Source organism: Phreatobacter aquiterrae, from assembly GCF_053471285.1.
The window spans coordinates 275,044-329,250 of the sequence record NZ_JBJPHW010000003.1 but is presented as its reverse complement, the minus strand read 5'-3'; the positions used below and the strand labels follow the sequence as shown (position 1 = coordinate 329,250).

58 protein-coding genes and 1 pseudogene are annotated in these 54,207 nt (G+C 68.4%); 30 read left to right on the top strand and 29 right to left on the bottom strand.

Annotated features, from left to right (window positions below):
- Nucleotides 1–134 precede the first annotated feature (134 nt).
- The 7 genes from ACJ4V0_RS06710 to ACJ4V0_RS06680 all read right to left on the bottom strand — a co-directional run bounded on the left by ACJ4V0_RS06710 (nt 135) and on the right by ACJ4V0_RS06680 (nt 6,594).
- Nucleotides 135–656: a hypothetical protein gene (locus tag ACJ4V0_RS06710; RefSeq protein WP_448298783.1), complete on the bottom strand. Its 522-nt coding sequence runs from the start codon at nt 654–656 to the stop codon at nt 135–137.
- Nucleotides 657–794: 138 nt separating this feature from the next.
- Nucleotides 795–1,649 (bottom strand): serine O-acetyltransferase, encoded by an 855-nt coding sequence (gene cysE, locus ACJ4V0_RS06705; RefSeq protein ID WP_448298782.1) that lies wholly within the window; start codon nt 1,647–1,649, stop codon nt 795–797.
- A gap of 187 nt (nt 1,650–1,836) precedes the next feature.
- Nucleotides 1,837–3,369 (bottom strand): RNA polymerase factor sigma-54, encoded by a 1,533-nt coding sequence (gene rpoN, locus ACJ4V0_RS06700; protein ID WP_448298781.1) that lies wholly within the window; start codon nt 3,367–3,369, stop codon nt 1,837–1,839.
- A 127-nt stretch (nt 3,370–3,496) separates the two neighbouring features.
- Nucleotides 3,497–4,297 (bottom strand): LPS export ABC transporter ATP-binding protein, encoded by an 801-nt coding sequence (gene lptB / locus ACJ4V0_RS06695; protein ID WP_448298944.1) that lies wholly within the window; start codon nt 4,295–4,297, stop codon nt 3,497–3,499.
- Nucleotides 4,298–4,400: 103 nt separating this feature from the next.
- The gene (locus ACJ4V0_RS06690) at nt 4,401–5,081 is read right to left on the bottom strand and encodes an LptA/OstA family protein (protein WP_448298780.1); all 681 of its coding nucleotides are present in this window, start codon (nt 5,079–5,081) and stop codon (nt 4,401–4,403) included.
- Between the two features lie 14 nt (nt 5,082–5,095).
- A complete protein-coding gene (gene lptC / locus ACJ4V0_RS06685; protein ID WP_448298779.1) occupies nt 5,096–5,833 on the bottom strand; it encodes an LPS export ABC transporter periplasmic protein LptC in 738 nt (245 codons plus the stop codon).
- 143 nt (nt 5,834–5,976) lie between these two features.
- Complete coding sequence (locus tag ACJ4V0_RS06680; protein ID WP_448298778.1) at nt 5,977–6,594, bottom strand: ribonuclease D; 618 nt, start codon at nt 6,592–6,594, stop codon at nt 5,977–5,979.
- A 119-nt stretch (nt 6,595–6,713) separates the two neighbouring features.
- Here ACJ4V0_RS06680 and ACJ4V0_RS06675 point away from each other — a divergent pair, with 119 nt between their 5' ends.
- Complete coding sequence (locus ACJ4V0_RS06675) at nt 6,714–7,145, top strand: DUF2948 family protein (RefSeq protein WP_448298777.1); 432 nt, start codon at nt 6,714–6,716, stop codon at nt 7,143–7,145.
- 12 nt (nt 7,146–7,157) lie between these two features.
- Here ACJ4V0_RS06675 and ACJ4V0_RS06670 read toward each other — a convergent pair whose 3' ends face one another.
- On the bottom strand, nt 7,158–8,039 hold the full coding sequence (locus ACJ4V0_RS06670) for a LysR family transcriptional regulator (RefSeq protein ID WP_448298776.1): 882 nt from the start codon (nt 8,037–8,039) through the stop codon (nt 7,158–7,160).
- Nucleotides 8,040–8,154: 115 nt separating this feature from the next.
- Between ACJ4V0_RS06670 and ACJ4V0_RS06665 the strand changes: the two genes are divergently transcribed.
- From ACJ4V0_RS06665 to ACJ4V0_RS06635, 7 genes are all read left to right on the top strand, one after another.
- Complete coding sequence (locus tag ACJ4V0_RS06665; RefSeq protein WP_448298775.1) at nt 8,155–8,970, top strand: putative hydro-lyase; 816 nt, start codon at nt 8,155–8,157, stop codon at nt 8,968–8,970.
- Nucleotides 8,967–9,383: a cupin domain-containing protein gene (locus tag ACJ4V0_RS06660; RefSeq protein WP_448298774.1), complete on the top strand. Its 417-nt coding sequence runs from the start codon at nt 8,967–8,969 to the stop codon at nt 9,381–9,383. Before ACJ4V0_RS06665 ends, ACJ4V0_RS06660 begins: the two co-directional genes overlap by 4 nt.
- Before the next feature lie 69 nt (nt 9,384–9,452).
- Complete coding sequence (locus ACJ4V0_RS06655) at nt 9,453–10,529, top strand: TRAP transporter substrate-binding protein (RefSeq protein ID WP_448298773.1); 1,077 nt, start codon at nt 9,453–9,455, stop codon at nt 10,527–10,529.
- Between the two features lie 122 nt (nt 10,530–10,651).
- Complete coding sequence (locus tag ACJ4V0_RS06650) at nt 10,652–11,287, top strand: TRAP transporter small permease subunit (protein ID WP_448298772.1); 636 nt, start codon at nt 10,652–10,654, stop codon at nt 11,285–11,287.
- On the top strand, nt 11,284–12,660 hold the full coding sequence (locus ACJ4V0_RS06645) for a TRAP transporter large permease (RefSeq protein ID WP_448298771.1): 1,377 nt from the start codon (nt 11,284–11,286) through the stop codon (nt 12,658–12,660). Before ACJ4V0_RS06650 ends, ACJ4V0_RS06645 begins: the two co-directional genes overlap by 4 nt.
- 257 nt (nt 12,661–12,917) lie before the next feature.
- Nucleotides 12,918–15,080, top strand: coding sequence for an FAD-dependent oxidoreductase (locus tag ACJ4V0_RS06640; protein ID WP_448298770.1), 2,163 nt, complete (start codon nt 12,918–12,920; stop codon nt 15,078–15,080).
- A 183-nt stretch (nt 15,081–15,263) separates the two neighbouring features.
- On the top strand, nt 15,264–17,102 hold the full coding sequence (locus ACJ4V0_RS06635; RefSeq protein WP_448298769.1) for an ABC transporter ATP-binding protein: 1,839 nt from the start codon (nt 15,264–15,266) through the stop codon (nt 17,100–17,102).
- Nucleotides 17,103–17,135: 33 nt separating this feature from the next.
- Here ACJ4V0_RS06635 and fabI read toward each other — a convergent pair whose 3' ends face one another.
- The 4 genes from fabI to ACJ4V0_RS06615 all read right to left on the bottom strand — a co-directional run bounded on the left by fabI (nt 17,136) and on the right by ACJ4V0_RS06615 (nt 20,352).
- Nucleotides 17,136–17,939, bottom strand: coding sequence for an enoyl-ACP reductase FabI (fabI, locus tag ACJ4V0_RS06630; RefSeq protein WP_448298768.1), 804 nt, complete (start codon nt 17,937–17,939; stop codon nt 17,136–17,138).
- A 110-nt stretch (nt 17,940–18,049) separates the two neighbouring features.
- Entirely contained in the window at nt 18,050–18,688 is a 639-nt protein-coding gene (locus tag ACJ4V0_RS06625; protein WP_448298767.1) for a VOC family protein, read from the bottom strand.
- An 80-nt stretch (nt 18,689–18,768) separates the two neighbouring features.
- Nucleotides 18,769–19,767 (bottom strand): DnaJ C-terminal domain-containing protein, encoded by a 999-nt coding sequence (locus ACJ4V0_RS06620; protein WP_448298766.1) that lies wholly within the window; start codon nt 19,765–19,767, stop codon nt 18,769–18,771.
- 108 nt (nt 19,768–19,875) lie between these two features.
- Nucleotides 19,876–20,352 carry an RT0821/Lpp0805 family surface protein gene (locus tag ACJ4V0_RS06615; protein ID WP_448298765.1) on the bottom strand — a complete coding sequence of 159 codons (477 nt, stop codon included), beginning with the start codon at nt 20,350–20,352 and terminating at the stop codon, nt 19,876–19,878.
- 152 nt (nt 20,353–20,504) lie between these two features.
- Between ACJ4V0_RS06615 and pdxH the strand changes: the two genes are divergently transcribed.
- From pdxH to ACJ4V0_RS06600, 3 genes are all read left to right on the top strand, one after another.
- Complete coding sequence (gene pdxH / locus ACJ4V0_RS06610) at nt 20,505–21,122, top strand: pyridoxamine 5'-phosphate oxidase (protein ID WP_448298764.1); 618 nt, start codon at nt 20,505–20,507, stop codon at nt 21,120–21,122.
- Between the two features lie 86 nt (nt 21,123–21,208).
- The gene (locus ACJ4V0_RS06605) at nt 21,209–21,955 is read left to right on the top strand and encodes an SDR family NAD(P)-dependent oxidoreductase (protein WP_448298763.1); all 747 of its coding nucleotides are present in this window, start codon (nt 21,209–21,211) and stop codon (nt 21,953–21,955) included.
- 109 nt (nt 21,956–22,064) lie between these two features.
- Nucleotides 22,065–22,430 (top strand): hypothetical protein, encoded by a 366-nt coding sequence (locus ACJ4V0_RS06600; protein WP_448298762.1) that lies wholly within the window; start codon nt 22,065–22,067, stop codon nt 22,428–22,430.
- A 16-nt stretch (nt 22,431–22,446) separates the two neighbouring features.
- Here ACJ4V0_RS06600 and ACJ4V0_RS06595 read toward each other — a convergent pair whose 3' ends face one another.
- Nucleotides 22,447–23,280: a helix-turn-helix domain-containing protein gene (locus ACJ4V0_RS06595; RefSeq protein WP_448298761.1), complete on the bottom strand. Its 834-nt coding sequence runs from the start codon at nt 23,278–23,280 to the stop codon at nt 22,447–22,449.
- Between the two features lie 134 nt (nt 23,281–23,414).
- Between ACJ4V0_RS06595 and ACJ4V0_RS06590 the strand changes: the two genes are divergently transcribed.
- On the top strand, nt 23,415–23,831 hold the full coding sequence (locus tag ACJ4V0_RS06590; protein WP_448298760.1) for a hypothetical protein: 417 nt from the start codon (nt 23,415–23,417) through the stop codon (nt 23,829–23,831).
- A gap of 25 nt (nt 23,832–23,856) precedes the next feature.
- Here ACJ4V0_RS06590 and ACJ4V0_RS06585 read toward each other — a convergent pair whose 3' ends face one another.
- Nucleotides 23,857–24,831, bottom strand: a complete 975-nt coding sequence (locus tag ACJ4V0_RS06585; protein WP_448298759.1) for a magnesium transporter CorA family protein — start codon at nt 24,829–24,831, stop codon at nt 23,857–23,859.
- 160 nt (nt 24,832–24,991) lie between these two features.
- Here ACJ4V0_RS06585 and ACJ4V0_RS06580 point away from each other — a divergent pair, with 160 nt between their 5' ends.
- A complete protein-coding gene (locus ACJ4V0_RS06580) occupies nt 24,992–25,621 on the top strand; it encodes a LysE/ArgO family amino acid transporter (protein WP_448298758.1) in 630 nt (209 codons plus the stop codon).
- A gap of 95 nt (nt 25,622–25,716) precedes the next feature.
- Here ACJ4V0_RS06580 and ACJ4V0_RS06575 read toward each other — a convergent pair whose 3' ends face one another.
- Entirely contained in the window at nt 25,717–25,890 is a 174-nt protein-coding gene (locus ACJ4V0_RS06575; RefSeq protein ID WP_448298757.1) for a hypothetical protein, read from the bottom strand.
- A gap of 323 nt (nt 25,891–26,213) precedes the next feature.
- Here ACJ4V0_RS06575 and ACJ4V0_RS06570 point away from each other — a divergent pair, with 323 nt between their 5' ends.
- On the top strand, nt 26,214–26,798 hold the full coding sequence (locus tag ACJ4V0_RS06570) for a L,D-transpeptidase (RefSeq protein WP_448298756.1): 585 nt from the start codon (nt 26,214–26,216) through the stop codon (nt 26,796–26,798).
- 89 nt (nt 26,799–26,887) lie between these two features.
- On the opposite strand, the gene ACJ4V0_RS06565 is transcribed toward ACJ4V0_RS06570, so the two are convergent.
- Nucleotides 26,888–27,010 (bottom strand): hypothetical protein, encoded by a 123-nt coding sequence (locus ACJ4V0_RS06565; RefSeq protein ID WP_448298755.1) that lies wholly within the window; start codon nt 27,008–27,010, stop codon nt 26,888–26,890.
- A 312-nt stretch (nt 27,011–27,322) separates the two neighbouring features.
- Here ACJ4V0_RS06565 and ACJ4V0_RS06560 point away from each other — a divergent pair, with 312 nt between their 5' ends.
- The gene (locus tag ACJ4V0_RS06560) at nt 27,323–30,778 is read left to right on the top strand and encodes a chromosome segregation SMC family protein (protein ID WP_448298754.1); all 3,456 of its coding nucleotides are present in this window, start codon (nt 27,323–27,325) and stop codon (nt 30,776–30,778) included.
- A 638-nt stretch (nt 30,779–31,416) separates the two neighbouring features.
- Nucleotides 31,417–31,635: a hypothetical protein gene (locus ACJ4V0_RS06555; RefSeq protein WP_448298753.1), complete on the top strand. Its 219-nt coding sequence runs from the start codon at nt 31,417–31,419 to the stop codon at nt 31,633–31,635.
- 55 nt (nt 31,636–31,690) lie between these two features.
- On the opposite strand, the pseudogene ACJ4V0_RS06550 reads toward ACJ4V0_RS06555, so the two are convergent.
- Nucleotides 31,691–33,680 (bottom strand): annotated as a pseudogene (locus ACJ4V0_RS06550) (primary-amine oxidase).
- Nucleotides 33,681–34,061: 381 nt separating this feature from the next.
- On the opposite strand from ACJ4V0_RS06550, the gene ACJ4V0_RS06545 reads away from it, so the two are divergent.
- The 5 genes from ACJ4V0_RS06545 (at nt 34,062) to ACJ4V0_RS06525 (ending at nt 36,671) form a co-directional block, all read left to right on the top strand.
- A complete protein-coding gene (locus tag ACJ4V0_RS06545; protein WP_448298752.1) occupies nt 34,062–34,415 on the top strand; it encodes an AtpZ/AtpI family protein in 354 nt (117 codons plus the stop codon).
- A 49-nt stretch (nt 34,416–34,464) separates the two neighbouring features.
- Nucleotides 34,465–35,214 carry a F0F1 ATP synthase subunit A gene (locus ACJ4V0_RS06540; RefSeq protein ID WP_448298751.1) on the top strand — a complete coding sequence of 250 codons (750 nt, stop codon included), beginning with the start codon at nt 34,465–34,467 and terminating at the stop codon, nt 35,212–35,214.
- A gap of 61 nt (nt 35,215–35,275) precedes the next feature.
- Nucleotides 35,276–35,503: a F0F1 ATP synthase subunit C gene (locus tag ACJ4V0_RS06535; RefSeq protein WP_448298750.1), complete on the top strand. Its 228-nt coding sequence runs from the start codon at nt 35,276–35,278 to the stop codon at nt 35,501–35,503.
- A gap of 144 nt (nt 35,504–35,647) precedes the next feature.
- The gene (locus ACJ4V0_RS06530) at nt 35,648–36,181 is read left to right on the top strand and encodes a F0F1 ATP synthase subunit B family protein (RefSeq protein ID WP_448298749.1); all 534 of its coding nucleotides are present in this window, start codon (nt 35,648–35,650) and stop codon (nt 36,179–36,181) included.
- Between the two features lie 10 nt (nt 36,182–36,191).
- Nucleotides 36,192–36,671, top strand: a complete 480-nt coding sequence (locus ACJ4V0_RS06525) for a F0F1 ATP synthase subunit B family protein (RefSeq protein WP_448298748.1) — start codon at nt 36,192–36,194, stop codon at nt 36,669–36,671.
- Nucleotides 36,672–37,076: 405 nt separating this feature from the next.
- Here ACJ4V0_RS06525 and ACJ4V0_RS06520 read toward each other — a convergent pair whose 3' ends face one another.
- Both ACJ4V0_RS06520 and ACJ4V0_RS06515 read right to left on the bottom strand, forming a co-directional pair.
- Complete coding sequence (locus ACJ4V0_RS06520) at nt 37,077–37,763, bottom strand: DsbA family protein (protein ID WP_448298747.1); 687 nt, start codon at nt 37,761–37,763, stop codon at nt 37,077–37,079.
- 121 nt (nt 37,764–37,884) lie between these two features.
- Nucleotides 37,885–38,466, bottom strand: a complete 582-nt coding sequence (locus ACJ4V0_RS06515) for a DUF6101 family protein (protein ID WP_448298746.1) — start codon at nt 38,464–38,466, stop codon at nt 37,885–37,887.
- A 347-nt stretch (nt 38,467–38,813) separates the two neighbouring features.
- On the opposite strand from ACJ4V0_RS06515, the gene ACJ4V0_RS06510 reads away from it, so the two are divergent.
- The 6 genes from ACJ4V0_RS06510 to lpxK are packed head-to-tail and all read left to right on the top strand — an operon-like array spanning nt 38,814 to nt 44,328.
- A complete protein-coding gene (locus ACJ4V0_RS06510; RefSeq protein WP_448298745.1) occupies nt 38,814–40,163 on the top strand; it encodes a TldD/PmbA family protein in 1,350 nt (449 codons plus the stop codon).
- On the top strand, nt 40,150–40,920 hold the full coding sequence (locus ACJ4V0_RS06505; RefSeq protein WP_448298744.1) for a 3'(2'),5'-bisphosphate nucleotidase CysQ: 771 nt from the start codon (nt 40,150–40,152) through the stop codon (nt 40,918–40,920). Before ACJ4V0_RS06510 ends, ACJ4V0_RS06505 begins: the two co-directional genes overlap by 14 nt.
- 46 nt (nt 40,921–40,966) lie before the next feature.
- Complete coding sequence (locus ACJ4V0_RS06500; RefSeq protein ID WP_448298743.1) at nt 40,967–41,203, top strand: DUF4170 domain-containing protein; 237 nt, start codon at nt 40,967–40,969, stop codon at nt 41,201–41,203.
- A gap of 18 nt (nt 41,204–41,221) precedes the next feature.
- A complete protein-coding gene (locus ACJ4V0_RS06495; protein ID WP_448298742.1) occupies nt 41,222–42,022 on the top strand; it encodes a lysophospholipid acyltransferase family protein in 801 nt (266 codons plus the stop codon).
- Nucleotides 42,015–43,316: a 3-deoxy-D-manno-octulosonic acid transferase gene (locus tag ACJ4V0_RS06490; RefSeq protein WP_448298741.1), complete on the top strand. Its 1,302-nt coding sequence runs from the start codon at nt 42,015–42,017 to the stop codon at nt 43,314–43,316. The genes ACJ4V0_RS06495 and ACJ4V0_RS06490 overlap by 8 nt, the downstream gene beginning before the upstream one ends.
- 13 nt (nt 43,317–43,329) lie before the next feature.
- Nucleotides 43,330–44,328: a tetraacyldisaccharide 4'-kinase gene (lpxK, locus tag ACJ4V0_RS06485; RefSeq protein ID WP_448298740.1), complete on the top strand. Its 999-nt coding sequence runs from the start codon at nt 43,330–43,332 to the stop codon at nt 44,326–44,328.
- Here lpxK and ACJ4V0_RS06480 read toward each other — a convergent pair.
- From ACJ4V0_RS06480 to lspA, 3 genes are all read right to left on the bottom strand, one after another.
- Complete coding sequence (locus ACJ4V0_RS06480) at nt 44,315–44,554, bottom strand: DUF2093 domain-containing protein (RefSeq protein ID WP_448298739.1); 240 nt, start codon at nt 44,552–44,554, stop codon at nt 44,315–44,317. The genes lpxK and ACJ4V0_RS06480 overlap by 14 nt on opposite strands.
- A 21-nt stretch (nt 44,555–44,575) precedes the next feature.
- Entirely contained in the window at nt 44,576–45,259 is a 684-nt protein-coding gene (locus tag ACJ4V0_RS06475; RefSeq protein WP_448298738.1) for a hypothetical protein, read from the bottom strand.
- 65 nt (nt 45,260–45,324) lie between these two features.
- Nucleotides 45,325–45,834 (bottom strand): signal peptidase II, encoded by a 510-nt coding sequence (lspA, locus tag ACJ4V0_RS06470; protein WP_448298737.1) that lies wholly within the window; start codon nt 45,832–45,834, stop codon nt 45,325–45,327.
- 126 nt (nt 45,835–45,960) lie between these two features.
- On the opposite strand from lspA, the gene ACJ4V0_RS06465 reads away from it, so the two are divergent.
- The gene (locus tag ACJ4V0_RS06465) at nt 45,961–46,548 is read left to right on the top strand and encodes a histidine phosphatase family protein (protein ID WP_448298736.1); all 588 of its coding nucleotides are present in this window, start codon (nt 45,961–45,963) and stop codon (nt 46,546–46,548) included.
- 7 nt (nt 46,549–46,555) lie between these two features.
- On the opposite strand, the gene ACJ4V0_RS06460 is transcribed toward ACJ4V0_RS06465, so the two are convergent.
- A complete protein-coding gene (locus tag ACJ4V0_RS06460; protein WP_448298735.1) occupies nt 46,556–46,867 on the bottom strand; it encodes a hypothetical protein in 312 nt (103 codons plus the stop codon).
- Nucleotides 46,868–46,946: 79 nt separating this feature from the next.
- Nucleotides 46,947–47,438, bottom strand: a complete 492-nt coding sequence (locus tag ACJ4V0_RS06455) for a DUF721 domain-containing protein (protein ID WP_448298734.1) — start codon at nt 47,436–47,438, stop codon at nt 46,947–46,949.
- A gap of 63 nt (nt 47,439–47,501) precedes the next feature.
- Here ACJ4V0_RS06455 and mutY point away from each other — a divergent pair, with 63 nt between their 5' ends.
- Entirely contained in the window at nt 47,502–48,590 is a 1,089-nt protein-coding gene (gene mutY / locus ACJ4V0_RS06450; RefSeq protein ID WP_448298733.1) for an A/G-specific adenine glycosylase, read from the top strand.
- Between the two features lie 87 nt (nt 48,591–48,677).
- Nucleotides 48,678–49,340 (top strand): PAQR family membrane homeostasis protein TrhA, encoded by a 663-nt coding sequence (trhA, locus tag ACJ4V0_RS06445; RefSeq protein WP_448298732.1) that lies wholly within the window; start codon nt 48,678–48,680, stop codon nt 49,338–49,340.
- A 54-nt stretch (nt 49,341–49,394) separates the two neighbouring features.
- Here trhA and pcaG read toward each other — a convergent pair whose 3' ends face one another.
- From pcaG to ACJ4V0_RS06420, 5 genes are all read right to left on the bottom strand, one after another.
- Nucleotides 49,395–50,021, bottom strand: coding sequence for a protocatechuate 3,4-dioxygenase subunit alpha (gene pcaG / locus ACJ4V0_RS06440; protein ID WP_448298731.1), 627 nt, complete (start codon nt 50,019–50,021; stop codon nt 49,395–49,397).
- Nucleotides 50,011–50,721, bottom strand: a complete 711-nt coding sequence (gene pcaH / locus ACJ4V0_RS06435) for a protocatechuate 3,4-dioxygenase subunit beta (protein ID WP_448298730.1) — start codon at nt 50,719–50,721, stop codon at nt 50,011–50,013. The genes pcaG and pcaH overlap by 11 nt, the downstream gene beginning before the upstream one ends.
- Before the next feature lie 118 nt (nt 50,722–50,839).
- Complete coding sequence (pcaF, locus tag ACJ4V0_RS06430; RefSeq protein WP_448298729.1) at nt 50,840–52,042, bottom strand: 3-oxoadipyl-CoA thiolase; 1,203 nt, start codon at nt 52,040–52,042, stop codon at nt 50,840–50,842.
- A gap of 265 nt (nt 52,043–52,307) precedes the next feature.
- Nucleotides 52,308–53,075 carry a CoA-transferase subunit beta gene (locus tag ACJ4V0_RS06425; protein ID WP_448298728.1) on the bottom strand — a complete coding sequence of 256 codons (768 nt, stop codon included), beginning with the start codon at nt 53,073–53,075 and terminating at the stop codon, nt 52,308–52,310.
- Between the two features lie 14 nt (nt 53,076–53,089).
- Complete coding sequence (locus ACJ4V0_RS06420; protein ID WP_448298727.1) at nt 53,090–53,941, bottom strand: CoA transferase subunit A; 852 nt, start codon at nt 53,939–53,941, stop codon at nt 53,090–53,092.
- Between the last annotated feature and the right edge of the window lie 266 nt (nt 53,942–54,207).

Sequence of the window (54,207 nt, the reverse complement as noted above, 5' to 3'; positions counted from 1 at the left end):
CGATGTTTCTCACAATGAAATGATGTTCCGCAAGCGGGACGGATGACGGAGGGCTGGGGGATAGGCCGGGACAGCAACGGCGCGCCCGGACCTCATGTCCGGGCGCTGGTCGGCAACGATGTTCGTCCAGAGGGTCAGCCGCGATTGTCCCGCGCAGCCTGGGCGTTCTTTGTCTGCTGCGACACGCTGCCGACCTTGGCGCGGTTGACGCGGGTCTGGCGCTTGGCGTTTTCGATCGGCCGCATGCCCTTGCCGGCGCTGCGACCCGAGGGTCGGGTATCGCCGCCGGCCTCGGCCTTCATAGCGAGAGCGCGCTGCGCAGAGGTCTTCATGGTTTCTCGCGCCTCGATGGCGCTTCGGCGCGACAACTCCTTGTTGAGTCGCTTCAGCGCGCTGGCGAGGACCTGCTTGCGGCGCGCCGGCTTGTCGACATTGCCGGGAAAGCTGCCGCCGCGCGCATCGGCCTTGCCGCGGATGCTGCGCCGCATGCTGCGGACGAAGCCACGCTCCTTTGCCAGCATGTCGCGAATGCGCACCCGAATATCCCCGAGCGCCTTGTCGTCCGCGTCGAGGATGGCGGGATGGTGCGTCGGCGCGAGCATGTCGATTTCGTCATGCTTCATCAGTTGGGCTTCGGCTTTGATCGGCAGCGTCATGGCGTGCAACTCTCCTCGATGAGCGCCGGTCCGTGGAGCGGTCCGGAGCTATACCGGGAAGATAACGCGCCAGATGGCGCGGCGATCCGTGCTGCGAGCCTGTGTCGCAGCGGCGATGGCGCGCATGCAACCGCCCGCTCAGATCTCGTAGCTGAAGGCCGCCACCGCCTCCTGCGCCAGGATCTGGTCCATGGACCGCGACGGCTCGGCGCAGCCGGCCGTGCCGACCGGCTTGGCCGGAACGCCGGCAACCGTCGTGTTCGGCGCGACGGGGTGGAGCACCACCGACCCTGCGGCAACGCGGGCGCATCGACCGATCTCGATGTTGCCGAGGATCTTGGCCCCCGCACCGATCAGGACCCCGCGGCGCACCTTCGGATGGCGGTCGCCAGCCTCCTTGCCGGTGCCGCCCAGGGTCACGCCCTGCAGGATCGACACGTCGTCCTCGATCACGGCGGTCTCGCCGACAACGAGGCCGGTGGCATGGTCAAGAAACACGCCCTTGCCCATGGACACGGCCGGATTGATGTCGGTCTGGAAGACCTCCGAGGAACGGCTCTGCAGGTAGAGCGCGAAATCGCTGCGTCCCCGGCCGAGCAGCCAGTGGGCGATGCGATGCGTCTGGATGGCGTGGAAGCCCTTGAAGAACAGCACAGGCTCGATCAGGCGGTCGGCGGCCGGGTCGCGGTCCACTACGGCCGCGGCGTCGGCGCGCATGGCGGCGGCGATGGAAGGGGATGACTCCAGCGCCTCGGCGAAGGCGTCGTGCAGCACGTCGGCAGGGACGTCGCCGGTGGCGAGCCGGGCCGAGATGCGTCGCGCCACCGCGTCCTCGAAGGACGAAGCGCGGCCGATCGTGCGCAGCACCAGCGTCGCCAGTTCCGGACTGGTCGAGGCCATGGCGTTGGCCTCGCTGCGCAGGCGATGCCAGGCGAGATCGGCGGTGTCGGACGGCAGCGGGATGATGGTTCCGGCTGTCTGGGGCTTGACCATGACGGACTTATCCTCCGCAGGGTGGGGTGACGGGGAATAAGGCCCCTGTCTGTCCGCGATTCAAGTCAATTCGGCGGGATAGAATTCTCGTCTGCCGTGCCCGCCGAGGGGAGAACGCCGTTGCTGTGGTGGCCCGCGGCCAGAGAATTTCGCTCCGGTGAGACGGCGCACCAGTCCGTCGGCTCGCTCACACCGCCATGGCCTGCTTCTCGCGTCGGCGTTGCACCGAGGAGGGGATCCGGAGCGCCTCTCGGTACTTGGCGACCGTCCGGCGGGCGATGTCGATGCCCGCCTCCTTGAGCTTGTCCATGATGGCGTCGTCGGACAGCACGTCGTCCGGCGTCTCGGCGTCGATCATCTGCTTGATGCGGTAGCGGACGGCCTCGGCCGAGTGGCTCTCGCCGCCGACTTCCGAGTTGGCGATCGACGAGGTGAAGAAATACTTCATCTCGAAGATGCCGCGGCTGGTGGCGATCGACTTGTTGGAGGTGACGCGCGAAACGGTGGATTCGTGCATGCCGATGGCGTCGGCGATGGTCTTGAGGTTCAGCGGCCTCAGATACTGCACGCCGAGAGCGAAGAAGGCGTCCTGCTGGCGGACGATCTCGGTCGCCACCTTCAGGATGGTGCGCGCGCGCTGGTCGAGGGCGCGGGCGAGCCAGGTCGCCGTCTGCAGCGCGTCGGCGAGAAAGGTCTTCTCCGTGTCCTTCTTCGTCGTCTTCGACACCCGCGCGTAATAGCTCTGGTTGACCAGCACCTTCGGCAGGGTCTCGCTGTTCAGCTCGACGATCCAGCCGCCGTCCGGGCCGGCGCGCACCATGACGTCCGGCACCAGCGGCTGGACGGGCGCGAAGCCGAAGGCGAGGCCTGGCTTCGGGTTGAGACGGCGGATCTCCGCCACCATGTCGGCGAGGTCCTCGTCGTCGACGCCGCAGACCTTCTTCAGCGCCGGATAGTCGCGCTTGCCGAGCAGATCGAGATGGGCGACCAGCGCCTGCATGGCGGGGTCGAACCGATCCTTGTCGCGCAACTGGATCGACAGGCATTCGGCGAGGTTGCGCGCCGCGACGCCGGAGGGCTCGAAGCTCTGGATCACCTCAAGCACGCTGGTGACGTCCTCGATCTCGGCGCCCAGCCTGTCGGCGACCTCCTCGACGGTGACGGTGAGATAGCCGGCATCGTCCACCGCATCGATCAGCATCTGCCCGATCAGGCGGTCCGCCAGGGTCTCGACCGCGAGGGTGAGCTGGTTGGAGAGGTGGTCGGCCAGCGACAGGTCGGCCGAGACGAAGGCCTCGAGATTGTAGTCCTCGTTGTCGCTGCCGCCCGAGCCGACATTCGACCAGGACGAGGTCATCGGGTCGGAGGCGGCGTCCGCGTGCCGGGTTTCCGGCCCCTTGTCGTCGGGGAAGACGTTCTCAAGGTCGGTGCCGAGGCGCTCCTCGATGTCGGTGCGGCTGTTGCCCATGTCGTCGCCGAGCCAGTCCCCGGCCTGCGCATCGCCCGGGTCGGCGGCGGCCGGAGCCTCGGGCGCCTCGCCCTCGACGGCAGGCTCGGGCGCATCGGCGCGCTCCAGCAGCGGGTTCTTCTCCAGCTCCTGCTCGACATAGGCCACGAGGTCGAGATTCGACAGCTGCAGGAGCTTGATGGCCTGCATGAGCTGGGGCGTCATCACCAGCGACTGGCCGACGCGGAGCTCTAGTCTGGCGGACAGGGCCATCGGTTCAGGCGCATCCCTCGGGTATCTTGCGCCGCATCATAGAAGGCCGACGGCGCGAACAGCAAGGTTCATGCCATGATTCCAATGACTGAGGGGTTAAAGGTGGCCGCGGCCGCCTGCCGCAGCGTCAGAGGCGGAATTCCTCGCCGAGATAGAGCCGCCGCACATCGGGGTTCGAGACGATCTCGTTCGGCGTGCCCTCCATCAGAACCTGCCCGGAATGGATGATGTAGGCGCGGTCGATGAGGCCGAGCGTCTCGCGCACATTGTGGTCGGTGATGAGTACGCCGATGCCGCGCTCCTTCAGGTGGCGGACAAGGTTCTGGATGTCGCCTACCGCGATAGGGTCGATGCCGGCGAAGGGTTCGTCGAGCAGCATGAAGGACGGCCGCGTCGCCAGCGCACGGGCGATCTCCAGGCGCCGCCGCTCGCCGCCCGACAGTGCGATGGCCGGGCTCTTGCGCAGCCGGGTGATGGAGAACTCCTCGAGCAGTTCGTCGAGGTCGCGCTCGCGCTTGGCCTTGTCTCTCTCGGTGACCTCCAGCACGGCGCGGATATTGTCCTCGACATTGAGGCCGCGAAAGATCGAGGCCTCCTGCGGCAGGTAGCCGATGCCGAGGCGGGCGCGCCGGTACATGGGAAGCGCGGTGATGTCGTGGCCGTCGAGTTCGATATGGCCCTTGTCGGCCTCCACCAGCCCGGTGATCATGTAGAAGACGGTGGTCTTGCCGGCGCCGTTGGGGCCGAGCAGGCCGACGGCCTCGCCACGCCTGAGGTCGAGGCTCACCCCGCGCACCACGGCGCGGCCCTTGTAGCTCTTCCACACGCCATGGACCGACAGGACGCCGTCGCCCGAGCGCGGCTCGTGCTGTTCCTGCGCGACGGGCGCCGGTGGCGGACGGTCGAGCTCGGCCACCTGGGCGGCCATTTCCTTCACCAGCCAGTCGGGATCGGCGGCAACCGGCTCCGGGGCCGGCTTCCGTCCCAGAAGACCGGAGACGCGATCGATGACGGACACTGAGGTCGTGATCCTATCCGCGGGGTCCGCGCTGGGCCGGGCGTGCCGGCGTGCAGTCGGGATTGTTGACGCCGCCGCCGGGCGCATTGCCGCCGCCGCCCTGCAGAATGCCGGAGACGCGGCCGCCCGAGGGGGCAGCGTCGAGGCGCACGCGGTTGGCGGTGAGATCGGCATGCAGGCGCGCCCCGCGCAGAACGTTCTCGCACTGGGTCAGGGTAACGTTGCCCTCCATGATGGCCTCGTTCCGGCGGGCGTCGAAGGAGCCGCGCTCGGCGGTCGCCGTCTGGTTCTTGGAACGGACGACGACACCGCCTTGCATTTCGAAGCGGCGCACGTTCTGGGTCGGCGAGGCGGCGGCGGCCCCGCCCTGGCGTGGTGTGGTGGTGGCGGGCCGGCCGGCCGACGCGGCCGCGCTGCCCTCGTAGAAGATCACGAGGCGCGCCGTCTGCAATGTCGATTCGCCCTGCTGGATGCGCACGTTGCCGGAGAGCACGGCGCGCTTCTCGTTGTCGAAGACCTCGGCCCGGTCAGCCTCGAAGTTGATCGGCTCGCTGCGATTCTGCGTGAAGCCGACGAAGGGGCTGCCGGCCTGCTGGGCGAGCGCGCCGCCCGCGGACAGGAGGCCTGCGGTGAGCGCCGCGGCGGCGAGCACCTGCTTCAGCGTCGGAAACGCGGCGGAAAGGGCCGGCGTCATGGGGGGTCTCCGGGTCATCGGGGCGCGGACCCGGGGGACGGCGCCGAAAGGTCTGTGATCGTCGGGTCGGGAGGCTCGGGCATGAAGTTACCACGCACCTTGCCTTCAAGCACGATCACCTTGCCGTTGTCACTAATCTGCATGCGCTCGGAGAACAGTTCGCCGCGCGGAGAGGCGAGGCTCACGGGACCGTTGGAGGCGATGGTGCCGGCGCGGGTATCGACCAGGGCATGGCCGAGGCGACCCGACTGGCCGTCCGATGTCGTCACCCCCACGTCCTGGTTCAGCTCGACGCGGCCGGTCTTGGTGTCGAGGACACCGGCCGAGGAGACGACGCGGGCCGTGCCGCCTCCCTCCATCTGCATCTCGGCGTCGATCGCCGACAGGGCGACGATGTGGGACTGCACGATGTCGTGCTCGGCGCGGGTCGCCGAGACCCGGTAGAAGCGGTTGTCGCTCGTGTAGCCGGTCAGCCGCGGCGCCTCCATGGTCACCTTCGAGCCCGACATGGACAGGGATCCGATGGAGATCGGCAGGTTGAGGGCCTTCAGGGGGTCCCACCAGGAGATGAACACCACCGAGGAGAAGGTGAAGACGGCCAGCACCGGCACCAGAACCCGCAGCCGGCGGACGCGCCGGGAATGGCGGTAGGCAGCCTTGAAGGCGGCCTCGCGGTGGTCCCGGCGGGCGCTATCGTCGCCGATCCCGCCGCCGGCGGGTCCGCCCATGTCCTCGACGCGGCGTGCTGCCATGGTTCCTGCCGTCTGCCCCTCGGCGATCGCCCGTTCCCGCCAACCGGGTGGACGTCGGGCATTCATCACTAATCTATGGCTCGACCAAGGCGAGTGCAAAGCGCCGCCGCGTGGCAGCAGCGTACTGGCCGCGGCGACCCCGTTCAGGAGTGGGCGAAGATGTCGGTTTCCGGCCATCCCGCGAGATCGAGCTCGGCCCGCGTCGGCAGGAAGGCGAAGCAGGCGGCGGCGAGCGCGGTGCGTTTCTCGCGCGCCAGCATCATGTCGAGCCTGTCCTTGAGGGTGTGCAGGTGGAGAACGTCGGAGGCGGCGTAGTCGAGCTGCGCCGGCGTCAGCGTCTCGGCCGCCCAATCGGAGCTCTGCTGGACCTTCGACATGTCGACGCCGAGCAGCTCGCGCGACAGGTCCTTCAGGCCGTGCCGGTCGGTGTAGGTGCGCACCAGCTTGGACGCGATCTTGGTGCAGTAGATGGGGCTGGTCACGACCCCGAAGGCGTGTTTCAGCACCGCCACGTCGAAACGGGCGAAGTGGAACAGCTTGATGACCTTGGGATCGGTCAGGAGGGCGCAGAGGTTGGGCGGCGCGGCCTGCCCGGGACGGATCTGCACCACGTCGGCGGTGCCGTCGCCGGGGGAGAGCTGGACGACGCATAGCCGGTCGCGTTGCGGGATGAGGCCCAGCGTCTCCGTGTCGATGGCGACGACGCCGACCTGGTAGTGGCTGAGATCGGGAAGGTCGCCGACATGCGAACGGATGGTCATGGAGGGCCTCGGAGAGCGGGACGGGGTCGGGCCAAGGCCCGTCCGGCGACAGGACTTGAGCAGGCTCATGGACATGGGCCAGCATCGGGTCCTATAGGCCGACAGGCTCGAGAAATCCAATGACCGCGACACCCTTGAAACTCTACGCCTTCGACGCCGAGGATCTCGCCATCCTCTCGGCCCATCTGCAGGATGCGGTGCTGCGCGCGAGCGACATCGCCTTTCTCGCCCGTGAGCGGCGCCTCGCCCTCGTCTGCAACCGCTTCGACTGGACCGCGGTGGAGGAGGGCGCCTGCCAGCGCCGCCGCACCGGCCTCAGGGTGGAGCGCGTCACGGCGGTGAAGGCGCGCGGCGTCCCGAAGAGCGAGGACACCGTTCTCGAGCTCCTGGCGCTCCATTTCGAACCTGAGGGGCCGGAGGCGCCCGGGGGGACGCTGGAGCTCGTCTTTGCCGGCGGCGGCGCGCTGCGCCTCACCGTCGAATGCATCGAGGCGGCCATGGACGATCTCGGTCCGATGTGGGCCGCCGGCACGACGCCGAAGCACGACTGATCACGGCCGCCGTCAGGCGCTGCCAGCCACCTCCGCCGCGATGGTGGCGACTGCCTCCACCGTTGCCGCCTCGGGCGTGATGCGCCACGAGGCGAAGAAGTCGAGCTCGGGCAGCGGCACCGTCGTGCGCAGGGTGCGCAGCCGCCCGGCGGCGAGTTCGGGTCCGGCGATCGCCTCCGGCACGGCGGCGATCCCCAACCCGTCCTCGGCCATGCGGAGGATCGTCGCCATCGACGATGAGGCGTGGATGCGGACCGGCGGCAGTCCCGGCGCGGAGAACAGCTCGCGCATCAGCAGGTAGGGCCGCGTGTTGCGCGAGAAGGTCATGATCGGATGGGCTGCCAGCACGTCGAGCCCGACCGGCTGCGGCAGGTCGAGCCCCGGTCCGGCGAGGAAGGCCATGCGGTAGGTGCTGAGCGGCAGGTTCTTCAACTGGATGGCCGCGAAGGCGCCAAGCGCAAAGACGAGATCCAGTTCCTGCGCCATCAGCCGGTCCCGGAGGTTGGGCGTGATGTCGACCTCGATCTCCAGCGCCAGCCCGGGATAGGCCTTGGCCATGCGTTCGACGAAACGCGGCAGCCAGGTGTGGACGATGGTCTCGGCGACGCCGAGGCGAAGGGTGCCGCGGATCGCCGCCCTGTCCGCCACGACATGCAGCATCTCGGCGCGCAGTTTCAGCAGACGCTCGGCATAGTCCAGCACCTGCCGGCCGGCATCCGTCGGCACCACCGTGCGCTTCTCGCGCACCAGCAGGCGCTGGCCGATCTCCGTCTCGAGCTGGGCGATGCGCTGGGAGACGGCTGGCTGGGTGGTGTTGAGCTTCACCGCGGCGCGGTGGAAGCTCCTCAGGGTCGCCACCCAGACCAGCGTCTCCAGAGCCTTGAAGTCCACCATGTGAGCCGCAATCGATAAGACGAATTTATCGATTGCGATCCAAACTTCGGATTGGACCCAATGCAAGCGGAATGATGGACTGTTGTTCCACGGAAGCTCTCCCTGGGAGAAAATGATGGCCGTCGCCCAGTTCCGCGCACCCGGCGTTCAGGATGTCAGCGACCCCGCCGAGGTTCGCCGGGCCATCCGCCGCGGCGACATTACGGGACACACGGCCGGGCTCGCGCCGGGCCGTGTCCAGGGCAACCTCGCCATCCTGCCGAGGGACCTCGCCGGCGATTTCCTGCGCTTCTGCACGCTCAACCCGAAGCCCTGCCCCGTGATCGGTCTGTCGGAGCCCGGCAATCCCTCAATTCCCGCGCTCGGCGCCGACTTCGACATTCGCACCGATATTCCGCGCTACCGGGTCTGGAGGAACGGCGAGCTGGTCGCCGAGCCGACCGACATCCGCGACGTTTGGCGCGACGATCTCGTCGCCTTCGTCCTCGGCTGCTCGTTCTCCTTCGAGGAGGCGCTGATCCAGGACGGCATCCCGATGCGTCATATCGGCTGCAACACGACCGTGCCCATGTGGCGGACCAATATCGCCTGTGCCCCGGCCGGCCCCTTTTCCGGGCCGATGGTCGTCTCGATGCGGCCCCTGAAGCCTGCCGACGCCATCCGCGCCGTGCAGATCACCACGCGCTTTCCGGCCGTCCATGGCGCTCCTGTCCATATCGGCCTGCCGGAACTGATCGGCATCCGCGACCTCGGCAAGCCGGACTACGGCGACCCCGTCGAGGTCATGCCCGACGAGCTTCCGGTGTTCTGGGCCTGCGGGGTCACGCCGCAGTCGGTGATCGCCGCGGCCAGGCCGCCCTTCGCCATCACCCACGCGCCGGGGTCGATGATCGTCACCGACCTCACCAACAGCCGGATCGCCACCCTGTGACCGCCCCGCCCCCGACGCCGCACCCCGGCTTCGGGGCCTTCGGCAAGAGCCATCGCGAGTTCTTCGATGCGCTTGCGAACGATGGCTGGTCGCCGGTCGCCGGCTATGCGGGCGTCGAGGAAAAGATCCTCTCCGGCCGCCTCGATCCGTCCTCCCGCACCGGCGCCGTGACGCGGCTCGCCCGCTGGCAGGCCGGCGCCGCGGTCGACCATCCGGTCTCGCATGACTGGTGCGAGGAGGTCTTCATCGTCTCCGGCGCGCTGTCGATTGGCACGCTTGCTGCAAGGACCGACGCCGTGCGTCTGCCCGCCGGAACCTACGCGGTCAGGCCGCCGCACGTCATCCATGGTCCCTTCTTCAGCGACGAGGGCTGTCTGCTGATCGAGTTCATGTACTACCCGCCCGACCCATAACAACAAGCATCCAGAGACCGTCGACACCCGACCCGCCGCCCCTGCGGCAAAGACGAAGGAGAGACCACCATGATCCGCCTGAGAGCTGCCGCGACCGCGGTCGCCCTGACCATGACCGGCGCGCTGCCGGTCCTCGCCCAGGCCGTCCCCGCCGGCCCTCCCGTGAACGTCCAGATCGTCACCCAGCCGGGCCCCTCGATGCCGCAGTTTACGCGCGTCGACCAGCCGCTGCTGCGCGACGGCCTCGCCGCCAAGTCCAACGGCCGCATCCGCGTGACCCTGGCCTCCTGGCCCGAGCGCAACCTCAACGGCCCGGAAATCCTGCGCCTCGTGCGCTCCGGCCAGGTCGATATCGGCGCGGTGCCGCTCAACACGGTCGCCGGCGACGTGCCGCTGCTCGACGTCGTCGATCTCGCCGGCCTCAATCCGAGCCTCGACCAGGCCCGCAAGGTGGCCGCCGCCATGCTGCCCGAGGTCAACAAGGAACTGGAGCGCTTCGGCGTCCGCATCCTCGCCATGTATCCCTTCGCCGCGCAGGAGTTCTTCTGCCGTGGCCAGGTGACGAGCCTCGCCGACCTGCGCGGCAAGCGCATCCGCACCGGCGGCGGCTCCTCCAACGACTTCGTCACCCAGATCGGCGGCCAGCCGACCGGCATCGGCTTCCCCGAAGTCTATTCGGCGCTGGAGCGCGGCGTCGTCGACTGCGCCATCACCGGCACCGGCTCGGGCAACAGCGCGCGCTGGTACGAGGTCACCCAGAGCCTCTACGCACTTCCGCTGTTCTGGTCGGTCTCCGCCTATGTCGTGAACATCCAGTGGTGGAACCGCCTCGATCCCGCCGTACGCGCCGCCATGGAGGCGACGATGAAGGAGGTCGAGGAGGCGCAGTGGAAGCTCGGCCTCGAGCAGACCGAGGACGGCATCGCCTGCAACACCGGCAACCGCGAAGGCTGCAAGCTCGGCCGCGTGCCGGACGCCAATCCGATGCGGGTCTACCGTCCGGTTCCGGCCGACACGGAGGTGATGCGCACGACGCTGACCTCGACCATTCTGCCCAACTGGGTGAAGCGCTGCGGCGCCCGCTGCGGCGAGATCTACAACCGCGTCGTGGCGCCGATCACCGGCGTCACCTACGCCGGCAACTGACCGGTCGAACCTGGAGCGTCGCGCGGGCGGCAGGTCTGCCCGCGCGAAAGCACCGACGACACCTCCGCGCGATCCGGTGAAGGATTGCAAGCCTTGCCGAATCGGGCCTTGAGGGGACCGCCATGCTGAACACCCTGATCGACGTCGCCGGCGTCGGACGTCGCTCCATGGCCTGGCTCGGCCGCATGATGGGCTATGCCGCCGGCTGGGTCTTCATCGGCACCGCCGGCCTCATCACCTTCGACGTGCTGGCGCGCCGCTTCCTCGGTTTTTCCACGCAGGCGACGACCGAACTGTCCGGCTACGCGCTGGCCTTCGGCATCGCCTGGGGCCTGTCCCACACCCTGGCCATGCGCGCCCATGTGCGCATCGACGTGGTGGTGAACCTGTTCCCCGCCCGCATCCGCTACTGGCTGCACCTGACGAGCCTCGCCTTTCTCGCCGTGCTCGTCGGATACCTGTTCTACGGGGCCTGGACGCTGGTCGAGGAATCCCTGCTGTTCAGGGCCACGGACATCAGCGTCATCCGCACGCCCCTCGCCATTCCGCAGGGCCTGTGGGCCTTCGGCATCGGCGCCTTCTTCGTGCTGATCCTCGCCATGCTGGTCGAGGCCTTCCTGCTGATCATCGCCGGCCGCGGCAACGAGGCCGAGCTGATGCTGCACAGCCGCTCCTATCAGGAGGAGGTCGCCGAGGCTCTGGAGGCCGTCGGCGAAACCGTTCCCGCCAAGACCGCCAGCCCCGAGGTGAAGCCGTGATAGCCGTCGTCTTTCTCCTCATCCTTGTCGGCATCATGATCGGCATGAGCTTCACCGGCCACGCGCCGTCCGGCGAGCTCATGGGTGAAATCATGCTGCTGGTCGGCCTGTTCATGCTGTTCTTCGGCATGGGCATCTATGTCGGCGCCGCCCTCGGCGTCCTCGGCCTCATCGTCGGCTATGCCTTTTCAGACCGGCCGTTCTGGCTCTTCATCGGCCAGACGATCTGGAACCCGTCCTCCTCCTTCGTGCTGGTGGCAGTGCCGCTGTTCCTGCTGATGGGCGAGATCCTTCTGCGCGCCGGCCTCTCCGACCGTCTCTACCGCACCCTCAACATCTGGCTGAACCGCCTGCCGGGCGGCCTGCTGCATACCAATATCGCCGCCTCCTCCGTCTTCTCGGCGATCTCGGGCTCGTCGGTGGCGACCGCCGCCACCATGGGTTCCGTGGCGCTGCCCTTCTTCAAGGACAAGCCCTACGACCCGAAGATGGTGCTCGGCTCGCTCGCGGCCGGCGGCGCGCTCGGCATGCTGATCCCGCCGAGCATCACCTTCATCATCTACGCCCTGATCACCGAGACCTCCGTCGGTGCGCTCTACATCGCCGCGCTTGGACCGAGCCTTCTGGTCGTCGTGCTGTTCACCCTCGTGATCTTCGCCCGCGCCCGCACCGCCGCGCCGCGCGACCCTGACGGGCCGCGCTACACCTGGGGCGAGAAGCTGCGCAGCCTCGTCGACCTGCTGCCTACCGCTTTCCTCATCCTCATCGTGCTGGGCACCATCTATGGCGGCCTCGCCACCGCGACGGAATCGGCGGCCCTCGGCGTGGTCGCGGCGATCGGTCTCGCCGCCCTCGACGGCAAGCTCTCATTCAAGATGCTGAACGACTCGGCCGAGGCCACGGCGCGCAACACCGCACTGATCGGCCTCATCCTGTTTGGCGCCTATCTTCTCAACTACGTCTTCACGGCGCTCGGCGTGCCGCAGGCCCTCGCCAAGGTCGTCTCCGAGATGCCGCTGCCGCCCTGGGCGATCATGCTCATCATCATCGGCTTCTACCTGGCGCTCGGCACCTTCATGGAGGGCTTCTCCATGATGATCACCACGATTCCGGTGATCTTCCCGGTCGTCATGGCGCTCGGCTACGATCCGATCTGGTTCGGCGTGATCGTCGTCATGCTGGTGGAGATCGCGCTGATCTCGCCGCCCGACGGCACGGTGCTCTACGTGCTCCAGGGCATGCGCAAGGACGGCGGGCCGATCACCGATGTCTTCACCGGCGTGCTGCCATTCATGCTCGTCTATATCCTGGCGATCGGCATCCTCATGCTGTTCCCCGCCATCGCCACCTGGCTGCCGACGGTGATGCGCTGACGCAGGCTCCGATGGGCTGGCGCCCGGTCGCCCATCGGTTCAGATTCCGTTCAGTTGGCGTCCCGCAAACATGTCGGCCTCACAACCTCTTGGGGGCGTGCTGGCGGGGCGACCGGATTCATCCTGCGCGAGGAATCGTGCGGCCGATGGCTTTATTCGGAAACAAACCATCGCTATAGCACGGCTCCGGGATTTCAGCGGATGACTGCCGGACGGCCGCCTCAGGCGGCGAACCGGCCAGGGACGAAAGTTCGGATATGACGCGTGTCGCGATCGTGGGTGGCGGGCCGGGCGGGCTCTTCACCAATTACCTGCTCGACAAGTTCTGCGACGGCCTGTTCACGGCGACGATCTTCGAGGCTTCCGATCGCCTCGGCGGCAAGATCATGACCGACAGCTTCGACAAGGGGCAGTCGATGTTCGAGCGCGGTGTCGCCGAATATTACGACTATTCCCACTTCGGCCCCGACCCGCTGAAGCGCATCATCACCGAGGTGATGGGGCTCGAGACCGTGCCGATGGACGGCAAGGGCGTCATCCTCGAGGGCAAGATCCTCAACACCCGCCGCGACATCAAGAAGCACTTCGGCGAGGCGACGCTGAAGGCGATCGACGACTTCCACGCCAAATGCCACGAGATGTGCTCGCCCGACGAGTACTACGAGGGCTATTCCGGCGACGACAACAGGCACCCCTGGGGCGAGAAGACCTTCCGCGAGGTCCTCGACGAGATTCCGGATGAGATGGCGCGCAAGTATATCGAGGTCGCCGCCCGCTCCGACGTCGCCACCGAATCGCAGCTGACCAATGCGCTGAACGGTCTGAAGAACGTCCTCATGGACGACCCGAAGTACCTGCGCCTCTATTCCATCGCCGGCGGCAACGAGAGGCTGATCGAGGGCCTCGCCGAGCGCATCTCGGCCAAGGTGATGCTGCAGAGCCGCGTGTCGAAGATTACCCGCAACGAGGGCGGAAGCTACACACTGACCGTGCGCCGCAAGGGCCGTGACGAGACCCACGAGTTCGATCACGTGGTCGTCGCGGTGCCCAATTACTGGGTCAGCCAGATCGAGTTCGAGGGCCGCGGCGCCCGCATGGCGATCCAGAATCATCAGGCGCGCTACGACAATCCGGCCCACTACCTGCGCGTCACCATCCAGTTCAAGAAGCCGTTCTGGAACGAGCATTTCCAGGGTCACTACGTGATGACCGACGCCTTCGGCGGCTGCTGCATCTATGACGAAACGGCCCGCCACCCCTCGAAGCACGGTGTGCTCGGCTGGCTCATCCCGGCGACCCATGCTCTCGCCCTGTCGAACCTGCCGGACGACCAGCTCGTCGCCATGGCGCTCGATTCTCTGCCGCAGGACCTCATCGCCACGGCGAAGAAGCAGGTCATGGACGCGAAGGTGCAGCGCTGGGTCGGCACGATCTCCGGCCTGCCGGGCGCCCATCCCGCACCGGAGCTGCGCGAGCGCCACCAGCCGGACGGCAAGGTGCTGCCGAACCTCTATCTCGTCGGCGACTACCTGTTCGATTCGACCGTCAATGGCGCCTATGACTCGGCCAATTTCGTCGTCGACATGATGATGGGAAAGCTGCGCGGCGCGGCCTATTCCGGCGCCCGCAAGAAGGCGGCCCTCGAGAAGCAGAAGGGCGTCGTCGAGGAGGGCTTCGTCGAGTCGACCCTGACCGACGACTATCACGACGAATACGCCGTCGGCCTCTCCTACGAGGAGAGCTTCCGCGAGTATTTCGACGAGCAGTACAACGCCGATCTCTACGAGTGCATCTTCGGCATCAAGCCGCCCTACACGCTGCTCGACGTCGGCTCGGCGTCGGGCCTGACGCTGAAGTGCTTCGCCGACATCGGCATCGACGCCTGGGGCATCGAGAACGCGCGCCACGTCCACAGCCAGACGCCGAAGGAGTGGCTGCACCGCAACCTGCTCGGCGACGTCACCAACCTGCCCTTCGAGGACCAGTCCTTCGACGTCATCTATGACACCTGCCTCTGCTACGTGCCGGAAGAGCTGATCGACAAGGCCATCCAGGAGCTCTACCGCGTCACCCGCATCGGCATCTTCTTCGGCGGCATCACCGCGGACATGACGCGCGAAGTGATCGAGTATCACGACGTCTTCGACGGCGTCCTGACGCTGGAATCGACCTGGCAGTGGTCGGAGCGCTTCCAGCGCCACGGCTGGCGCCCGGCGGTGCACGACCAGAAGATCCTCAAGAAGGCCTGGAAGATCGAGTGCGACGCCAACGAGGGCGACTTCCCCTGGTATCCGGACATGGAGACCATGCGCTACTGCTTCTACGCGAAGCCCGATGCGGCGAAATGGGTGGAGAAGCTGATGGCCGGACGCCAGAAGGGCCCGACCTCGAAGCTGCGCCTCGTCGCCGGCGGCCGCTGAGGCGGCCGGGGATCGACCTGCCTGATCGGGCCGGACCTCGTGTCCGGCCCTTTCCGTTGGCGGCAGGCCCCGCATGCGATTTCGGATGCATCCTGTTACGGAATGAGGCATGACGAGGGGCCGCCTGCGGCCCGCCGCAAGACGCTCCTGTCCCCCACGCCCTGCGATAGTCCCAGATCCGTCATGAGCCAGGACAAGAACTACGTCGAGCCCGATGACGAGGAGGACGAGGAGGAGGACGTCAGTGCCGACGATCTCCGGCTCATGGCCCGCTTCCTCGCGCCCTTCGCATCTCCCTACAAGACGACCATCGCCCTCCTGGTCGTGCTGATCCTCACCGAGGCGGCGCTCAACTTCTCGTTTCCGCTGGTCACGCAATACCTCATCGACGAGGGCCTGATCAAAAAGGAATGGCGTGCGCTCATCAATTCGCTGCTGTTCATGGGCGGCGCCGCCATCGCAGTCTCGGTGGTCGCCCTCATTGCCGACTTCGTCTATACGCGCCTCTTCGCCGACATCACCCGGGACATCCGGCAGCGCCTGTTCGACCATGTCCAGTCGATGTCGATGCCCTTCTTCCACACCACGCCGACGGGCACCGTCCTGTCCCGCTTCTCGGGCGATCTGGTGGCCCTGGAGGCGGCGCTGGTCGCCTTCGTGCCGGGCTTCGTCATGCCCTTCATGGAGGTCATCTATGCCTCCATCCTGATGTTCATGTTCGACATCTGGCTGGGGATCATCGCCTCCCTCGTCTTCCCGATGATCCTCTGGTGGCCGCGCATCTTCGCCCGCAAGGCCTTCCTCTTCGCCTATGACAAGCGCCAGACCGAGGGCCGGCTGCTCAGCGCCGTGCAGGAGAACGTCTCGGCCCAGCCGGTGATCAAGGCCTTCGGCATGGCCGGGCGCGCCCGCCTCCATTTCGCCGGTCTGAACGCCACCTGGGTGGGCGTCGCACGGCGCACCAATTTCTCCTCGGCGCTTGTCGAGCGCACGGCGCAGACCGGGCTCTACGTCATCCACATCGCCGTCTTTGCGCTGGGCGCCTACTGGGCCTTCACCGACCGCATCACGGTCGGCACCATCATCGCCTTCGAGGGCGTCTTCCTGTCGATGGGCTATGCGCTGACCAACGTCACGCAATATGTGCCGACCATGGCGCAGGCGGCCGGCTCCATCCGCCACCTCACCGATCTCCTCGCCGAGAAGCCGACCATGGTCGACGCGCCGGACGCCGGCACGCTCGCGCCCTTCGAGCGGCAGATCGTCTTCGACAACGTCGCCTTCTCCTACCCGGGCTCGTCGTTCCGGACCGAGAACCTCAGCGTCACCGTGCCGAAGGGCTCCTTCCTCGGCATCGTCGGCCCGTCGGGCTCGGGCAAGAGCACCTTCCTCAACCTGCTGATGCGCTTTTACGACCCGCTGGAGGGCCGCGTCGTCATCGACGGCACTGATATCCGCACCGTCACGCAGGCCTCGCTGCGCGCCCAGATGGCCGTGGTGTTCCAGGAGAGCTTCCTGTTCAACACCACCATCGCCGAGAACATCCGCATGGCCCATCCCGAGGCCACGATGGAGGAGATCGAGGCCGCCGCGCGCCAGGCCGAGGTCCATGACTTCATCAGGGCGCTGCCGCTCGGCTACGAGACGACGGTCGGCGAGCGCGGCGGGCAGCTCTCGGGCGGCCAGCGCCAGCGCGTCGCCATCGCCCGCGCCCTCGTCCGCAATCCGGCCGTGCTCGTACTCGACGAGGCGACCAGCGCCCTCGATGCCGAGACCGAATCCAAGCTGAACGAGACGCTCCGCCGCATCGCCGAGACGCGCACGGTGGTCTCCGTCACCCACCGCCTCGGCTCGGTCGTCACCGCCGACCGCATCATCGTCCTCGACCACGGCCATATCGTCGAGACCGGCACCCATCCCGAGCTGATCAAGCAGGGCGGGCTCTACGCCACCATGTGGTCGCGCCAGCAGCAGACGCGCCAGCCGGTGGCGGCGGTCGATGAGGACGAGGACGAGGAATAGGGCGGCAGGCGCGATCCGCGCCTCAGCCGGCGATTACAGCGCGCCGATATCCGGGGCGTGCGGGTTCTTCATGCCGACGACATGGTAGCCGGCATCGACATGGTGCACCTCGCCCGTGACGCCGCGCGACAGGTTCGAGAGCAGGTACATGCCGGAATCGCCCACCTCGTCGATGGTGACCGTGCGGCGCAGCGGCGAGTTGTACTCGTTCCACTTCAGGATGTAGCGGAAGTCGCCGATGCCGGAGGCCGCCAGCGTCTTGATCGGGCCGGCCGAGATGGCGTTGACGCGGATGTTCTTCTCGCCGAGGTCGGCCGCCATGTAGCGCACGCTCGCCTCCAGCGCCGCCTTAGCGACGCCCATGACGTTGTAGTGCGGCATCCACTTCTCGGCGCCGTAATAGGTCAGGGTGAGCAGCGAGCCGCCATCCGTCATCAGCTTCTCGGCGCGCTGGGCGATGGCCGTGAAGGAGTAGCAGGAGATCAGCAGCGACTTGGTGAAGTTGCCCTCGGTCGTGTCGACGTAGCGGCCGGTCAGTTCGTCCTTGTCGGAAAAGGCGATGGCGTGGAGCAGGAAGTCGAGCTTGCCGAACACCTTCTCGGTCTCGGCGAAGACGGCGTCGATGCTGGCGCTGTCGGTGACGTCGCAATGGCCGACGACATGGCCGCCCACTTCCGCCGCAAGCGGCCTGACGCGCTTCTCCAGCGCATCACCCTGATAGGTGAAGGCGAGCTCGGCGCCCTGCTCGGCGCAGGCCTTGGCGATGCCCCAGGCAATGGACCGGTTGTTCGCAACCCCCATGATGAGGCCGCGCTTGCCCTGCATGATGCCTGCCATGTCGTTCCTCGCCCGGCATTCCGCCCGATAATCAGCCGGACCCTATGCCATTGCAGCGCCCGGCGTGCAAGGAGTCCGACCGGCGGGTCGCCCGGCGGATGCCCCGCAAATCAGGTCAGGACCCTGGAGCCGCCGGGGGTTTCGATCTGCGCCGTGTAGCGCGGCCCCGCCCCGAAAACGACCATCGGCGCGCAGGTGATGGCGAGCTCGCGGTAGAGCGTCCGGATCGCGGCGGGGTCGGGATGGGAGAGCGTGAACGATACGAGGCGCGCCCCGAGGTCGGCGATCGTCGCCATGGATCGCGGCCGGCCCCGCCGGTCGATGATCGACGGGGCGATCCCGTCGAGCGGCAATGATCCGTCGTCGGGAACGGCGAAGTCGAAGGCTGGCGCATCGAACGGCAGCGCCACCTTTCGTCCCAGCATGGTCTCGCGGCCCGCCAGGACGGCGTCGATGCAATCGGTCCGTGCGACCCATCCCCTCAGCCGCCGCCCCGCGTCCCAGTCGGCGCGCACCTGTCTCTGGTCGTCGAGGCCGAACCAGCGGCGGTGGGCCTGTGGCGCGGCGGCAGGGTCGAGCGCGACGATCTCCAGATAGACCCCATCGTCGAGCTGCAGCAGGTGATTGTGGGTGCCCATATAGGCGTGGCGCTGCCCGAACGGCACCTCCAGATCGAGGCAGTCGCGCACATGCGCCACCCCCTCCGCCAGGTCCGGCGCGACGACGGTGAGATGGTCGAGCTGCAGCATGGGGGGTACGACAGGAGCGGGGACGCGATGGCGGAGGTGGACGATCCGGCGATGGAGGATCGCGACGTGGGGCGCTGGCCTTACAGCCCGTCGCGGGGATCGCCCTTGCGGCGCTCCTTCAGCACGCGCGCGAAACCTTCGAGGTCGGCGCTCGCCTCGGGGAGGACGATCCGCACGGTGACGTAGAGATCGCCCGGACCGGTGTCGGCCGGCAGGCCCTTGCCGCGCAGGCGGAAGGTCCTGCCCGAGGAGGTCATGGCGGGAAGCGTCAGCTCCACCTCGCCGTCGAGTGTCGGGGCCCGGACCTTGCCGCCCAGAATGGCCTCGTCCAGGGCGACGGGCAGGTCGAGCCTCAGGTCCTTGCCGTCGGCCCGGAAGGCCGGATGTGGCTCGATCGCGACGAGGACATAGGCATCGCCCGGCGGCCGGCCGAGGCTCGCCGCCTTGCCCTTGCCGCGCAGGCGCATCCGGTGGCCCTCGCGCGTTCCCGGCTGGATCTTCAGGTCGACGGACTCGCCTGACGGCAGCACGACGCGCTGCGTCGAGCCGCGCGCGGCGTCGAGGAACGGCACCCGGATCGTCAGCGTCACGTCTTCGCCGGAGGGCGGCGGTCCGAAATCCTGGTCGAAGGGGCTGTGCCCGCGCGCGCCCGGCCGTCCGCCGGTCATGCCGGAGAGGATGTCGAAGAAATCGTCCATCGGCGGCGGACCGCCCTGCTGGCCGCGTCCGTGTCCACCGCGGCGGACGCCGTCGCGTCCGAAGTTGAAGGTCTCGAAGATCGTCTCGCCCTGCGGTCCGCCGGGGCCTGCGCCGGGCCGGCCGCCGCCGAAGCCCTCGAATCCGGCGAAACGCGGCTTGCCTTCGGCATCGATCTCGCCGCGGTCGAACTGCTTCTTCTTTTCGGCATCCGACAGGAGCTCATAGGCGTTGTTGAGTTCCGCAAAGCGGTCCTGTGCCTTGGCGTCCTTCGGGTTGGCGTCGGGATGCAGCGCCTTCGCCTTCTTGCGGAAGGCGCGCTTGATCTCGTCAGCGCTCGCAGCGCGCGTGACGCCGATGACGTCATAGGGATCGCGTGCCATGGTCGTCCTTGGAAAAGGCGCCCGACGATGAGGGCGCCCCGTGAGGTTTCGGTTCGCCGTCGAATGTGGGGACGGCGGCAGAAATTCACAAGTTCGCGAGCGTTGCGCTCAGCTGCGGCGCCAGGGCCTCAGTTCGACGACGGCCCAGGGGCCGGTCGTGCGGCAGGCGCGGCCGTCGAACCAGACCTCCTTGCCGTCCTTGATGGCGCTGCCGAGGAAGTCGCGGCAGGTCTGTCCGCCGCTCGCATTGGCGCGCTGAAGGGCGGTGACGGTGCCGCTCATGCCGCTCTGCGCATTGGTCCACGGCAGGCTCGGCGTATCGGTGCGGTCGGCGAGGGCTTCCATCAGGACGGCCTTGGCGGCGTCCCAGTCGGCCTGCGGAATGGGAAGGGTGCCCGCCGGAGTGGTCGCGGCAGGCTCGGCGGGCCGGCGGACGGATCCCGTGGTGACCGGGTCCTCGCTCGCGGGCTGGCGCATCTGTGCGGTGCCGGGCGGGGCGACGTTGGCGCGCTCCCAGAGGGAGGGCAGGGCCACGGTGCAGCCCTGGAGGAACAGGAAGAGGCCGGCGCTCGCGAGGCTTGCCACGCGGCCCGGGCATGGGCGATAGCGCGTCGCAGGGCATGGGCGCGCCATCCCTGCTCCGCTATAGACTTGGCGAACGCCAGCCGTCCCGCCCATACGCATACAACTCCCGAGCCAATTCCGCTCTGGGGCGCAGTGAACATCGGAGTTCGTTAATGTCCGGTTCGAGTGACGACGATTTCATCCAGAACGACGAGCCCGTCTTGCTGTTCGAGCAGTGGCTCGCCGACGCCACCCGCTCGGAGCCGAACGATCCCAATGCCATGGCGCTGGCGACCGTCGATGCCGACGGCCTGCCCAACGTCCGCATGGTGCTGCTGAAGGGCGTCGATCCCAGGGGCTTCGTCTTCTACACCAACACCGAGAGCCAGAAGGGCACCGAACTCGACGGTCAGAAAAAGGCGGCGGTCGTGTTCCACTGGAAGTCGCTGCGCCGCCAGGTGCGGGTGCGCGGGCCGATCGAGCGGGTGACCGACGCGGACGCCGACGAGTATTTCGCCACGCGCCCGCGCGGCAGCCGCATCGGCGCCTGGGCGAGCCAGCAGTCCCGCCCGCTTGAGAGCCGCTTCGCCCTCGAAAAGGCGGTGGCGACCTATGCGGCCCGGCATGCGGTCGGCGAGGTGCCCCGGCCGGCGCACTGGACCGGCTACCGCATCCTGCCGGTCTCGATGGAATTCTGGCACGATCGTCCCTTCCGCCTGCACGACCGCGTGCAGTTCACGCGGACGGCGCCGTCCGGGCCTTGGGCGCAGAAGCTCAGGCTCTATCCCTGAGTTCGGCGGGAAGGCATAGGCAGGCGGGCGCGATGGTTCTATGAACGGGCGCGGGCGCCTCACGGGGTTCGCGCCATGATCCGAGGATGCCTCCAGTGAACCAGATCCGCCGAACCCTGTTGCTCACCGGCGCCAGCCGCGGCATCGGCCACGCCACCGTCAAGCGCTTCTCCTCGGCCGGCTGGCGCGTCATCACCTGCTCGCGGCAGGCCTTTCCCGAGAACTGTCCCTGGGAAATGGGTCCCGAGGACCATATCCAGGTCGATCTCGCCGATCCTGCCGACACCGAGCGGGCCATCGACGAGATCCGCGGCCGCCTGATCGGCGGCCGGCTGGAGGCGCTGGTCAACAATGCCGGCATCTCGCCGAAGGATGAGGGCGGCGCTCGTCTCGATTCCCTGCACACCCCGCTGTCGGTCTGGCAGCAGGTCTTCCAGGTGAACTTCTTCGCCTCGATCCTGCTCGCCCGCGGCCTCCTGAAGGAGCTGGCCGAGGCCAAGGGTTCGGTGGTCAACGTCACCTCGATCGCCGGCTCGCGCGTCCACCCCTTCGCCGGTGCGGCCTATGCGACGTCCAAGGCGGCGCTGGCCAGCCTGACCCGCGAGATGGCGGCCGACTTCGCCCCGCACGGCATCCGCGTCAACGCCATCGCGCCCGGCGAGATCGACACCTCGATCCTCTCCCCCGGCACGGAGAAGATCGTCGAGCAGATCCCCATGCGCCGGCTCGGCACGCCAGACGAGGTGGCGAAGATCATCTACGTGCTGTGCACCGAGACCTCGAGCTATCTCAACGGTGCCGAGATCCACATCAACGGCGGCCAGCACGTGTAGCAAGCTCTACTTCTGCGCATTTCGAGTGCGATCTGCGCAAGATGATCTACTACTTTTGCTTGGTGACGTATACTAGAACAAAAGTTCAGTTAATTATTGGAGCCGTTTGATGAAAATGCGCGTCGCATTTCTTTCTATGATTTTGATTCTATGGGAACCGATTGTCGCGCTTTCTAGTGATCAGAAGCTCAAAATTGGCTTTGAAGCGGCCGTCGAATCATTCAGCTCGATGAGAGTGTTTCAAGAAAACTGCAGAATGACGACAGATCATGTCATGCTTAGCAGTCTTGTTGATATCGCTGTCCTTACGCGCGCTTGGGATCGCGACGATCTTCAGCGCTATGTGGCTTTGTCCTATCGCCTTGCAAGAGGACGACATAGCTCAGATTGCAATTTGGACGCGCTAGAAACCTATTCTAGGGGGTTTTTCTTGAACGCACAGGTCTTTATGAAGGATTTACGCGCGTCGCAATAGGAACTCCCATACGTTTTCAGTCAATCTGCATCTCGAGAAATTGGATCGCCCTGAGCCTTTCCCCCGTCCCGGCATCCGCTGGCAGGAAGGCCTCGATGGCGAGTTCCGCGAGCGTCACGTCCACCGGCGTGCCGAACACCGTCGTCGTCGAGATGAGCGTCAGCAGTCCTGCCGAAGTCATCAGCCGCACGGGAATGAACAGCTCCGCCGCCTCCTGCCCCTTGCGCGGATGTGGCTGCGAGAACGGCACCGGATAGGCCGAGACCTCCGCCAGCAGCGCATCCAGCACCGGATCGGCGGTCAGTTCGATCTGCCGCCTCAGCCGCGCAAGGATGTGGGCCCGCACCTCCCCGAGATTGACGATGCGCGGCGCGATGCCCTGCGGGTGCAGCGACAGCCGCACCATGTTGATGGGCGCCGCCAGCAGCTCCGGCGCGCAGCCCTCCAGAAAGGGAGCGATGGAGCGGTTGTGGGCGACGATGTGCCAGTGGCGGTCGAGCGCGACGGCCGGATAGGGCTCGTGTCCTGCGAGGACGAGGTCGACCGCCCGGCGCGCGGCCTCGACGCCGGGATCGTCGAGCCGGCGTTCCGGGAAGACCGGCGCGAAGCCGGCCGCCACCAGCAGGACATTGCGGTCGCGCAGCGGGATGTCGAGGCGCTCGGCAAGATGCAGCACCATCTCGCGGCTCGGGGCCGCCCGCCCCGTCTCGACGAAGCTCAGATGGCGCGTCGAGATTTCGGCATCGAGGGCGAGATCCATCTGGCTCATGCGCCGGCGCTGACGCCAGTCGCGCAGGAGGTCGCCAACGGCGCGGGAGGCGGGACGGGAGGCAGCGGAGCGTGTCGTCATGGGAGGGAGACTAGCCGTCGCTGCGGCCGCCGGCCAATGACCTCCGAGGTAATCGACCCGGCGCACCGGTGGCTTCACGGTGACGGCACTGCGGACCGGATCCCCCGCCGCGACGCCTCATCGAGGAGCCTGCCATGTCTTACGCTTTCGCTCTCTTCCGCGCTTCCGACGCACGAACCTTCCTGCGCCGTGTGCTGGCCTTCGACGCGCTGACCTCGGCTGCGATGGGCCTGAAGCTCGTTGTCGGGGCCGGGCTTCTCTCGCCCCTCCTCGGGCTGCCCGAACCGCTGCTGCGCGGCGCGGGCCTCGTTCTGCTGCCCTTCGCCGCGATGGTGGCCCTCGTCGCGATGAAGGCGTCGTCATCGTCCGGCGCGGTCATGGCGATCGCGGCGATCAACGCCCTGTGGGTGGTTGCAAGCCTCGGCCTGCTCGTCTCCGGACGCGTCAGTCCGAATGCCCTCGGCATCGCCTTCGTCGCCGCCCAGGCCGTCTTTGTCGGCATCCTCGCCGAGCTTCAGGTCATCGGCGCGCGCCGCCTTGCCTCCACCTGACGGCCGATTGCGGGAGGGCTGGCGGCTACAGCCAGCCCTTCTTGCGGAACCACCAATAGGGGGCGACCCCCGACAGCAGCATCATGCCGAGGGCCAGCGGATAGCCGAGCTCCCAGCCGAGTTCCGGCATATGCTTGAAGTTCATCCCATAGACCGTGCCGATGAGCGTCGGCGGCATGAGGACAACCGAGAGCACCGCGAAGATCTTGATGATGTTGCTCTGTTCGTTGGCGACGAGGCCGAGCACCGCGTTGAGCAGGAAGGTGATCTTGCTGGACAGCGCATCGCAGTGCTGGGTGAGAGATTCCACGTCGCGACTCTGGCTCTTCAGGACGACCCGGACGTCCTTGGAGACCTTCGTTCCCTCGATCTCGGTGGCGAGGAACAATAGCAGGCGGTTGATCGAGACCAGGCTCTCCCGGATCTTCGAGATGAAGCCGCCCTTCGTGCCGAGGATCTGCAGCACCTCCTCAATATTGCTCGCCCGGCTCTTGTTGCCGATCTCTTTTGAGAAGACCTGTCCGGACGCCTGGTCGATCTCCTCGCCCACCTTCTCCAGAATGTCGGCGAGCCGGTCGACGATGGTGTCGAGCAGGCCGGTCAGGATCGATTCCGGGTTGGCATGGACCGTGCCGGGTTTCTGGGCACGGTTGAGAAACAGGTTGATGGGCTTAGGTGTGTCATAGCGCACTGTAATGAGCCGGTTGGGCGCCATGACGAACGAGATCTGCGTCAGTTTCGGCGTACCGAGATCAGTGTTGCACAGCACGGTGGACGTCATGTAGCGAACGCCGTGGTCGACGTAGAGTCGGCTCGACGGCTCGATCTCCAGCATCTCCTCGCGCGAGGGGATCTCGATGCCGAGGCAGCGCTCCAGCGCCTTGTCCTCGTCGACCGTCGGCTGGAACAGGTCCACCCAAACCACCTCAGGAGGCACAGCATCGGCCGTCGTTTCGACCCGCACGAGCGCGTCGTTCACCACGGCATAGGCATTCATCATGGGTCGTCTCCGTGAGATGGACGGTCGACCCTGCCTAGCCATTCCGCCGCCACTTGGAAAGCGGCGTCGGCACTTGCCGCGGCGATGATGACGGCAGCGTGACGCATCGAGACGATCGGCCGCGATTGTGGGCATGGCGGCGCGTCGCTAGACGCAGCGCATGACCACGCTCTCCCTTGTCCAGCCCGCCGGCACCGGCTTCCTGATCGGCCTCGGACTGATCGTCGCCATCGGCGCCCAGAATGCCTTCGTCCTGCGGCAGGGCCTGATGCGCCGGCATGTCCTGCTGGTGACCACCATCTGCGCCGTGTCGGACGCCCTGCTCATCCTGGCGGGGGTCGCGGGGCTCGGCAGGCTCGTCTCCCGCTCGCCGCTCCTGCTGAGCATCGCGACCCTGGGGGGCGCGGCCTTTCTCCTGGTCTACGGCCTGATGGCGGCGCGCCGGGCTCTCAATCCCTCACGCCTCACCGCCGCCCTGTCAGAGGAGACCGGCCTTGTGCGGGTGATCTCCGCCACCCTCGCCTTCACCTTCCTCAACCCGCACGTCTATCTCGACACTGTGGTGCTTGTCGGCAGCCTCTCGGCGCAGTTCGACGGCAGTGCGCGCATCGCCTTCGCCGCGGGCGCCATGACGGCCTCCGCCATCTGGTTCTGCGGGCTCGGTTTCGGTGCAAGGCTTCTGGCGCCGATCTTCGCCCGGCCTGCCGCCTGGCGGGTCCTCGACGCGCTCATCGCCTGCGTGATGGTGGCGATCGCGCTGTCTCTGATCAGAAGCTGGGCGGCAGGATGACCAGAAAAAAAGGGCCGGTCACGAAGACCGGCCCTGGAGTTATTCAGGAGAGGCATGCGGGAGGCCTGATTGAAGCCCGGCGAACCGGGAAACCGTCAGTCCATGAAGAGCGGATACCGCGCGGTCGAACGATCGGCGGAGGGCTTGGGGGCCCTGGTGAAGGGAGCGGCAGCAGCGACCGCGGAAATGCCGATCGCGCCGTACCGGTCCACGAGCGTGTCGTGGATGGGCTTCGTTTCGACATTCGGGGCCGCCGTGGCGGTTTTCATCATCGTCTCCATTCGTCGCAGGCGGGTTGCATAGGCCGGCCCCGACGTGAGGATGAGGCTAGTGCTGCGATGCGGCGGCGATGGGTTGCGATCATGGAGCGATCATGGCGATGCAGGGCCTGATTCACGGCGCGGAACCGCGCTTCTGACGTGCTGCGTCATGGCCGAAATGCAACAGTTTCAAGCCTTTCCGGGCTACGCGGCGCAGTCTGCCGTTGACCTCGCGTCAAGCCTTCGCCACAACCGTCGATACGGTGGAACAACGTGGGCGCGCCGGGATGACGGTTGGGCGCTCGCCAGTGTTCCCTTGAGAGGATCGTGACATGCGGTGGGGCGTACTCGTAGTGATGGCCGTGGCCCTTGCGGGCTGCAACAACCAGACGGTCAGTTCGAACCAACCCGTTTCCGAGCGCGACCGCACCCTGATGGCGCAGGCGCCCCAGGTCGAAATGGACTACTGGCGCATGCCGCTGCGCGTGCCCTATCGCACCGCCGAGCGTCCCGGCACGATCATCGTCGAGACCTCCAGCAAGCACCTGTTCCTTGTGGAAGAGGGCGGCACCGCCATCCGCTATCAGGTGGCCGTCGGCAATGAAGCGTTCGGCTGGACCGGCACCGCCACCATCCAGCGCAAGGCCGAGTGGCCGACCTGGACGCCGCCGGCCGAGATGCGCCGTCGCTGGCCAACGCTGCCGGCCTTCATGGAAGGCGGACCGCAGAACCCGATGGGTTCGCGCGCCCTCTATCTCTACCAGAACGGCCGCGACACGCTCTATCGCATCCATGGCACCAATTCGCCGCTGCAGATCGGCGAAGCCGTCTCCTCGGGCTGCATCCGCATGCACAACGAACACGCGATCGACCTCTACAACCGGGTCGGGACCGGCACCAAGGTCATCGTCCGCTAAGCTGCGGGTTCCGCTGAACCCCCTGACCGAACGAAAACGGCGGCCCCGAGAGGCCGCCGTTTTCGTTGTGTCGATGACCTTGCGGAATATCAGCCGCCTTTTGTCGGCTTCGGAGCCTTGATGGCCCCGGCCACCGCCTTCAGGCCGACCTGGCCATAGCGGTCTTCCAGCTTGACGCCTTTCGGCGGGATGGGTTGAGGCTTTGCGCCCATGGTTTCCTCCGTGGATGGATTTGTTTCCATCCTTCTGATTCTGCTTTGTTTCTACACCATGCCGGCAAACGACCACAGAGGGTTGTCGTGCAGTGCAACACCGCAGTCGCCCCTGCGCCCGGCCGGGGATAATCGCCTCTTCCTGTGCACAAGCGACGGCGCGCCGCTTGCCCCCGAGGGGCTGTCCGCCCAAGGTCGTAGCTGCAAGATGTTGAGGCTGTGCTGATCGACAGACGCTAGATATGGCGTCGGCTCACGATTCGTGGCAGGGTTTTCCTCGCATCCCCAAAGGGCCACGGACCGACCGGCGCGATGAAATTCTCCCGCCTGCGCATTCACGGCTTCAAGACCTTCGTGGAGCCAACGGACTTCCTCATCGAGCCGGGCCTGACGGGCGTCGTCGGTCCGAACGGCTGCGGCAAGTCCAACCTGGTCGAGGCCCTGCGCTGGGTCATGGGCGAGAACTCGTTCAAGAACATGCGCGCCTCCGGCATGGACGACGTCATCTTCTCCGGCTCGGGCAACCGTCCCGCTCGCAACACCGCCGAGGTGATGCTGACGGTCGACAATTCCCGCCGCCTCGCCCCGGCCCAGTTCAACGACCACGATGTGCTGGAGGTCTCCCGCCGCATCGAGCGCGAGGCCGGCTCCCTCTACAAGATCAATGGCCGCGAGGTGCGCGCCCGCGACGTCCAGCTTCTCTTCGCTGACGCATCGACCGGCGCCCGTTCGCCGGCCCTCGTCCGTCAGGGCCAGATCGGCGAGATCATCAGCGCCAAGCCGCAGTCGCGCCGCCGCATCCTCGAGGAGGCCGCGGGCATCGCCGGCCTGCACGCCCGCCGCCACGAGGCCGAGACGCGGCTGAAGGCCGCCGAGACCAATCTCGACCGACTCGAGACCGTCCTCTCGCAGATCGAGAGCCAGCTCGAAGGGCTGAAGCGGCAGGCGCGCCAGGCCGTGCGCTATCGCGGCCTCTCGGCCGACATCCGCAAGGCCGAGGCGAGCCTCGCCTACCTGAAGTTCCGGGAGGCTGGCGACCTGGTGCGCGAGGCCGAGCGACTGGTCGAGCTCGAGACCCGCGTCGTCGCCCAGCGCACCACCGATCAGGCGGAAGCCGCGAAGAATCAGGCGGTCGCCGCCCATCAGCTCCCGGCCCTGCGCGACGAGGCGGCGAAGGCGGGCGCGGCGCTGCACCGGCTCGTGCTCGCGCGCGACCAGCTCGATGGCGAGGAGAGGCGCGCCCGTGAGCGCATCGCCGAACTCGACCGCCGCGTCGCCCAGCTCGACGGCGACATCGCCCGCGAAAAGGCCCTGGGGGCCGATGCCGACGGCGTCATCGCCCGCCTGACGTCAGAGGAGGCGGACCTGCGCGCCGCCGCCGATGGCGCCAGGGCTGCCGAAACCGACGGTGCCGCCCGCGTCGCCGCCGCCGAATCGGTGCTCGCGCTGTCGGAGAAGGCCTTTTCCGAAGCCACCTCGGCTCTCGCCGAGATCGTCGCCCGCCGCAACCAGCTGGAACGCTCGATCCGCGATGCCGGCGAGAGGTTGATGCGCCTCGAGGGCCAGCTCGCCGACATCGACGCCGAGACGGCGAAGCTGGAGGCTGGCTCCGATCACGCCGCGCGCCTGGCCGCGCTCAAGGAGCAGCTGGACGCCGCCGCAACCGCCCTCACCGCCGCCGAGGCCGAGGCGGTCGCCGCCGAGAAGGCCCATGCTGTCGCCCGCAGCCAGGAAGGCGATGCCCGCCGGCCGCTGGCGGATGCCGAGCGGGTGGTGCAGCGGATCGACACCGAGGCCCGCACGCTCTCCAAGATCCTCAATGTCGCGCACAAGTCGATGTGGCCGCCGGTGCTGGAGGCGATCTCGGTCGCCAAGGGCTACGAGACGGCGCTGGGCGCCGCCCTCGGCGACGATCTCGACGCGCCCACCGCCTCCGCCTCGCCGCAGCACTGGGCCGGCGCCGATACGGGCGGCGATCCCGCGCTTCCCGAGGGTGTGGAACTGCTCTCCGTCCATGTGAAGGCCCCGGCGGAACTTGCCCGCCGCCTCGCCCAGATCGGCCTCGTCGCCCGGGCCGACGGGCCGCGCCTTGCCGCGCAGCTCCGACCCGGCCAGCGCCTCGTCTCACGGGAAGGCGACCTCTGGCGCTGGGACGGCTTCGTCGTCGCCGCCAATGCGCCGACCGCCGCTGCGCGCCGCCTTGCCGAGCGCAACCGCCTCGGCGACCTCGAGAAGGAACTGGTGACCGCGAAGGCCAGGGTCGAGGACCTGAGGAAACTGGCCGATGTCGCCGTGGGCGTGGTCAAGGCCTGCGCCGAGCGCGAACAGGCCGCCCGCGACGGCTGGCGCGCCGCCCAGCGCCAGGCCGACGCGCTGCGCGACCAGCTCGCCGCCGCCGAGCGCGCCGCTTCCGCCGTCGTCACCCGCCTTGCTGCCCTGGTCGAGGCGCGTTCGCGGCTGAAGGCCAGCATCGACGAAGCCGTGGCGGTGAAGGCCGATGCGCTCACGGCGCTCGACGGGCTTGGCCGGTCGGGTGAGCTCGAGGTGGCGCTGGCCGAGATTCGCGCCGAAGTGGCCCTGAACCGGGCGGCGCTGGCCGAGGCGCGGGGCGAGGCCCAGGGGCTGGCCCGCGAGGCCGAGATGCGCTCCCGCCGGATGGCCGAGATCGCCCGCGACCGCGCCCAGTGGCTGGAGCGGCAGGCCAATGCCGGCCGGCAGATCGCCGCCCTCGAGCAGCGCCTCGCCGAGGCGCGCAGCGAGGCCAGGGCGCTGGCCGAGGCGCCCGACACCTTCGCCGTCCAGCGCCGCGAGATCATTGCCCGCATCCACGACGTCGAGACGGCCCAGCGCGCCGCCGCCGATGCGCTTGTCGCCGGCGAGACGGCGCTGGCCGAAGCCGACCGGGCCGCCCGCGCCGCGCTCGAGGCGATGACGGGGGCCCGCGAGGCCTTCGTGCGGGCCGAGGCGCGGCTCGAATCGGCCCGCCAGCGCATCGGCGAGATCGGCGCCGAGATCGCCGAGAAGTTCGAGACCGAACCGCTCGCCCTGATCCGTATTGCAGGGCTCGCCCCGGACGCCGCGCTGCCCGATGCCCGCCGCATCGAGGATCAGCTCGACGGCCTGCGGCGCGAGCGTGAACGCCTCGGCGGCGTCAACCTGCGCGCCGACGACGAGCTGACCGAGATCCAGGCGCAGTACGACGGCATGGTGCGGGAGCGCGACGATCTCGTCGAGGCCATCAAGAAGCTGCGCGGCGGCATCGGCTCGCTCAACCGCGAGGGCCGCGAGCGCCTTCTCGCCTCCTTCGCCACCGTCAACGAGAACTTCCAGCGCCTCTTCACCACCCTGTTCGGCGGCGGCACCGCCGAGCTGCAGCTGGTCGAATCCGACGACCCCCTCGAGGCCGGCCTCGACATTCTCGCCAGGCCGCCGGGCAAGAAGCCGCAGACCCTGTCGCTGCTCTCCGGCGGCGAGCAGGCGCTGACCGCCATCGCCCTGATCTTCGCGGTGTTCCTCACCAATCCTGCGCCGATCTGCGTGCTGGACGAGGTCGACGCGCCGCTCGACGACGCCAATGTCGAGCGCTACTGCGACCTGCTCGACGACATGGCGCGGACCACCGACACGCGCTTCGTCGTCATCACCCACAATCCCATCACCATGAGCCGCATGAATCGGCTCTTCGGGGTGACGATGGCCGAGCGCGGCGTCTCGACGCTGGTGAGCGTGGATCTGGGACTGGCCGAGCAGCTCATCGCGGCGGAGTGAGGCGGGCGGGGCGCGCCGTTCCGACCATCTTACCGCTGAGACTGATCTCCGGAATCACCGCCGTCATGCCCGGCCCTGTGCCGGGCATCCACGCCTTCCTGAAACGCTTTGTGTTCAAGTCGTGGATGGCCGGGCCAAGCCCGGCCATGACGCGGAAGGGATGGTGACCGCGACTCAGCCTTGCACGCGCTGAAGTCCTTCGAGACCGAGTCTCGAAGAATTGGGTCCGGTCATGCAGGGCCGGTTATGGCACAGGGCGGAACAGCGCCTCGAAGCGAACTAGGACAAAAATCCTTGACAGCGAGACGCTGGTCCTGTAATCTTCCCGCAAGTTCGACGACAGCGCCTGAATTGGGCGCGTGGAAAGCGCGGCGACTCGTTGCCGCGATGCTCTTCGCCCGATGCCCGCCGTCATTCCCGGCCGAGCGAAGCGAACGGAAGGGAACCCAGGGGCCACGCGCTCTGCCTTTCGTCCTCCTGGACCCCCCTTCCCTCGGTCCGAAGCATGGCTTCGGCCCTCGCCGGGGGTGACGATGGGGGGCGATGCCGCTGGCGACGAAAGCCGGACCATGACGCCGCCCCGACCGGTAGGAGAGGGCAAACTCAGTTCCGGCATTTTCTGACAATGGGAGCGCGTCGTGGCGTTCGAAAAGCCGCCCGGCCACGACTGGGTGATCTTCTACAAGGCCGACGATGCGCCTGATACCCAAGCCATGACGGTCTTCGGCGTCATGACCATCGAGAAGGCGGTCGAGGAGGCCCGATGGAGCCTCGATCCGTCAGGCGAGAAAGGCGACTATGAACTGCTCGCCATTCAGCGGCTTGACTTCGAGGAGCCGAACACCGCCGAGGAATAATCTCGCGCCGAAGATGGCCACTCATCTGGCCGGGTCCGTCCCCGAACCCGCACCTTCACCCGCAGCAGCAGTCGCCGCCTCCGCCCGTCGCGTTCCGCACGCTGGCATGGTTGGTCTCCGCCGGCAGGTCCATGGCCGGATTCTCGGCGAAGAAGCCGTTGGGTTTGAGCATGAAGCCGGCATATTCCATCGGCATGACCGGGAAATCCTCCGGTTTGCACACATGGGTATGGCCGAAGGAGTGCCAGACCACGAGGTCGGCATTCTCGATGGAGCGGCCCTTCTTCACATAGGCCGGCAGGCCGTCGCCGCCGGCATGCTGGTTGGGATAGTCGCCGCTGGCATATTTCTCCGCGGGGTCGAAGGGTGTCACCCAGACGTGCTTCGAGGCGAAGCCGCCGCGCTGGGCCACCGTCGAGCCCTCCTGCGCCAGCATGAGCGGGCTCGGCTGCACGATCAGCTTGTAGCCGGTGGGCTTGCCGACGCTGTTGGCGACGTTCGGATTGGTGATCTTCCAGTAGCGGCCGGTCTTCCCGTCCGCCTCGCGGGCGGCGTCGCGTTCATTGGCGAGCACCCGCGATGTCGTGTCGAAGACATTGCCATAGGGGTTGTCGGTGCCCCACGGCCGCGGCACGAATGCGTGCTCGGTGACGGTGTTGCCCTCGCCGTCGAGCGCCATGTGCATGCGCACGTTGAAGAAGTGCTGGTGGGTGGGGCCACCGAGGCCCTCATCCACCATGCCGCCCCAGGGGTAGGCCTTGCCGGGCGCCACGGCCGCCGTCTGGATGATGCCGGTGAGCTTGGCCTCCAGCTGGATCGTGCCGTCCTGGTAGAGATACCAGTAGAAGCCGTAGTCGTAATTGCCGACGGTGGCGAAGAACGAGATGACGAGGCGGCGCGAGCGGCGCGCCTCGAACACGCCGGTGCGCATCTCGTAATGCTTCCACAAGAGGCCGTAGTCCTCCTCGTGCATGCAGACCGCGTTGGGCATGACGATGGGGTTGCCGTTGTCGTCGGCCATCGGCACGTCAAAATAGTGGATGAGGCCGAGGCAGTCGCAGCCGAGCTCGAGGGCGTTGGCGAGCTTGCCGAGGCCGTACTCGCCGGCGTCGAAGGCGCTCTTCCAGAAATGGTTGGCGGTGGGGTCGGCATAGGGCACCACCATCTCGGTGACGCTGGCACGGTGCATGATGGGCCTGAGGCGGCCCTGGTCGCGAATGCCGAGCTGGTGAAGGACGAGACCCTCCCGCGGCGTGAAGCCGATGCGGAACGACCAGTTCTGCCATTCCACCTTCCACCCGTCGACGGTGAAGCTCGGCCCCTCCGGCTGGACGATGTTGAGGGGTTTCAGGTCGGCGCGGGGGGGGCGGCAGCGAAGCCCGGTCTTAGTTCCGGCGCTTCTTCGGGATCGGCACGATCTCGGCCTCGTCGACCAGATGCACCACCCGGTTCTCGACGAGGTCGACGAGCGCCACCACGCCCTCGATGGGCGAGGCATAGCCGTTGTCGTTGACGCTCTGGCGATAGTAGCTCACCGCGCTGACGAGGCGGCGGCCGAGTTCGGCCTCGCGGCCGAAATAGCCGGCCGAGAAGGGATCGACCTGCACCAGCGCGATCTCGTCGTCGGTCAGGCCGCGCCGCATCATGGCGGCCCGCCAGCCGGGGTCGGCCTTGACGATGTCGCCGGCCTTGAAGAACTCCTCGATGACGATGGCCGGCTGGCCATAGGGGGCGGCCTTTGTGTCCCGCGCGACGAAGCTGAGAACGGTCTTGTCGCCGATGTCGACCAGCGCCTCGTGAACGGCGCCGGTCGCGGTGTCGATCGCGACGGCGAAGGCGCGCCGGCGGATCGGCCTGCCCGGCGACCAGGCCGCGATCTCGGCCTTCGGCGGCTCGTCGAGCTGCAGGGTGGCGAAGCGCGTGCTGGCGGGAAGCGCCTGTGCGCCGAAGAGGATGGCGCGGGCCGCGGCGATCTCGTCGCCGGAGAGCGGGTCGAGCGGATGGGCCGGCGTCGTGGCGGCTGTGGCGCGTGCCGTGGTGGTCATGCAGGTCCCCTCATCGAATGCGCCGGATTCGAATGCGTCAGGTCCGATCGCGCCATTCCCGGCCGCGCCAGTTCGGAAAGCCGCCGCGGATAGCGCCGCCCTGGCCAGACGACCTTTCCCCGATCGGCGGCTCCCGCACGCGCGCCGGAAACTCTAGCACTGCCCGATACATGCTGCAGTGCGCACGGGATGTCGCAGGGCTGGTCAGACAATCGGATGAGAACCGAGAAGTCGTCGATATTTCAATATGTTGTCGGTGCGTGGGGTGTCCTTGACACGTTTTGGCCGCATCACTATAGGTGTGCCCGGCTTTCGGGGGGTGGCAGACCGGCGTCCTTCCGTTGTTATGCCCTGGCGACCGGCCGGCCGATGAGGCGGGTGATGGCGTCAGGCGAGCAGAACGACGGCAGGGCAAGCGGACCGTCCCTCCCAGAATCCGACCTCGACGCGCGGCGTCGCGCCCTGGAGGCCAAGCTCGAGACGATCGAGCGGCAGCGTTCCGGGGGTGCAGCGCCGGACGGCCGGACGGCGAATGCGCCATCCGGGCTGGTGAAGCTCTTCCGCTTCTCCGCCGATTTCGTGTCCGGCGTTCTCGCCGGCGCACTGATCGGCTGGGTTCTGGACCGTTTCGCCGGAACGCGGCCCTGGGGTTTCATCGTGTTTCTTCTGCTGGGCTTCGCGACGGGCATCTACAACCTCGTCAAGTCGGCGCAGCGGGCCAATCGGGAAGGCTGACGAGGCCGTTCCGACCGTCGACTAGATCGCATGCGGGAGCAGACCGGCGATGGCCGATCCGATCAAACAGTTCGAGCTTGTGCCGATCGTTCCGATCACGATCGGAACCGGTGACTTCTCGTTCACCAACTCGGCCCTGCACATGTTCCTCATCGTCGGCGCGACGGCGGCCTTCCTGCTGCTGTCGACGAACGCGCGCCGCCTGGTGCCGACGCGCATGCAGTCGATGGCCGAGCTCACCTACGAGTTCGTGGCCGGCACGGTCCGGCAAACGGCGGGAACGGACGGCATGCGGTTCTTCCCGCTGGTCTTCTCGCTGTTCATGTTCGTGCTCTTCGCCAACCTGATCGGCATGATCCCCGGCGCCTTCACGGTGACCAGCCACGTCATCATCACCGCCGCGCTGGCGGTGCTCGTCATCTCGACCGTCATCATCTACGGCATCATGAAGCACGGTACCCACTGGTTCGCGCTGTTCGCGCCCTCGGGCCTGCCGAAGGCGATCCTGCCGGTGATCGTCGTCATCGAGGTGATCTCCTTCCTGTCGCGGCCGATCTCGCTGTCGCTGCGCCTCTTCGGCAACATGACCGCCGGCCACATCGCGCTGAAGGTCTTCGCCGGCTTCGTGGTCGCCATGGCCGGCGCCGGCGCGCTCGGCATGGTCGGCGCCGTCCTGCCGGTCTTCATGATCACCGCGCTCACCGCGCTCGAACTGCTCGTCGCTGTCCTGCAGGCCTATGTCTTCACCATCCTGACCTGCATCTACCTCAACGACGCCCTCCATCCTGGCCATCACTGATCCGGTGACGGCAGGCCGCTAAATCCTCCCCTTCGCTCCCAACACCTCACAGGAGTTCAAAATGGATCCGGTTGCAGCCAAGTTCCTCGGCGCTGGTATCGCCTGCCTCGGCATGGGCCTCGCCGCCATGGGCGTGGGCAACATCTTCGGCAACTTCGTTGCCGGCGCCCTGCGCAATCCGTCGGCTGCCGCCGGCCAGTTCACCAACGCCATCGTCGGCGCGGCGCTTGCGGAAGGCCTCGGCATCTTCGCGCTCGTCGTCGCCCTCGTCCTGCTCTTCGTGGTCTGATCCGCGGCGGACGTCCTGATCGCGCCGGGGCTCCTCTTGGGGGCCCCGCGTCGCGGTCGATCCGGCGTCTCCGCCCGGCTCCGGCCGGTTCTCGTTTCCGCGCAGGGTCCTGACAGGGACCGCCCGCGCCGATAGGGTCCCGCAATGGCGACGAACACCACTTCGGGGACCCAGGTCCCCTCCAAAGGCGGTTTCCCGGCCTTCCGGGTCGAAACCTATGGGTCGCAGCTGCTCTGGCTCGCGGTTGCCTTCGGCCTGCTCTACTACCTGATGTCGAAGCACATCGCTCCGCGCATCGGCGGGATCCTGGAAGACCGCGCCAGCCGCATCGCCGGTGACCTCGCGGCCGCCCAGACCATGAAGGCCGAGGCGGACGCCGCAACGGCCTCCTACGAGAAGGCCCTCGCCGAGGCGCGCGCCAATGCGCAGGCCATCGCCGCGGAGACGCGCGCGACGATCAGCGCCGCGGCCGATGCCGAGCGCAAGGCCCTCGAGACCAAGCTGACGGCGGACCTTGCCGCCGCCGAGGCGCAGATCGCCACCGCCCGCACGGCGGCCATGGGCAATGTCCGCGGCATCGCGGTCGATGCCGCCCAGGCCATCGTCGAGCGTCTCGTCGGCGCCGGGGCCGAGGCCTCGCGCGTCGAGGCGGCGGTCGATGCCGCGCTGAAGCGCTGAGGAGGACGGGATGAGCGAATATCTGCCGATCTGGATCGGCCTCATCATCTTCTTCGCCCTGGCGTGGAAGATGGACGCCCATACCAAGATCCTGAACGCGCTCGACGCGCGGTCCAACCGCATAGCCGCCGAACTCGCCGAGGCCAAGCGCCTGCGCGAGGAGGCCGAGGCCATCGTCGCCGAATACCGCAAGCGTCAGGCCAGCGCCGAGCAGGAGGCCCGCGACATCGTCACGGCCGCCAGGGGCGAGGCCGAGCGTCTTGCCGCCGAGGGCAAGGCGAAGATCGAGGAATTCGTCTCCCGCCGCACCAAGATGGCGGAGACCAAGATCGCCCAGGCCGAGGCCCAGGCCGTCGCCGACGTCAGGGCGGCGGCTGCCGACGCCGCGACAATCGCCGCTGGCTCGGTCCTCGCCGACCTGACGAAGGGTGCAGGCGGCGACAAGCTGATCACGTCGGGCATCGCCGAGATCAAGGCGAAGCTGAACTGACGCCACCGGGTTCGCCCGGTTCGAGAGTGACGAAAACCGCCGGGTGATCCCCGGCGGTCTTTGTTTGGATGCCGGCCGCTCGTCCCCACCGCATCTGACGCCTGGCAGCAACCCAGGTGCGTCCTTCGAGGCTCGCCCTGCCGGGCTCGCTCCTCAGGATGAGGAGGGTGTTGTCCTGCATTCCGGCAGGCAAGCCGTCGGCAGCCGAGCTTCATTCCACGCTGATGCCGGTCACCATCTCCCTCATCCTGAGGAGCGAGCCCCCGGCGATGCGACAGCACCGTCCGGTGGCGAGCCTCGAAGGACGCACTTGCCGATGCAGGGCGACAGCCGCCTGTCACTCACGAAAAAAGCCGCCGGGCGGAACCCGGCGGCCTCATGAAACCGAAAACGCGCAGACTGGACTCAGGCCGGCAGCAGCGGATCGATGATCTTCTCGAACTCGGCCGCCGGCTGGGCGCCGAGGAGCCGCTTGCCGTTGATGAAGAAGGTCGGGGTCGATTCGACGCCGAAGGCCGAGGCGGCGCGGTCGCGGGTGGCGTTGAGCGCATCGAGGATTGCCTGGTTGTTGAGGCAGGCCTCGAACTGCGCCTGGGTGATGCCGGCCTGACGGGTGATGGCGGTGACGGCCTCGAGCGGATTGCCGCCGAAGGCCCAGGTGCGCTGCTGCTGGAAGAACACGTCCACCAGCGCGAAATAGCGGGCCGGATCGACGCCCTCTCCGGCCTTGCCGTCGGCGTTCAGGGCGCAGCGGGTGAGCATGTAGACGGCGGCGTCGAGCTGGTTGAGGGCGAATTCGCGGAACACGAGACGGACCTTGCCGGTGTCGATGTACTTCTTCTTCAACTCGGGCAGGATGCTGGTGTGAAAGGTCGCGCAATGCCCGCAGGTGAGCGAGGCATATTCAACGATGGTGACCGGGGCGTCGGCCTTGCCGATCGACACGTCGCCGAGCGGGCCGGGCTGCATCAACTGGGCGACATCGACCGTCTCGGAGGCCGGGCGACGCGCCTGGGCAAGCGCTGCGGGTGCGAAAGCGGCAACCAGACCGAGTGCGGCCGAGGCTTCGATGAAATGTCTGCGCGACAGCATGGCGGGTTCCTCAACAGGGGCCCTTCGGGGCCACACCAAGGTCCTAGCTGTGGCATCGCGACGTGGCAACATCAGGGCCGCCGGGCGACCCGCCGTTGCAGTCACACTTCTGCGAGAGGCATCAATTGCGCGCGATGATCTCGCGTTCGCGATGGCGCGGCTGGCCGGCAAGGCCCTTGGTGGCCTTGCGTCGCATCAGGGCCGCGGGGCGGCGGTCCTTCAGCGTCGAGCGCCGGCGGCGGCGCGGGGACGGGCTGCCGAGCATGACGCCGCCGAGGCGGGGAAAGGCCTCGCGCATCGACCCGTCATGGTCCTCGACCAGCAGGGGCAGGCTGAGCGCCTGGCCCCAGCGCTGCCAGTCGGCCACCACGTCGTCGGCATCGGGAACCTGCACCAGAGGCACGCTGAGCGCCGGATCCGCATGGACCAGCACGACCTCGATGGTGTCGGCGGGTTGCGAGCCGTCGTCGCTGATGCGGACCGCGACGCCGCGATAGGCGGAGACGCGCAGTTGCAGCTTCATCCGCGCCCCGCTTGCCGTGCGGCGGATGACGACGCGATCGGCATGGAGGTCGATCGACCGCTGGCCGCTGTCGGCGCCCCGGTCCGGGGCGGCGTAGCGGGTGGGCAGCTGGGCGGGATCGAGGCGCAAAGAGGCCCCGATCCCGGCGGCGGCGCCGCCGGGCTCTGTCTGACGCAACATGTGCATGCTCCCTTGGGGTCTTCGGTCGGCTTCAGCCGGCTCTCGCCCCGTCGTTGGGAGAACTGTCGCAGCATTTCTTGTCGGACCGCTTAAGGCGCAGGGTTAAGCGGGACTCAATCCAGTCGCGACAAGTCGACACCTTCGCGCATGCTTGAGAAAGCCTTGGGGACTGTGCTTTCCCAATGCTTGGTGGGCGTGCTTAACACCGGGCCTCATGAACAGCATGAACGAAGACTGACCGTCAGCGCGCGCGCGAGGTCGGCGCGGTGCGCGGCCTGCGCCTTGAAACCGGCCGCTTCGATGCCTAAACGAGGGGACATCAGCATTTCCCCTCCCAAGGCTCCTTCATGTCCGATCTCATGGATACCGGCGCGCTCCTTGAGCGGGGCCGCCGCCTCGTCGCTGCGGCCCGCAAGGCCGGCGCCGACGCCGCCGACGTCATGGCGGTGCGCGGCGTGTCGGTCGGCGTGCAGATCCGCGAGGGCCAGGTGGAGAGCTCGGAACGCTCCGAGGGCGACGACCTCGGCCTGCGCGTCTTCGTCGGCCGCCGCAGCGCCTCCGTCTCCTCCAACGATCCGCGCGAGGACGTGGCGGCGCTCGCCGAACGGGCGGTCGCCATCGCCCGCGTCGCGCCTGAGGATCCCTATGCGCGCCTCGCCGATCCAGCCGATCTCGCGACGCAGTGGCCCGACCTCGACCTTATCGATCCCGTCATGACCGAGGTCGCCGACCTTGAGGCCTTCGCCCGCCGGGCCGAGGCGGCGGCGCTCGCCGTGTCCGGCGTCAGCAAATCGGGCGGCGCCGGGGCCGGCGCCGGCATCGGCGGCTTCGCCCTCGTCACCTCGACCGGCTTCGAGGGCGCGACGCTCGGCTCGTCGACCTCCTTCTCGGTCACCGCCATCGCCGGCGAGGGCACCGGCATGGAGCGCGACTACGATTACAGTGCCGTGCGCCACCGTGCCGATCTCGCCGATCCGGAGTCGATCGGCCGCAGCGCCGGCGAGCGGGCCATCCGCCGGCTCAACCCGCGCAAAGTCGACACCCGCAAGGTGCCCGTCGTCTTCGATCCGCGCACGGCGGGCAGCTTCCCCTCCTATCTCGCCTCCGCCGCCAACGGCCAGTCGGTGGCGCGCAAGACTTCCTTCCTGCGCGAGAAGCTCGGACAGCGCGTGTTCCGCGAGGGCGTGCGCATCATCGACGATCCGCTGCGCCGGCGCGGCCTGCGCTCCCGTCCCTTCGACGGCGAGGGGGTGGCCGCCCGTCCGCTGACCCTCGTCGAGGACGGCATTCTCGCAAGCTGGCTGCTCGATACCGCCACCGCTGCCGAGCTCGGCCTCAGGACCACCGGCCACGCCAGCCGCGGCACCGGCGGCCCGCCCTCGCCCGGGCCGACCAACCTGCATCTGGCTGCCGGCACCGCCACCCCGGCCGAGATGATCGCCGCCATCAAGGACGGGCTCTACGTCACCGATATGATCGGCAGCGGCGTCAACATGGTGACCGGCGACTATTCGCGCGGCTGCTCGGGCTACTGGATCGAGAACGGCGAGCTCGCCTATCCGGTCGCCGAGATCACTATCGCCGGCAATCTCGTCGACATGTTCGCCAACCTGACCCCGGCGAACGACCTCGTCTTCCGCTACGGGACGGACGCCCCCACCGTCCTTATCGAGGGGCTCACCGTTGCCGGACGCTGACGACCTCGTCCTGCGCGACCTCTTGGAGACGCTGGCCGAGGAGGCCGGCGCCATGGCGCTCGACTATGCCCGGCGCGGCCTGCGGACCTGGACCAAGGCCCACGCCTCGCCGGTGACCGAGGCCGACATCGCCATCGACCGCTTCCTGAAAAAGCGGCTCGGCGAGGCGCGGCCACATTTCGGCTGGCTGTCGGAGGAGACCATCGACGATCCCGCGCGGCTCGACCGCCGTGAGGTCTTCATCGTCGATCCGATCGATGGTACCCGCGCCTTCGCGGCCGGACTTCCGGACTGGACCATCTCGCTCGCCGTGGTCCGCGACGGGCGGCCCGTGGCCGCCGCCCTCGCCGAGCCCGTGGCCGGGCGCACCTTCGTCGCGGCGCGCGGCCATGGCGCCAGCGTCTCGGGCCGCCCTCTCGCGGCGACCGGGCGGCAGGACATCGCGGGCGCCACCGTGGCCGGTCCGAAGCCCATGACAGTGAAGGTCGAACGTCACGGCGCGCTCGCCCTGCCCAAGATCCACTCCCTCGCCCTGCGCTTCGCCAAGGTGGCGGCGGGCGAGATCGACGCCGGTTTCGCCGGCGGCCAGAGCCATGACTGGGACCTTGCGGCGGCCGATCTTTTGGTGCAGGAAGCGGGAGCTTCGCTGACCGGCCTCGACGGAACCGTTCCCTGCTACAACAGGCCGGTTCCCATGCATTTTCCGCTCGTTTGCGCCGGTTTTCCGCTGCATGAGCTTCTCAGGCGCGCAGCCTGAGCGGCAGAGCGCGCGGCCAGACGATCCGAGGGGAAAGACCGGAATCATGACTGACACGGCACCGGCCAAACAGCTTCCGCATCTGGTGTTCGGCGGCGAGCTGACCCGACTCGACGGCACCGAGTTCAAGGACCTGTCCAAGCTCGACATCGTCGGCATCTATCCGAACTATGCCTCCGCTCACGCCGCCTGGAAGGGCAGGGCCCAGCAGACCGTGGACAATGCGCACATGCGCTATTTCATCGTTCACCTGCATCGCCTGCTCGATCCGGACGCGGCCTGACGGGCGGCCCGCGGACCGGTGTCCTTCCTCAAGCGCCTGGCGCGTTCCGAACGGGTGCGTTCCGCCGCGGGATCGCTGCTGGCGGGATACCTGCGCCTCGTCTGGCGGACGGGCCGCTTCAAGCTCGATCCGCCGAACATCTACGACTACGCCGACGCCAACCTGCCGGTCATCTTCGCGATGTGGCACGGCCAGCACTTCCTCTCCCCCTTCGTCAGGAAGCCCGAGTACCGGGCGGCCGTGCTGATCTCGCGTTCGGCCGACGGTGAGATGAACGCCATCGCCGCCGAGAAGCTGGGCATCCGCACCATCCGCGGCTCTGGCGACCACAAGGGCCAGTTCGCCCGCAAGGGCGGGGTCAGCGCCTATTTCCAGATGATCGAGGCGCTGAACGACGGCGAGACGGTGGCGCTCACTGCCGATGTTCCCAAGATCGCGCGCAGGGCGGGCCTCGGCATCGTCATGCTGGCCAAGCAGACGGGCCGGCCGATCCTGCCGATCGCGGTCGCGACCGCGCGACGGATCGACCTGAAATCCTGGGACCGGGCGAGCGTCAACCTGCCCTTTTCGCGCGGCGCCGTGGTCGCGGGGCCGCCCGTCTGGGTTCCCGCCGATGCCGACGCGGTGGCGCTGGAGCGCTACCGGCAGGCTGTCGAGGCGGCGATGAACGCCACCACGGCGCGCGCCTACGACATTGCCGAAGGGCGGGCGGAGGTGGCGTATTGGTCGCCGGAAACGGTCGCCGAACTCGAGACGGCGCGGGACCTGGCGCGTATGCGTCGCCGGCCGGCCGATCAGGCAGGCGTGGCCGATGCGTGACCGCCCGCTGCGCACGCCGCTGACGCTCCGCACCTACGCCCGCGTCACCGCCATGCTGGCGCCGGTGACCGCGCTCCTCGTCCGCAAGCGGTTGCAGCAGGGCAAGGAAGATCCGGAACGGGTCCAGGAACGGCGAGGCGAGGCGAGCGTCGACCGCCCGCCCGGCCGCCTGGTCTGGCTGCACGGGGCCAGCGTCGGCGAATTCCTGTCGATTATCCCGCTGATCGAGCGCCTGCAGGTGCGCGGCGTGACCGTTCTGGTCACCACCGTGACGCTGACGGCGGCGACACTCGCGGCGCGGCGTCTGCCGCCGGGCGTCATCCACCAGTTCATGCCCTGGGACGTTCCGGCCTTTGTCGACCGTTTCCTCAATCACTGGCAGCCGGACCTCGCCATTTTCGCCGAATCCGAACTCTGGCCCAACCTGATCCTGCGCACGACGGCGCGCGGAACGCCGCTGATCCAGGTGAACGGCCGCATCTCGGAGCGTTCCTTCAAGGGCTGGCAGCGCGTGCCCCGGTCGATCAAGGCCCTGCTGTCGCGCTTTGAGCTCTGCCTCATGCAGACCGTCGACGATGCCCGTCGGATCGAGGCCCTCGGCGCGCCGCGCGTGTCGACGACGGGCAACCTGAAATTCGACGTGCCGGCGCCGGAGGCCGAGCCCGGGGCGGCCATGGCCCTGGCCCAGGCCATCGGCTACCGGCCGGTCTTCCTCGCGGCCTCCACCCACGAGGGCGAGGATGAGATCGTCCTCGAGGCGCACCGCCTGATCGCCCCGCGCCTGTCCAATCTCCTCACCATCATCGCGCCGCGCCACCCTGAGCGCGGCGATGCCATTGCGGCGCTTGCCGAAGCCGCCGGGCTGCAGGCCTGCCAGCGCTCCCGCGGCGAGCTGCCAAGGGTGCGCCATGCGGTCTATGTCGCCGACACGCTGGGCGAGATGGGGCTGTTCTACCGCGCTGCGCCGGTCGCCTTCCTCGGCGGGTCGCTGATCCGCCACGGCGGCCAGAACCCGATCGAGCCGGCCAAGCTCGGGGCGGCCGTCATCCACGGGCCGCACGTCTTCAACTTCGCCGCGGTCTATGAGGCGCTGGCCGCCAACAGTGCGGCGCGGCAGGTGACCGGCGCCGAGGACATGGCGGAGGGCGCCCTGCTGCTGCTCGCCGACAAGCGCGAGCGGGTGCGCCAGCGAGAGGCGGCGGCGGAGACGGTCGCGGGCCTCGGCGGCGCGCTGGACCGGACGCTGGCCGCCATCGAGCCCTATTTTCTCTCCCTGGCCATGCGGAGCCAGTGATGCGGGGCGCGGCGTGAAGGCCCCGGCCTTCTGGTCCGACCCGGACGCCCTCTGGGGCCGTCTCCTGGCGCCGCTCGGCGCGCCGGTCGGCGCCGTCACCCTGGCGCGCATGCGCCGCGAGGGGGGGCGTGCCTCCGTCCCGGTCGTCTGCGTCGGCAACCCGACCGTCGGCGGCTCGGGCAAGACCCCCACCGTCCAGTGGCTGGCGGCGCTGCTCGCCGGTGCGGGCCACCGGCCGGCGATCCTCAGCCGCGGCTATGGCGGCCGGCTCGCGGGCCCCGTCCCCGTCGTGCCGGGACGCCATGGTCCGGCGGATGTCGGCGACGAGCCGCTTCTCCACGCGGCGCGCTGGCCGACGGTGGTCAGCCGCGACCGTCTCGCCGGAGCGGTCCTCGCCGCCGGTCAGGGCGCCAGCGTCATTGTCATGGACGACGGCTTCCAGAACCCGTCTCTCGCCAAGGACCTGTCGATCCTCGTCGTCGATGCCGCGTCGGGGCTCGGCAGCGGCCGCGTCCTGCCGGCAGGACCGCTTCGGGCGCCCTTTGCGCCGCAACTCGCCATGGCCGACGCTCTTCTCCTCGTCGGCGAGGGGGCAGCGGGGGATGCGCTGGCGGAGGCGGCCCGACGCGCCGGCCGACCGGTGATCCGCGGCCGCCTCGTCGTGCCGGCAGCGGTGTGCAACGGCATCGCGGGCCGCGACGTGCTCGCCTTCTGCGGCATCGGCCGGCCGGAGAAGTTCGTCGAGACGCTGGGGGCCGCCGGCGCGCGCAACGCGCTGCTCCGCCCTTTCGCCGACCATCATGTCTATGGCGATGAGGATGCCGAGCGCCTGCTCGCCGAGGCGCGCCGGACAGGCCTGCCGCTGGTCACGACGGAAAAGGATGCGGTCAAGCTGTCGGGGACGGATGCGCTGGAGCGGCTCGCGGCGGCAGCGACGGTGATCCCCGTCGCGCTGCTGGTCGATGACGCATCGGTGATCGACCCGCTCCTCGCCGGCCTCAGGCGTCCTTGACGGCCTGGACCCGCTCGGGATGGAGCCTCCGCATCACGGCAAGCGGGCTCGCATAGGCCTCCTGCCGCGCGACGCTCCAGTATTTCAGGTCGTCGAGGAAGATCGGCTGCCCGGTGACGGCGCAGCGTACGAAGGTGCCGGGACGCACGATGCGGAAATCGGCGTCGAGATAACGCACCTCGGCTTCGCCATCGGAGGGCCGGCCGGAGGAGAGGCGATTGAGCATGAAGGATCGCTCCCGGAGCCGTCAGTTCTGGGGACCGGCCGGATCCTGGCCGGACGAGCGGCGCGCATTCGGCGCCTGCGGATCGTCGGGGCGGCGGCCGATCGGACCATAGGGAGCGTCGGGCGAGGCGGTGCGGTAGCCGGGCGGCGGCTCGACCAGCCGGCGGCGCGCGGGCTCGCCGGGGAACGGCACGACCTGGTTGTCGCGCGACCCGCTGCCGAACAGCGAGCCGACCTGCGACCAGATCGGGGCGACGCGCATCTCGTCGATCGTGGCCGGGCCGGACACCTGCGCCTGCGACCGATCGCGGGTGGTGTCCACCACGCCGCCGCCGAACCAGCCGCCCTGGCGGGCGCGCAGCTCGGCATTGGTCAGGGTGCGGCCGAATTCGTCGCGCTGAATCGGCGTGTTCGCCGCAAGGCCGGCGGCGCGGGCGCGGGCGACATCGGGGTCGTTGGGCCAGTTCGGATTGCGGGCGGCAGCCGAATCCTGCGGCGGCGGCAGGGCGTTGCCGCGCGGCAGCACCAGGGGCGCTCGCTCGCGATAGTCGATGGGCGGTCGGGCCGTCTCGACGAGGCCGAGACCGCTGAGCAGGCCTCCGACGACATTGGCCTCGAAGCTCGGGCCGTTGTCCTGCTGGGCCTGTGCGGCCGAACCGCCTGCGATGAGGGCGGTGGCGAGGATCGCCGTGCGGATGCGCGTCATGTCCGTCATCCCTAGAATGGGTGCGGCGCCAAGCGCCGCTCTGGTGCCGGCTCTATCCATCAGGATCATGCCGATTTCGAGGCATCCGGCCGGCCGCCGAAGAGGGACTCATACAGAAGCAGGCCGACGCCCGCAACGATGCCGACATCGGCGAGGTTGAAGACGTACCACTGGAACTGCCAGGTCGCGGTGGTGATGTGGAAGGCGAAGAAGTCGGCCACCGCCCCGTGCAGGATGCGGTCGAGGCCGTTGCCGATGGCCCCGCCGGCGATGAGGCCGAGGGCGATGGCCGTCAGCAGGCTCTCGGCCCGCCACAGCCACCAGCCGATGAGGATGACCGCCGCGGCCTTGAACACCACCAGCGCCCATTGCCCGAGCGCCCCGTCCTGCTGGAACAGGCCGAAGGAGACGCCGTAATTCCAGGCCATGATGAGGTCGAGCACCGGCAGCACGGTGATGACCTGGCCGGATGTGATGCCGACCACCTGCAGCATGAACAGCTTGAAGGCCTGGTCGATGAGAAGCGTCGCCACCAGCGCGATGAGACCGGGGCGCAGATAGAGGGAAGGGGTCAAGTCTGTCGATGTCCCGTGGCTTTGGCTGGCAGGTGGCCCGTCCGCGCGCCGTGGTCAAGGACTTTGCTCGACAAGCGCGGTGCAAGCCGCCATACGAACCGCATTGCCAGCCCCCATCGTGCAGCCATGACCCACAAGCTCTACTTCGTCCGCCACGGCGAGACCGACTGGAATGCCGAGGGGCGGCTGCAGGGCCAGCGCGACATTCCGCTCAACGATGTCGGCCGCGTCCAGGCGGAGGAGGTCGGGACGATCCTCGCCCGGCTGGAGCCGCGGTTCGAGGACCTCGCCTATTGGGCGAGCCCGCTGTCGCGAACGCGCGAGACCATGGAGCTGATGCGCGCCCGCCTCGGGCTGCATCCGCCCGCCTATCGCATGGACGACCGGCTGAAGGAGGTGTCCTTCGGCGACTGGGAGGGACTGACCTGGCCGGAGGTGGAGCGCCATTCGCCGGTGATCGCCGCCTCGCGGCTCGCCGACAAGTGGCACACCAAGCCGCCGAGCGGCGAGAACTACGAGGATGTCGCGACGCGGCTCGCTGCCTTCGTCACGGGGCTGGAGCGGCCCTCCGTCATCGTCTCGCACGGCGGCGTCGGTCGCACGCTGATGGCGCTGCGCGGAACCATGGACCGGACCAAGGCGGCGGAAGTCTTCGTCCGCCAGGGCGTCGTCTATGTCTTCGACGGCTCCCGGTTCACGGTCGAGACCCCGTGAGGCCGCCTTAGTAGCCGCCGAGAATGCCCCAGAGGCTGCGGGCCGTCGGCAGCCGCGGCCGGCCGCTCGGCCGGTCCCACGGGCACTGGTACTGGCTGGAGGCGACCGTGTCGTCCATGCGCGCGGGGAAGCACTTCGGCCGCGTGCCCGGCGCCAGCGTGCCGCGGCCCTGATGGACGAGCAGGACGCGGTCGCGCGTCTCGTCCTCAAGACCCGCGCCGCGGGAGAAGGCCGGCGGCGCTGCCAGGACGAGGGCGGTGAAGGCGAGGGCGGCGATGCGGATCTTCGGTCCGGTACTCGTCTCGGCGCGATGGGTCATGGCGGCTCCTGCACGGTCGGTCTGCGGTACTGGGCTCAAGGCTATCATCTGGGGACGGCCCCGTCATTGCGGAAGGGCCTCATCCCTTGTCGCCGCCGACCGCCCGCCCGAATCGCGTGACCGCGGCTTTCAGCCCCTCGTCCTCGAAGCTCTCCGCGAGATGCGCCAGGCGCGCCTCATCGGCCGGCCCGCGGGGCGCCTCGCGCGGTTTCGGCGTCGCGCGCAGCGGGATCTGCGTCAGCCGGACGGCGGCGACGCAGCGCCAGCCCATGAAGGCGTTGACGCGCTCGACGACGACCGGAACGAGATGCTGCATCTCCAGCGCGAAGGGCGCCTCGACCCGCACATGCAGCGTCCCCGGCTCCGGCTCTCCGGCGCCCTGCGGCCGCCGCGGCCAGGCGATCTTCACCGGCGCCGAGCGGCTGGCCAGATCGTCGCCGACGATCTCGTCCCACCGGGTGACCACCTCCGTCGAGGCAAAGCCGGCCTGCTGCAGCGCCTGGCCGATCTGGCCGGCGGCGATGTCGGCCAGCGGCCGGGGTCCTCTCGGGCGGAAGGGCTTGGAACTCATCGGCCTGTGGGTTGTGAGAGGGGCAGCGTTGCGGCAATCGCGCCGAGGCATCAGGGTCGGCGCATGACAAGGACATCCATAGCACGGCGCGGCGAGCCGCAGGAGCCCGGCGCACCCGCCGCCGCTCTGCTCGCCTGGTATGACCGGCACCGCCGGCGGCTGCCGTGGCGGGCGCTGCCGGGGGAGGCGGTCGATCCCTACCGGGTCTGGCTGTCGGAGATCATGCTGCAGCAGACGACGGTGAAGGCGGTGGCGCCCTATTTCGCCGCCTTCCTCGACCGCTGGCCGACCGTGACGGCGCTCGCCGAGACCCCCGTCGAGGAGGTGATGAAGGCCTGGGCCGGGCTCGGCTACTACTCCCGCGCCCGCAACCTGCATGCCTGCGCCAAAGCGGTGGCGCGCGACCATGGTGGGCGCTTTCCCGCCGACCTCGCCGCGCTCCGGGCGCTTCCCGGCATCGGCGACTATACGGCGGCGGCCATCGGCGCCATCGCCTTCGACCTTCCCGCGCCCGTCGTCGACGGCAATGTCGAGCGCGTGGTCACGCGGCTGGACGCCATCGACGCGCCGCTGCCGGGCGCCAAGCCGCTGATCCGGGCGCTGGTTCAGGACATGCTCGATCCGGGCCGGCCGGGCGACTTCGCGCAGGGGATGATGGATCTCGGCGCCACCATCTGCACGCCGCGCAAGCCCGCCTGCCCGCTCTGTCCGTTGTCATTGTCCTGCACCGCGGCGGCGGAGGGGGCCCAGGAGACCTATCCGCGCAAGAGCCCCAAGCGGACCGGCGCCCTGCGCCGCGGCGCCGCCTTCGTCGCGATCCGCGCCGATGGCGCCCTGCTGGTGCGCACCCGCCCGGCGCGCGGGCTTCTCGGCGGCATGACTGAGGTGCCGGGGACCGAGTGGTCGGCGGATTTCGCGCAAGGGGACGCCGCGGGCCTGCAGCCGCTGCCCGCCGCCTTCCGGCGTCTTCCGGGCGTCGTCACCCACGTGTTCACCCATTTCCCGCTGGAACTGACTGTCTATCGCGCCGACCTGCCGCCGGGCACGCCTCCGCCCGACGGCATGCGGTGGATCGGCGGCGACGAGATCGCCGGCGAGGCCTTTCCGACGGTGATGCGCAAGGTGATCGCCCTTGCCCTGACATGGTCCTGACGCGGACTTGACGCTTGACCTTGCCAGTCTGGGCGGCATGCTGGGCCAACGCGGCGATCACAGGCCGCCAGAAGGTGGAATGACGACATGACCGATGGCTGGCCTCCGGGGCTGACCTGGCGCTACGACCGCGCCGAACTCGTTGCCGATGGCGTCATCCACGTTCTCGGTGCGGTCTTTGCCGTCTTCGCCGCGGGAGCCCTGATCGGCGTCGCCCTCTACCGCGCCGAACTCGCCACCGTGTCGTCGCTGGCCGTCTATGCGGCGAGCCTCGTCGCCGTGATCGGCTGCTCGGCGGCCTACAACATGTGGCCGGTGTCCCGCACCAAGTGGCTGCTCCGGCGTTTCGACCATGCAGCGATCTTCATGCTCATCGCCGGCACCTACACGCCCTTCATGATCCACGCCGCGACGCCGACCGCCCACGCCATGCTGGCCGGTGTCTGGATCGCCGGCTTTGCCGGCGCGGCGCTGAAGCTCTTCGCGCCCGGCCGCTTCGACCGGGTGACCGTCTTCCTCTATCTCGCCATCGCCTGGAGCGGCGTCCTCGTCGCCCACCAGGTCTTCGCGGTCCTGCCGACGGCGGCCATCGTGCTGCTGGTCGCCGGCGGCCTGATCTATTCCGCCGGCGTCATCTTCCACCTCTGGCACTCGCTGCGCTTCCAGAACGCCATCTGGCACGGCTTCGTGCTGGTCGCGGCCGGCTGTCAGTATGCTGCGGTGCTGAACGGGGTGCTGCTCAGCGCCTGAACGACGGCGCGAGACGGCGGGGGTCGTTCCGTCGCCCCGACCGCTTCGTATCTGTCACACGTCGAAGAACACCGTCTCGCCCTCGCCCTGCAGGCGGATGTCGAGGGTGAAGGTGTCGCCGTCGCGCCGGGCGATCAGTGTCGACCGGCGATCGGCCGGCACCAGCGCCAGCACGGCATCCCCGGCGTTCGATGGCTCATCCTCGAAATAGACGCGGGTGAAGAGCTGCTTGAGCATGCCGCGCCCATAGACCGCCACAAGGATGTGCGGCGCCTGCGCGGCTCCGCCGGGACCCGGCGCACGTCCCGGCTTCACGGTGACGAAGCGATAGGTGCCGTCGCTCGTCGTGTCGGACCGGCCAAAGCCGAGGAAGGTGTTGCTCGCCCTGGCCCGGCCGTCGCGGGGATGGGCATAGCGCCCGTCCGAATCGGCCTGCCAGATCTCGATCATGGCGTCCGGCACCGGCTCGCCGGCCCCGTCGATGACCCGGCCGGTGAGCACGATCGTCTCGCCAGGCGTGCCGGGCGCGGCGACCTGGCCGTCCACGGACACGGGGACATGCGAATAGGCCTCGCCGGGGGTCAGGCCGTAGTGGAAGAAGGGGCCCACCGTCTGCGACGGCGTGATGCCCTCCGGGCGCTCGCCCGCCTTGATGTCGGTGCTCATGATCTCAGTGCTCATGGGGCTCTTCCATCGGGGTTTCCTCGCGGCCGCGCAGCACGATGTCGAACTGGTAGCCGAGCGCCCATTCCGGCTGGGTCGTCTCGAGGTCGAAGCGGGCAATCAGCCGGTCGCGCGCCTTCGCGTCGGGGATGCCGTTGAAGATCGGGTCGTAGGGAAACAGCGGATCGCCGGGGAAATACATCTGGGTGACGAGGCGCGACAGGAAGGTCGGCCCGAACACCGAGAAGTGGATGTGGGCTGGCCGCCAGGCATTGTGGTGATTGCGCCAGGGATAGGCGCCGGGCCGGATCGAGGTGAAGCGGTAGCGCCCGTCCTCAGCCGTCAGATAGCGGCCGGCGCCGGTGAAATTCGGGTCGAGCGGTGCCGGATGCTGGTCGCGCACATGGACGTAGCGCCCGGCGGCGTTGGCCTGCCAGAGCTCGACCAGGGCATTGGGCACCGGGCGGCCATCCTCGTCCAGCACGCGGCCGGAGACGATGATGCGTTCGCCGAGCGGTTCGCCGGAATGCTGGACGGTCAGGTCGCTGTCGGTGTCGCGCACCTTGCCGTGGCCATAGACCGGGCCGGTGAGTTCGGAGAGCGTGTGCGGCACCAGGATGAGCGGCTGCTTGGGGGCGCGCAGCACGGTGCTGGTGTAGGCGGGGTGCAGGCTCGGCGGGTGCGCCGCCGTGGAGCCGCGCGGCAGGATCAGGGCCATCGTCAGGGTTCCTCTCGTGGATCGCGCCTGCCGTCCGCAGGTCTTGTCCGGGTCTTGGCCGATGGGGGATCGACGAGTGCCGGCCGGGCGCAGGTCCGGCCGCCTTGATGCGGATCGGTCAGTTCACGCGCTCGACGGCGAGCGCGACGCCCTGCCCGACGCCGACACACATGGTGGCGAGGCCGTAGCGCCCGCCGGTCTTCTGAAGCTGATGCACGGCGGTCGCGGCAATGCGCGCGCCCGACATTCCGAGCGGATGGCCGAGGGCGATGGCGCCGCCGTTGGGGTTCACGTGGTCGGCATCCTCCGGCACGCCGATGCCGCGCAGCACCGCGATGCCCTGGCTGGCGAAGGCCTCGTTCAGCTCGATGACGTCGAAGTCCGACACCTTGATCCCGAGCCGCTCGACCAGCTTCTTCACCGCGGGGATCGGCCCGATGCCCATGATCCGCGGCGGCACGCCGGCCGAGGCGAGGCCGAGGATGCGGGCGCGCGGGGTGAGGCCGTACTTCTCCACCGCCGCGGCAGAGGCGACGATCATGGCGCAGGCGCCGTCATTGACGCCCGAGGCGTTGCCGGCGGTCACCGTGCCGGGCTGGCGCACGAAGGCCTTGAGCCTGGCGAGCGTCTCGGCGGTCGTGTCGGAGCGCGGATGCTCGTCACGGTCGATGATGGTCGGACCGCCACGACCGGGGATCTCCACCGGCACGATCTCCTCGGCGAAATAGCCCGAGGCGACGGCGCGGGCCGCCTTCACTTGAGAGGCCAGCGCGAAGGCATCCTGCGCCTTGCGCGACACCTGGAACTCCTCGGCGACGTTCTCGCCGGTCTCCGGCATGGAATCGACGCCGTATTGCGCCTTCATCAGGGGGTTGATGAAGCGCCAGCCGATGGTGGTGTCGAAGATGTCGGCGGACCGCGCAAAGGCTTCCGCCGCCTTGCCCATGACGAAGGGGGCGCGGGTCATGCTCTCGACGCCGCCGGCGATGGCGAGATCGATCTCGCCGGCCTTGATGGCCCGCGCCGCGGCGCCCACCGCATCGAGGCCGGAGGCGCAGAGACGGTTGACGGTCATGGCCGGGACGCTGTCCGGCAGGCCGGAGAGCAGTGCCGCCATGCGGGCGACATTGCGGTTGTCCTCGCCGGCCTGGTTGGCGCAGCCGAAGACGATCTCGTCGATGGCGGAGGCGATCTCGGGATGGCGGGCGAGGAGCGCCTTCAGCGGCACTGCGGCGAGATCGTCCGTGCGCACCTTGGCGAGCGCCCCGCCGTAGCGGCCGATGGGCGTGCGCACCGCGTCGCAGATGAAGGCATCGGCCATGACATGCTCCCTGTCGCGGCCGCGAAGCCGCCTGTGTCGGTATCCTGCACCAGCCAAGTGCGTCCTTCGAGGCTCGGCTGTCGCCTCGCACCTCAGGATGAGGGAGTTTGAGACCTGCACCAGATCCAGCCGAAGCCCGACCGCCGAGCTCTTCTGCCGGCATGCAAGATACGACTTCCCTCATCCTGAGGTGCGAGGGCTTCTGCCCGAGCCTCGAAGGGCGCAATTGCGAACTGCAGGTCTCCTGTTCCGGTACTGTCCAGATTCAGGCTGCGTGGGCAGCCTTGGTGCGGGCATGCAGGTCGCGCAGCACGGTGAGCTCGGTCTCGTCCGGGGCGCGGGTTTCCTTCACTTGCGGAGCGAACTTCACCGGCCAGCCGCAGTTCTCCTGGATCTGCTCGCGGGTGACGCCGGGGTGGATCGAGGTCACCGTCAGCTCGCTCGTCTCGGCGTCCGGCTCGAAGATGCAGAGGTCGGTGATGAGCTGCGTCGGCCCGCGCGTCTTGACGCCGAGCGCCTCGCGCGAGCCCTTGCCCGTGCCATGGCCGAGCGAGGTGATGAAGGGCAGCTTGTCCATGAAGGCGCGCTGGCCCATGGCCATGATGATGAAGATCTGGCCGCAGTTGATGGCGATCTCCGGCGCGCCGCCGCCGCCGGGCAGGCGCACCTTCGGCGCGTCATAGGGGCCGACGACGGTGGTGTTGAGATTGGCGAAGCGGTCGATCTGCGCGCCGCCGAGGAAACCGATGGTGATGCGGCCGCCCTGCAGCCAGTAGCGGAACATCTCCGGCACCGACACCGTGGTCAGCGCCGTGTCGCAGAGCTCGCCGTCGCCGATGGACAGCGGCAGGACAGTCGGCCGTGTCGACAGCGTGCCGCTCTCGTAGATCAGCGTGATCTTCGGCGCATGGGTCAGGCGGGCGAGATTGCAGGCGGCGGACGGGTTGCCGATGCCGACGAAGCAGACATCCTCGTTGGTGAGGAGCCGGGCGGCGGCGATGGTCATGATCTCGTTGGGCGTGTAGGCGCTCATCGGTCCTGTCTCCCTCACGCGGCCGCGACGGCGAAGCGACGCGCCTGCGCCGCGAAGGACTCAGGCCCGCCGGCGAGCACGTTCTCCTCCATCCACTTCAGGAACACCGCCTTGTCGCGGGCGATCTTGTCCCAGGCGATGTAGAAAGCGTTGTCGCGCTTGTAGTAGCCCTGGGCATAGGAGGGATGAGCCCCGCCCGGCACCTTCACGATCGCCGTCACCGTCCACGAGGGCAGGATGACCGCATTGGCGCTGCGCGGGCCGAAATCGTCGACGATCTCCTCCACCGTCACCACCGAGCGCTTCGACGCCAGGACCGCCTCCTTCTGCACGCCGACAATGCCCTCGAGCAGGACGTTGCCCTCGCGGTCCGCCTTCAGGGCATGGATGATGGCGACGTCTGGGCGCACCGCCGGCACGGTCGCCAGCACCTCGCCTGTGTAGGGGCAGGTGACGGAACGGATGTTCGGATTGACCTTCGGCAGGTCGACGCCCTTGTAGCCGCGGAAGACGGCGAAGGGCAGGTTGGCCGCGCCCGCCTCGAAGGCGTTGGCCATGGCGGCATGGGAATGCTCCTCGATGGCGAGCCGCCCCTGCTCGATCTCCTCGCGTATCCGGTGCAGCGAGCCGACGCCGGGATTACCGGCCCAGGAGAAGACCAGCTTCCTCGCCTGTCCCATGCCGACGATCTGGTCGTAGATGATGTCGGGCGTCATGCGGATGAGGGTCAGGTCCTTCTGTCCCTGGCGGATGACCTCGTGTCCGGCGGCGTAGGGAATGAGGTGCGTGAAGCCCTCCATGGCCACGCTGTCGCCGTCCTTCAGATGGGCGGCGATGGCATCGCGCAAGGACATGAACTCGGCCATGGCCTGTTCTTCTCCACCTTTGTGTTTCCTCGCCGTGACTCCTTGCGCCGGCAGGGCGGCGTGTCAAGTGCGCTATTCGGACATCCGGGCGATTAACGCCCAAATGCACTGCTCCGTCCCGGCCTGCGGTCCGAGTTTCTGTCAAGGCGCCCTTGCGCCGGACGAAATTGTCGCAGTCGCCCGTGCAGCAGAAAATGCATTTCGCCTCTGCGTGAACGGCCCGGCATGCCGAGAATGCAGTCGTGGCGCCATTTTGTGCAGGAAAA

Coding starts and splice junctions, on each gene's coding strand:
- ACJ4V0_RS06710 (WP_448298783.1), bottom strand. CDS start 656: ATGACGCTGCCGATCAAAGCCGAAGCCCAACTGATGAAGCATGACGAA.
- cysE (WP_448298782.1), bottom strand. CDS start 1,649: ATGGTCAAGCCCCAGACAGCCGGAACCATCATCCCGCTGCCGTCCGAC.
- rpoN (WP_448298781.1), bottom strand. CDS start 3,369: ATGGCCCTGTCCGCCAGACTAGAGCTCCGCGTCGGCCAGTCGCTGGTG.
- lptB (WP_448298944.1), bottom strand. CDS start 4,297: ATGGCCGCCCAGGTGGCCGAGCTCGACCGTCCGCCACCGGCGCCCGTC.
- ACJ4V0_RS06690 (WP_448298780.1), bottom strand. CDS start 5,081: ATGACGCCGGCCCTTTCCGCCGCGTTTCCGACGCTGAAGCAGGTGCTC.
- lptC (WP_448298779.1), bottom strand. CDS start 5,833: ATGGCAGCACGCCGCGTCGAGGACATGGGCGGACCCGCCGGCGGCGGG.
- ACJ4V0_RS06680 (WP_448298778.1), bottom strand. CDS start 6,594: ATGACCATCCGTTCGCATGTCGGCGACCTTCCCGATCTCAGCCACTAC.
- ACJ4V0_RS06675 (WP_448298777.1), top strand. CDS start 6,714: ATGACCGCGACACCCTTGAAACTCTACGCCTTCGACGCCGAGGATCTC.
- ACJ4V0_RS06670 (WP_448298776.1), bottom strand. CDS start 8,039: ATGGTGGACTTCAAGGCTCTGGAGACGCTGGTCTGGGTGGCGACCCTG.
- ACJ4V0_RS06665 (WP_448298775.1), top strand. CDS start 8,155: ATGGCCGTCGCCCAGTTCCGCGCACCCGGCGTTCAGGATGTCAGCGAC.
- ACJ4V0_RS06655 (WP_448298773.1), top strand. CDS start 9,453: ATGATCCGCCTGAGAGCTGCCGCGACCGCGGTCGCCCTGACCATGACC.
- ACJ4V0_RS06650 (WP_448298772.1), top strand. CDS start 10,652: ATGCTGAACACCCTGATCGACGTCGCCGGCGTCGGACGTCGCTCCATG.
- ACJ4V0_RS06640 (WP_448298770.1), top strand. CDS start 12,918: ATGACGCGTGTCGCGATCGTGGGTGGCGGGCCGGGCGGGCTCTTCACC.
- ACJ4V0_RS06635 (WP_448298769.1), top strand. CDS start 15,264: ATGAGCCAGGACAAGAACTACGTCGAGCCCGATGACGAGGAGGACGAG.
- fabI (WP_448298768.1), bottom strand. CDS start 17,939: ATGGCAGGCATCATGCAGGGCAAGCGCGGCCTCATCATGGGGGTTGCG.
- ACJ4V0_RS06625 (WP_448298767.1), bottom strand. CDS start 18,688: ATGCTGCAGCTCGACCATCTCACCGTCGTCGCGCCGGACCTGGCGGAG.
- ACJ4V0_RS06620 (WP_448298766.1), bottom strand. CDS start 19,767: ATGGCACGCGATCCCTATGACGTCATCGGCGTCACGCGCGCTGCGAGC.
- pdxH (WP_448298764.1), top strand. CDS start 20,505: ATGTCCGGTTCGAGTGACGACGATTTCATCCAGAACGACGAGCCCGTC.
- ACJ4V0_RS06605 (WP_448298763.1), top strand. CDS start 21,209: ATGCCTCCAGTGAACCAGATCCGCCGAACCCTGTTGCTCACCGGCGCC.
- ACJ4V0_RS06600 (WP_448298762.1), top strand. CDS start 22,065: ATGAAAATGCGCGTCGCATTTCTTTCTATGATTTTGATTCTATGGGAA.
- ACJ4V0_RS06595 (WP_448298761.1), bottom strand. CDS start 23,280: ATGACGACACGCTCCGCTGCCTCCCGTCCCGCCTCCCGCGCCGTTGGC.
- ACJ4V0_RS06590 (WP_448298760.1), top strand. CDS start 23,415: ATGTCTTACGCTTTCGCTCTCTTCCGCGCTTCCGACGCACGAACCTTC.
- ACJ4V0_RS06585 (WP_448298759.1), bottom strand. CDS start 24,831: ATGATGAATGCCTATGCCGTGGTGAACGACGCGCTCGTGCGGGTCGAA.
- ACJ4V0_RS06580 (WP_448298758.1), top strand. CDS start 24,992: ATGACCACGCTCTCCCTTGTCCAGCCCGCCGGCACCGGCTTCCTGATC.
- ACJ4V0_RS06575 (WP_448298757.1), bottom strand. CDS start 25,890: ATGAAAACCGCCACGGCGGCCCCGAATGTCGAAACGAAGCCCATCCAC.
- ACJ4V0_RS06570 (WP_448298756.1), top strand. CDS start 26,214: ATGCGGTGGGGCGTACTCGTAGTGATGGCCGTGGCCCTTGCGGGCTGC.
- ACJ4V0_RS06565 (WP_448298755.1), bottom strand. CDS start 27,010: ATGGGCGCAAAGCCTCAACCCATCCCGCCGAAAGGCGTCAAGCTGGAA.
- ACJ4V0_RS06560 (WP_448298754.1), top strand. CDS start 27,323: ATGAAATTCTCCCGCCTGCGCATTCACGGCTTCAAGACCTTCGTGGAG.
- ACJ4V0_RS06545 (WP_448298752.1), top strand. CDS start 34,062: ATGGCGTCAGGCGAGCAGAACGACGGCAGGGCAAGCGGACCGTCCCTC.
- ACJ4V0_RS06540 (WP_448298751.1), top strand. CDS start 34,465: ATGGCCGATCCGATCAAACAGTTCGAGCTTGTGCCGATCGTTCCGATC.
- ACJ4V0_RS06535 (WP_448298750.1), top strand. CDS start 35,276: ATGGATCCGGTTGCAGCCAAGTTCCTCGGCGCTGGTATCGCCTGCCTC.
- ACJ4V0_RS06530 (WP_448298749.1), top strand. CDS start 35,648: ATGGCGACGAACACCACTTCGGGGACCCAGGTCCCCTCCAAAGGCGGT.
- ACJ4V0_RS06525 (WP_448298748.1), top strand. CDS start 36,192: ATGAGCGAATATCTGCCGATCTGGATCGGCCTCATCATCTTCTTCGCC.
- ACJ4V0_RS06520 (WP_448298747.1), bottom strand. CDS start 37,763: ATGCTGTCGCGCAGACATTTCATCGAAGCCTCGGCCGCACTCGGTCTG.
- ACJ4V0_RS06515 (WP_448298746.1), bottom strand. CDS start 38,466: ATGTTGCGTCAGACAGAGCCCGGCGGCGCCGCCGCCGGGATCGGGGCC.
- ACJ4V0_RS06510 (WP_448298745.1), top strand. CDS start 38,814: ATGTCCGATCTCATGGATACCGGCGCGCTCCTTGAGCGGGGCCGCCGC.
- ACJ4V0_RS06500 (WP_448298743.1), top strand. CDS start 40,967: ATGACTGACACGGCACCGGCCAAACAGCTTCCGCATCTGGTGTTCGGC.
- ACJ4V0_RS06490 (WP_448298741.1), top strand. CDS start 42,015: ATGCGTGACCGCCCGCTGCGCACGCCGCTGACGCTCCGCACCTACGCC.
- ACJ4V0_RS06480 (WP_448298739.1), bottom strand. CDS start 44,554: ATGCTCAATCGCCTCTCCTCCGGCCGGCCCTCCGATGGCGAAGCCGAG.
- ACJ4V0_RS06475 (WP_448298738.1), bottom strand. CDS start 45,259: ATGACGCGCATCCGCACGGCGATCCTCGCCACCGCCCTCATCGCAGGC.
- ACJ4V0_RS06465 (WP_448298736.1), top strand. CDS start 45,961: ATGACCCACAAGCTCTACTTCGTCCGCCACGGCGAGACCGACTGGAAT.
- ACJ4V0_RS06460 (WP_448298735.1), bottom strand. CDS start 46,867: ATGACCCATCGCGCCGAGACGAGTACCGGACCGAAGATCCGCATCGCC.
- ACJ4V0_RS06455 (WP_448298734.1), bottom strand. CDS start 47,438: ATGAGTTCCAAGCCCTTCCGCCCGAGAGGACCCCGGCCGCTGGCCGAC.
- mutY (WP_448298733.1), top strand. CDS start 47,502: ATGACAAGGACATCCATAGCACGGCGCGGCGAGCCGCAGGAGCCCGGC.
- trhA (WP_448298732.1), top strand. CDS start 48,678: ATGACCGATGGCTGGCCTCCGGGGCTGACCTGGCGCTACGACCGCGCC.
- pcaG (WP_448298731.1), bottom strand. CDS start 50,021: ATGAGCACTGAGATCATGAGCACCGACATCAAGGCGGGCGAGCGCCCG.
- pcaH (WP_448298730.1), bottom strand. CDS start 50,721: ATGGCCCTGATCCTGCCGCGCGGCTCCACGGCGGCGCACCCGCCGAGC.
- pcaF (WP_448298729.1), bottom strand. CDS start 52,042: ATGGCCGATGCCTTCATCTGCGACGCGGTGCGCACGCCCATCGGCCGC.
- ACJ4V0_RS06425 (WP_448298728.1), bottom strand. CDS start 53,075: ATGAGCGCCTACACGCCCAACGAGATCATGACCATCGCCGCCGCCCGG.
- ACJ4V0_RS06420 (WP_448298727.1), bottom strand. CDS start 53,941: ATGGCCGAGTTCATGTCCTTGCGCGATGCCATCGCCGCCCATCTGAAG.